This window comes from Brevundimonas sp. M1A4_2e, assembly GCF_053345555.1.
The window spans coordinates 565,553-620,654 of sequence record NZ_JBKFAI010000001.1 but is presented as its reverse complement, the minus strand read 5'-3'; the positions used below and the strand labels follow the sequence as shown (position 1 = coordinate 620,654).

Genomic DNA, 55,102 nt, shown 5'->3' with positions numbered 1-55,102 from the left:
GCATGGGTGGCGCCGCACTGTCGCGCGACATGGGCGGCGCGGGTCAGGGCGGGGTTGGAGGCGGGGTCGGCGCAGGCGGCGGCGTCGCCCTCGCACCGCGCCACGGCGTCGGCGACGTTGGCCAGCGCTTGAGCCAGCGCCTCGGCGGCTTGACCGGCCAGCCGCTCGCGGCGCCAGGCGGCGGCCTCCTGCGCCAGACGGCGCTCGGCCTCGGGCTCGGACAGGTCCAGACGAAGGGCGGTTACGGCGGGTGTATCCGCATCGCTGACGGCGGCCAGACCCAGCAGGACCGCGCCCGTCAGTTCCGCCTCGAATCGGGCGCCCTCGGCGGCGTTGTCGAAGACCGCGCTGTTTTGCCCGGCGGCGGCGGCGAGACGCGCCGCCCAGTCGTGCACGGCGCCGTTCAGGGGCAGGTCGGGGCGAGAGGAGGACGCGGCGGCCCAGTCCAGCCAGGCCTCGACCTGCACATCGGTCCAGGCGTCGGGCGCCAGCACCCAGTCGACGACGTCGGGGCGCTCGATCTCGCGCAGCGCGACGGGGACGGCGGCGGCCAGGGGAGCAAACAGGGGCTTGAAGCGCATCAGGCGTCTCCCACGCTGGAGGTGGAGCGTGTCCTGAAGACAACCTATCGGGCGATCATGACGGCGTTCAATAGATGTTGCGGCTGCCGTGGGTGTTGCCCACAAGATGTTGAGGCGTTTCCCATGCGCTCGACGCTGGACGTAGGGCGTCGCGGTTTCTATGATCGGCCCGCGCCGCCGGACCTCCCCGGGGCGGTGGATTCGAGTGAGTTCAACGACGTGCTGAGCAAGATCTTCACCTGGTGGAACGGCGCCACGATCGGCACCCTGTTCACCATTGGCAAACGCGGCCAGCAGGTCGGCACGGACGAGTTCGGCAACCGCTACTACGAATCCCGCGACACCGTCAGCTATGACGGCCGCAAGCGCCGCTGGGTCATCTATGACGGCTATGCCGAGGCGACCAAGGTGCCGCCGGAATGGCAGGGCTGGCTGCGCTACACCTATGACGAGACGCCGACTGAGCGCCCGCTGCCGCGTCAGGCGTGGGAAAAGGATCACCTGCCGAACATGACGGGCACGCCCATGGCGCGTCGTCCGCAAGGGTCGCTGGCCGCACTGGGCCAACGCCCGGCCGCCACCGGCGACTATCAGGCCTGGAGCCCGGAATGAGCCTTCGCCATGTCCTGCTGGCCGGGGTGGTCGTCGCGGGACTGGCGATATCGGGCGCCGGCGTGGCCAGCGTCCTGATGGACCTGCCGCAGGACGCGACGCCCGCGCCGGCTGATCCTGTCGGCGACATGCTGCGCGACACCAACCGCACGCCGCTGCAGAATCCGCAGGGTCCGGCGACGCAGCCGCAGCAACCGGCGTCGTCCAATAGCCCGGCCATTGTGATGCCGACCGCGCCCGCGGCGACGCCTGCGACGCCCGTTATCGTCACGCCGGGCGAGGAAGTGGCGGTTCAGGAAGAGGCGCCGGACGAAATTCCGGTCGAAGAGGTCGCGCCTGCGCCCACGGAACCGGCCTCGCCGCCGGGAGTCCGTCAGCGTCGCCGCATCGCCGTCATCCAGGCGGTGGACAAGACCACGGCCGAGACGATGCGGTTCGAGGTCGAGGTGGGCGGCCGTCCGGTGCGGTTCGGCAGGACCCTGCTGTTCAAGGCCCGCGCCTGCGAGGTCTCGGCTTCTGACGAAATGACCGAGGACGCCATCGCCTATCTGGAGGTCGGCGTTCAACCGCGCGGTCTGGCGGCGCCGACCGAGGCGCGTCAGGTGTTCAAGGGCTGGATGTTCGCCTCATCGCCCAGCGTCAGCGGCCTGCAGCACCCGGTCTATGACGCCTGGGTGGTGGGTTGTAAGGCGTAAGCCACAGCCTCGGCCCCGCTGAGGGGCGCCGTAAAGGCGTCCATGTCGGGCGCCGCCTGCAGAGCCCAGGGCAGCATACGCAAATAGGCCTCCTGCGGCGTCTCCACGGCGCCGAACTGGCCCAGGTGCTCGGTCAGGAACTGGGTGTCCAGCAGCCGCCAGCCGCCCTTTTTCAGGCGCGCGACCAGATGGACCAGCGCCACCTTTGATGCATCGGTCGCCCGGCTGAACATGCTCTCGCCGAAGAAGGCGCCGCCCAGCGTCACGCCGTAAAGCCCGCCCACCAGCGCCTCGTCGCGCCAGCATTCGATGCTGTGGGCGAAGCCGCGCTGATGCAGTTCGACATAGAGGCGGCGGATCGGGGCGTTGATCCAGGTGTCTTCGCGGCCGGGCGCTGAGGCGGCGCAGGCGTCCAGCACGGCGGCGAAGACCGTGTTCACCCGCACCTCGAACGGCTCGCCCCGCACGGTGCGACGCAGGCGCGAGGGGATGTGAAAGCGATCCAGCGGGATCAGGCCGCGCTGGTCCGGCTCGACCAGAAAGACGCGCGGATCGTCGTGCGCCTCGGCCATGGGAAAGACGCCCCGCGCATAGCAGGCGAGCAGCGCTTCCGGTCCGAAGACGTCAGAGGCGCCGCTCGCGCTGAAGCCGGGTTCGTCCAAGGGGGGGGTTAGGCCTTGGCCTTCTGCGCCGCCGCCCACTTCTCCAGCCAGTGGATGTCGTAGTCGCCCGACAGGATGTCCGGCTCCTGCAACAGCTTCTGGAACAGGGGGATGGTGGTGTCGACGCCGCTGATGACCGTCTCGCCCAGCGAGCGTTTCAGGCGGGCCAGCGCTTCCTCGCGGTCGCGGCCGTGGACGATCAGCTTGCCGATCAGGCTGTCGTAATAGGGCGGGATCGAATAGCCGGCGTAGATGGCGCTATCCAGACGCACGCCCAGGCCGCCTGGGGCGTGGAACTCGGTGATGGTGCCGGGGGAAGGGGTGAAGGTCTCGGCGTTCTCGGCGTTGATCCGCACCTCGATGGCGTGGCCCTCGAAGGTGATGTCTTCCTGCTTGAACGACAGCGGCAGGCCCGCGGCGATGCGGATCTGTTCGCGCACCAGATCGACGCCGGTGATCATTTCCGTGACCGGGTGCTCGACCTGCAGGCGGGTGTTCATCTCGATGAAGAAGAACTCGCCGTCCTCCCACAGGAACTCGATGGTCCCGGCGCCCAGATAGCCGATGGCGGCGATGGCTTTGTTGACCGTCTCGCCGATCTTGACCCGGCCTTCGGCCGACAGGGCGGGAGAGGGGGCCTCTTCCAGCACCTTCTGGTGGCGGCGCTGCAGCGAGCAGTCGCGTTCGCCCAGGTGGACGACGTTGCCGTGGCTGTCGGCGATGACCTGAATCTCGATGTGGCGCGGCTTCTGGAGATAGCGCTCCATATAGACGGCGCCGTTGCCGAAGGCGGCCAAGGCCTCAGCCTGGGCCGTCTGCACGGCTTCGACCAGATCGTCGGCCGTCTGGGCCACCTTCATGCCGCGACCGCCGCCGCCGGCGGCCGCCTTGACGATCAGGGGGAAGCCGATGGCCTTGGACGCCTCGATGGCCTGTTCGACCGTCTCGACCTCGCCGTCAGAGCCGGGGACGACGGGGATGCCCGCGTCCTTGACGGCCTGCTTGGCGGTGATCTTGTCGCCCATGACGCGGATATGCTCCGGCTTGGGGCCGATGAAGGTCATGCCGTGGGCTTCGATGATCTCGGCGAAGCGGGCGTTCTCGGCCAGGAAGCCGTAGCCTGGGTGGATCGCCTGGGCGCCGGTGATCTCGGCCGCCGCGATGATCGAGGGGATGTTCAGATAGGACTTGGCCGCCGGCGCAGGGCCGATGCAGACGCTCTCGTCGGCCAGACGCACCCACATGGCGCCGCAGTCGGCCTCGGAGTGAACGGCGACGGTGGAGATTCCCATCTCCTTGCATGCGCGGTGGATGCGCAGCGCGATCTCGCCCCGGTTGGCGATCAGGACCTTGGTGAACATGGGGCTCAGGCTTCCAGCACGACCAGGGCTTCGCCGAACTCGACCGGCTGGGCGTCGCCCACCAGGATCTCAGCAACCACGCCGTCGCGCGGCGCCTGGATCGGGTTCATGGTCTTCATGGCCTCGACGATCAGCAGGGTCTGGCCCTTCTTGACCTTGTCGCCGGCCTTGATGAAGGGATCCGAGCCCGGCGCGGGCTGCAGATAGGCGGTGCCGACCATCGGAGACTTCACCTCTTCGCCGGCGCGGGCGACGATCGTGGCCGGGTCCGACGGCATGGAGGCCGGGGCGGCGGCCGGGGCGGCGTGCGCGACCGGAGCCGGGGCGGCGGCGTACTGGATCGGGGCGGCGGCGACGGTGACTTCGCGCTTGACCTTGATTTTCAGATCGCCGCGCTCGACCTCGATCTCGGTCAGATCGGTGTCGTTCAGGATGTCGGCCAGGCTGCGGACCAGTTCGGCGTCGATGTGCTTGTTCTTGTCGTCGGACATGAGGGTCTCTTCTACTTGATCTTCTGACGGCGCGCGGCGGTCAGCCCTTGGCCCCGGCGCGACGCGCCAGGTCCAGAGCGGCCCGGACGGCCAATTCATAGCTGTGGGGGCCAAAGCCGGCGATCACGCCGGTCGCGGCCAGGGACGCATAGGAGTGATGCCGAAACGCCTCGCGCGCTGCGGGGTTCGACAGGTGGCATTCGACCACGGGGATGCTCAGCGTCTTCAGCGCGTCGAGCAGGGCCACCGAGGTATGGGTGAAGGCGGCAGGATTAATGACCAGGGCGTCGGCCTCGGTGCGGGCCTCCTGGATCCAGTCGACCAGCTGGCCTTCATGATTCGACTGGCGGAACACCACGCGCGCGCCGTCGGCCGCCGTCTCGCACATGGCCTGAACGTCGGCCAGCGTCTCTCGGCCATAGATGTCCGGCTCCCGAACCCCCAGCAGGTTCAGGTTCGGCCCGTTCAGGACATACAGGGTGAGAGTTTCGGGCATTCGCTCGCAAAACAGGCGCGCCGCCGCGCGGAATCGAGCGCGCGTTGTAGCCTAGGTGACGCGCGGCGCAAAGCGGGCGGGGAAAAAGGGTGACGTAGGGGTAGGGTGGCGGCGGCGAGAGGGCCTTGGGGAGGTCGGTTAAGGGGGTATCTGCGAAGTTCGCGCCTAGCCAGAAGCCCCCGCGCGCCTGAAGATGTTCAGGGGTAATGCGGTCCGTCCACATGGGTCCCGCTCAAATCCATATTGTCCTGGTTGGCAACGAGATCGAACCGTTTGAAAAACGCCAGTGCCTCCCCTGGTGATATGGAAATATCGACCGCGCGCAAGGCTTTTGGAGCGGGCTCAAACTCGGGAGAGTCAGTAAGGTATGCGACCAGCGACACGTTTGTCACGGGGCGGTTGGTCACTCCGCTCGATGTGATCCTGAAAGCTACAACCCGTTCGTCTGGGGCCGCTTTTCCCAAGGCAACGAGATATTTGGTGATCGACAGAGTGTCGGAGCGGTCAGCGGCTACCGTGCCCTTGAAGTCGTCGTACTGAACGCCGGCGGTGAAAGTGCTCATCATGGTTCCTTTGAAAACGCCGAGGCCGAGCCGGATGAAGAGGATCGAGCCGATCTCGCTGAGTTAATAACTATGGCTTAGCTTCTCCGCCCCGCAATACCCCCGCGCTCATAGGGAATTCGAGGGCCCTAAGCGGAGGCGAGGAGCGTCTGAGAGAGGTTGATAGCGGGCCTAGGCCGTGGATTTGATGTCCCGCGCCGGAACCCCCATTATCTGCCGTCTCCGAAAGAGGCCTTGCCTCTCCACCCTGCATCCTCTGGAGCGAACAGTTTGCGTATCGAAGTCAACGGCGAGGCGCGGGACACCGCCGCCACGACCATTCTGGGTCTGGTTCAGGAGCTGTCGCTGGACCCCAAGAAGGTGGCGGTCGAGCGCAATCTGGAGATCGTGCCGCGCTCGCTGCACGGCCAGACGGCGCTGGCCGAGGGCGACAGGATCGAACTGGTGCAGTTCGTGGGCGGGGGCTGACCCTACAGCCCCGCTCATCCCCGCGGAGGCGGGGACCCAGTGCTTTGGCTGCAAGCACGACGGGCTGAGGTTGAGGGCGGGGCTCTTACTGGGTCCCCCGCCTCCGCGGGGATGAGCGGTAGAGAGGGGCCGCGCGCTCATCAAATCCCGCAACGGCGCTTCCCCCCGGCGGCGGGCGGCGCTACTTCCCTAGGCATGACTGACACCGCTCCCCGCACCGACAGCTGGACCGTCGCCGGCCGCACCTTCAACTCGCGCCTGATCGTGGGCACCGGCAAGTATCGCGACTACGCCCAGAACGCGGCGGCGGCTGAGGCGTCGGGCGCCGAGATGGTCACCGTGGCCGTGCGTCGGGTGAACCTGACCGATCCGAACCAGCCGGTGCTGACGGACTTCATCGACCCGAAGAAATACACCTATCTGCCCAATACGGCGGGCTGCTTCACCGGCGAGGACGCGGTGCGGACCCTGCGCCTGGCGCGCGAGGCGGGCGGCTGGACCCTGGTCAAGCTGGAGGTCCTGGCGGACCCGAAGACTCTGTTCCCCGACATGGAAGAGACTCTACGGTCGCTGAAGCTGCTGACCGCCGAGGGCTTCGAGGTCATGGTCTATTGCACCGACGACCCGGTCTATGCGCGCAAGCTGGAGGACGCGGGCGCCGTGGCCATCATGCCGCTAGGCGCGCCGATCGGCTCGGGGTTGGGGGTGCAAAACCCGATCAACATCCGCCTGATCGTCGAGCAATCGAAGGTGCCGGTGCTGGTCGACGCGGGCGTCGGCACGGCGTCAGATGCGGCCATCGCCATGGAACTGGGCTGCGATGGCGTGCTGATGAACACCGCCATCGCCGAGGCGCGCGACCCGATCCTGATGGCCAGCGCGATGAAGCACGCCGTCATCGCCGGGCGCGAATCCTATCTGGCCGGGCGGATGAAGAAGCGGTTCTACGCCGATCCGTCCTCGCCGCTGGCGGGGCTGATCTGATCTCCTCCCCACGACGTGGGGAGGTGGCGCGGCGCCGATAGGCGTCGTGATGGAGGGGCCGCTTGGTTCAGCCGTTGCTGAGCCCCTCCACCGCTTCGCGGTCCCCCTCCCCATGAAATGGGGAGGAAAGGCGTCAGCCCTTTTTCTTGGCTGCCTCGATCAGGGCGCCGACCTCGCGCGGGTCGATGCCGGGGCTGGCGACGCCGTTGATGAAGAAGGTCGGCGTGCCCTGCAGGCCCAGCGCCGCCGCCGCCGTGTGGATGTCGGTGACGTGGCGCGTCATCTCGGGGGCCGAGATGGCGGCGTTCGCCTTGGCCATGTCGACGCCGTTGTCGGTCAGGATGCGGTCGATGGCGGCGCGGTCCAGCGCGCGCTCGGCCATCAGGGCGTCATAGACGGCCAGGTATTTGCCCTGTTGATGCGCGGCCAGGGCGGCGCGCGCGGCGTATTGGGAGGTCACGTCCTCGCCCCGGTCCAGGATCGGCCAATCCTTAAAGACGAAGCGCACCTCGGGGTGGGCGGCCATCAGGGCGCGGTATTCGGGCGCAACCGCCTTGCAGCCGGGGCAGCGGAAGTCGAAGAACTCGATCACCGTCACCTTGGCGTTCTCAGGGCCGAACGCCGGGTCGCGCGGATCGGCGGCCAGCAGGGTCGGATTGGCGGCGGCGGCGGCGTTGATGCTCTGAACGCGCGACTGGGATTCGGCCGTCTCACGCGCAGCCAGCACTTCGTCCAGCACCTGGGGGTTCTGGATCAGATAGGCCCGCACCCGCTCGCCGAAACCGCCGGTCAGATAGGGCGCAGCTGACAGGGCCAGGGCGACAGCCGACATGCCGGCGGCGGCCCAGCCCAGCGTCGTGCCCGACAGGCCCAGGCGCGCCTTCTTCGGCGTGGCGGTCGGGGTCGGTTCGGGGCGCGCGTCGTCAGTCATCAGGGTCTCGTATTATCAGGCAGTGCAGTAGGGGGCGGGAAGGGCTCATTCCCCGCCGGGCGGGATGACGCCGGAGCGGCTGCGCTGTTCATTGCGGCGCTCGGCGTCGGTGATGTCCTTCTCAGTGGCGCCCGAGGCCAGGACAATGTCGGTGGCGCGGCGCCATTCGATGGAGTTTCGGTCCAGCATGTCGCGCGCGCGCATGGCGAACTGGGCGGCCTGATCCGGGCGACGCAGGGCGAACCAGTATTCGGCCGAAGCCAGGCGCGCCTCGCCCTCCTTGCCCTGGCTGGAGTAGGCCTGAGACAGCAGGCGCCAGGCTAGGTTGTTGTCGGCCTCCAGCGCCAGGGCGCGCTTCAACTGGTCTTCCGCCTCGGTCAGCCGGGCCGTGTCGTTGGTTTCGATCAGGGCATGGGCCAGGTTGATGCGCAGCAGCGGCGCGTCCGGCTTCAGCTCGACGGAGCGTTCATGGGCGCCGATGGCCTCGGCCGGGCGGCCTTCCTCGAACAGGATCTGGCCCTTGAGCTCCCAGAAGTAGGGGTTTTCGGGCTGTTCGGTCAGCAGGACGTCGACCGCGTCCAGCGCCTTCTGCGTCTGGCCGTCGCGATACCAGGCGATGGCGCGGGCGTAGCGGGCGGGCAGGGAGGCGTCGCTGGACGGATAGTCGCGCAAGGTGGCGTTGGGCGCGTCCATGAAGGCGCGGATTTTGGCCACGACCAAGGCGTGCTCAGCCATGCGCTGCGTGCTGTCGCGCTTGTCGTAGTGGGAGGCGGCCTCGACGGCGGGGCGCAGAGCCTCGATCCGCTGTGACGACAGGGGGTGGCTGCGGAAATAGGGATAGCGCCGCTGGTCCGAGAAGATTTCCTGCGAGCGGAAGTTCTCGAAGAACTCGACCATGCCGCGCCCGGATTCCCCGGCGCGTTCCAGAGCGCGGGCCCCGGTGATGTCGGCCTCGCCCTCCTGGCTCTGCATGTAGCGCAGGGCGCCCAGCGTGCCGAAATATTGGCTTGAGGCCAAAAGCGCTGCGCCCGCGTCCGGCGCGCCCGCGATCGCGGCCAGGGCGCCCAGAGCCATTGTCATGATCATCGGCTGCATGCCGGCGTTCTGGGCGCCGTCGCGCAGGGTGTGGCGGTTCTTGATGTGGCCGGCTTCGTGAGCGATCACGCCCAGAAGCTGATTGGGGCTTTTGGTCCGCAGGATCAGGCCGGTGTTCAACCCCATGATCCGCCCGCGCGTGGCGAAGGCGTTCAGGTCGTTGTCGTTGACCAGCAGGATTTCGACCTCGTTGGGGTCAAGGCCCATCGCGTCCAGCACCGGCTCGGACCAGTCATGGATGATGCCTTCGATCTCGGTGTCCCGGATCAGGCTCTGGGCCTGCGCGGATGCGGCCGAGGTCAGCACCGCAAGGGCGCCGACCCCGGCGGCCAGATAGCGCCGGAAGCGGGGTGCGGCGGGGGGCGTCCTGGTCATGAAGAACTCCAGAGCGATCGTCTCCCCCGCAGCTTCCAGCCTAATCGTGTCCGATCAACGGCGCCACCAGCCGCGTTTCGGCTTTGTCGGGGGGGCGACGATCTGGTTCGGATCCTCGGCGATGATGGCGGCGATATCGACTTCGGGCGTCGGCGCCGTGACCGGTTCGGCCAGGACGACGGCTTCCTCGGCCAGAACCTCCTCGATCGCCTGCTCGATGCGGGCGGCCACGGCGGGCGTGACGTCCAGCTCGGCCGGGACCGGGGTCGATTGCTCGGCCTCTGCGGCAGCCTCAGCCTCGGCAGCGATCGCCTCGGGGGCGGCGGCTTCGGCCTGTTGCTCGGCGGCGACCTCGTTTAGCTCCTCGGCGATGGCCGAGGTGACCTTGCGGCGCACGCGGCGACGCTTGGGCGCCTCGACGGGCTCCAGCACCGGGGCGGCCTCGGTCGCCGTTTCGGGCGAAGCGTTCGACGTTTCGTCGTCGATCACCACGGCGATGGGCGTGTCGGGCGAGCCGACAGGCGGCAGGCCTTCGTTGACGGCGCGATCCTCGACCTTGGCCTCATGCGTCACCTCGCCCCGGCCGCGACCACGACCGCGACGACGGCGCGAGCGGCCGTTGCGGCCTTCGCCCTCGGTCGCCTGTTCGGCGTGAACATCGCGCGGCTCGTGGCTGCGCTCGGCGTCATCCTCGGCGACGCGTTCGGCGCGCACCGGCGCCGGGTTGATCGGGTCGAACCAGACATAGGGATCCTGCAGCGACGGCGTACGGCCGCGCACCCAGGTGAAGACGTCGCGTTCGCCTTCCTCGCGAACCCGGCGACCGCCGCGGCGGCCCCGGCGACGGCGACCGCCGCGCCCGTCGTCATCGTCTTCTGCGACGACGGCTTCGGCTTCATCCTCCCGACCTCCGCCGCGACGGCGACGGCGGCGACGGCCGCCACGGCCGTCATCGTCCTGTTCCTGACGAGCGCGGCTTTCGTCGTCGTCCTCGTCTTCAGACTCCAGTTCGGCCTGGTTCTGATCGTCGCCGAAGTCCTCGTCCTCGTCGTGATCCTCGTCTTCATCGTCGAACGCGCTGTCGTCGAAGCCGTCGTCCAGGTCGGCCAGGTCGATGTGGCTTTCCGGCGCGACGAAGTCCTCGTTGGTTTCGGTGCGCTCGATCGAGTGCTCGCCCTGAGCCAGGCTGTCGTCGATCTGGATGACGACGTTCAACCCGCGCTGTTCCAGCAGGGACTGCAGATAGGCGCGCTTGTGGTTCAGGATGTACAGCGCCACGGCGGTCGAGACGCGCAGGTTCACCGAACCCGCGCCGTTCTTGCCGGCCTCGATGTCGACGGCGCGCAGGGTGGTCAGGGCCGCCGATTCGGCCGAGCGGACGCGTCCGGCGCCCTGGCAGCATTCGCAGACCTCGGTGGCCCCTTCGATCACGCCCAGACGGCGGCGCTGACGGCTGATCTCCATCAGGCCGAAGCCCGAGATGCGGCCCATCTGGATGCGGGCGCGGTCCTTGGCCAGGGCGTCCTTGACGGCCTTCTCAACCGCGCGGTTGTTCTTGCCCTCGTCCATGTCGATGAAGTCGATGACGATCAGACCGGCCAGGTCGCGCAGGCGCAGCTGGCGGGCGGCCTCGACGGCGGCTTCCATGTTGGTCTTGGTGGCCGTGGCCTCGACGTTGCGCTCCTTGGTGGAGCGGCCCGAGTTCACGTCGATGGCCACCAGGGCCTCGGTCTGGTTGATGACCAGATAGCCGCCCGACTTCAGCGGCACGACCGGCTGGTGAATCTGGGCCAGCACCTCTTCGATGCCGTTCGCGGCGAACAGCGGGCGCGAGCCTTGATAGAGATGAATTTTCTTGGCCTGGGAGGGCATCAGCACGCGCATGAAATCGCGCGCCTGTTTGAAGCCCTCGACGCCCTCGACCTGAATGCCGTCGAAGTCCTTGTCGTACATGTCGCGCACAGCGCGACGGACCAGGTTTTCTTCCTCGTAGATCATCGCCGGCGCGTTGGAGCTCAGCGTCGTCTCGCGAATCGTCGACCACAGGCGCAGCAGATATTCATAGTCGCGCTTGATCTCGGCGCGGGTGCGCTTGGCGCCCGCCGTGCGGATGATCAGGCCCATGCCCTGCGGCACCTTCAGCGCGGCGGCGGCGGCCTTCAGGCGGCGACGGTCCGAGGTGTTGGTGATCTTGCGCGAAATGCCGCCGCCCTTGCCGGTGTTGGGCATCAGCACGCAGTAGCGGCCGGCCAGCGACAGCCAGGTGGTCAGGGCCGCGCCCTTGGCGCCGCGCTCGTCCTTGACGACCTGCACCAGCAGGATCTGACGGCGCTTGATGACGTCCTGGATCTTGTAGCGGCGCATCAGGCGACGCTTCAGGCGCTCCTCGTCGGCCAGGCCGCCTTCCGATTCGCCGTCGTCGCTCTCACGGCCCAGATCATCGTGATCGTCGTCGTCGTCCGACTGCGCTTCGGCCATGATGGCTTCGCGGTCGGCGACCGGGATCTGATAGTAGTCGGGGTGAATTTCGTTGAAGGCGAGGAAGCCGTGGCGGTTGCCGCCGTACTCGACGAAGGCGGCCTGCAGGCTGGGCTCTACGCGGGTGACCTTGGCGAGATAGATATTCCCGCGAAGCTGGCGACGCGCGCGGGATTCGAAATCGAATTCCTCAACCTGGCGGCCGTCTACGATCGCGACGCGCGTTTCTTCCGCGTGCGCCGCGTCGATCAACATGGTTTTTGACATGAAGGGTCTCTCTCAGGCGCGCCAGGCCGTGCGCCGCGAGTTCAATCGCGGGAATGGGGGCGGCTCGCCGAATGGAAATGGGGGCCGGGGCGCGCGTCATCCCCTCGCAGAAAGCGAGTGCGGCAAGGTCTTGCCGAAGAGGATCGCAGGCGTAGTGGCCCATAAGGTTGTCGGTCCTGGGCCCGAACGCGCCGATCAAGGCTGCGTCCTGAACCCGTTCTCCGGATCGTCGGCCAGGCCGGGCGATCCTCGGAATAGGTGAAAGTCAACGCCGCGAGGAGGGCGCGGCCGGTCCCGCAGAACTGCGGGCGGCGCGATCAGTCGCATGCGGAACTCATAATAGGCACATGCGGCGGAAAATAAAAGAACCGCGACGATAAGAGGTCTTAACGAAATCCTTAAACTGCGGCGGCATCCTGCAAGGACAAACTACAGGGTAACTTCGGTTCATGGCCGGTCGGTGGCGCGACAATCTCGCCCTTTGGGGCGTCCGCGAATGGGCGATGACGGCCGTGGCCGTTCTCGTCGTGTGCGTCGTCGTGCTGGCGGCGGGACGCGGGCTGGCTTTCGGGCCGGACGGAGAGGTCATGCGCCTGCGCTTCGGCGGCGACGCCCAGCGCACCCGCATCGTCGTCGATCTGGGCCGCAGCACGCGCGGTCAGGTGATTGAGGACGGGTCGTCGGGGCGGGTGATCCTGGCGCTGTCGGGCGTTCAGCCGGGGCGTGGGCTGGACGGTTCAGGCTCTGGGCTGGTGCGCGGCTATGAGGTGTCGGCTTCGGGCTCTTCGTCGCGCGTGCGGTTGGACCTGGCGCGCGGCGCGGAGATCGAGCGCCGTTTCCTGCTGCCGCCCGGCGATGGGGTGGCTCACTATCGCTATGTCATCGACCTGAAGGCGACCGGCGCGGCCGCTGCGCCCGCCGTCGCCCCGCGGCGCGAACAGGTTCGGGCTGAAAAGCCCCTCATCGTCATCGACGCAGGCCACGGCGGCCGCGATCCGGGCGCGCAAGGCCAGCATGTTCAGGAAAAGGCCGTCACCCTGGCCGCCGCTCAGGAGTTGAAGGCCGCGCTGGAGCGCACCGGCCGTTATCGCGTGCGGCTGACGCGAGACGGCGACGTCTATGTCGCTCACGGCCGCCGGGTTCAGGTGGCGCGCGATGCGGGCGCGGACCTGTTCATCTCCCTGCACGCCGACGCCGGTTCTGATCCGGCCCTGCGCGGCGCCAGCGTCTACACCCTGTCTGAACAGGGCGCAGGACGGGCCGTGCGCGAGTTCACCAAGGGCGAAGACTGGCAGCGCGACCTGCGCCTGCCGGGGCGCGATCCCTCGGTCGACCGCATCCTGCTGGACATGACCCAGCGCGCCACCCAGAACCGCTCGGCCCAGTTCGCGCGGGTGCTGCTGACCCATATCGAGGGCGACAACCACCCCCTGCTGCGCCGCAGCCACCGCGACGCGGGTCTGGCGGTGCTGCTGGCGCCCGACGTGCCCGCCGTGCTGCTGGAGATGGGCTTCATCACCAATCCGGAAGACGAGCGCGTCCTGACCGACGAACGCGCCCGCCGCCGCCTGATGCGCTCGGTCGCCGAGGGCATCGACCGCTATTTCCGCGAACCCGCCGCCCCGGTGATGGTCGCCGGCGAGATCGCCGGGGGCTGATTTCCTCCTCATGCAATGGGGAGGGGAAGGCTTTGCGTTATTCCTCCAGCGCCGCTTTCGCGCGCCTGAAGATGTCCTCGAACATTTCGGCGGTCAGTCGGCCGGTGTTCGTGTTCAGCCGCGAGCAATGATAACTGTTGATCAGGGTGTAGGGGCCGACCTTGCCCTCGACCCCATGCCCGGCCGGAATGGCCGAGCCGGGATAGCCCAGCGTCCGCAGGATGCTGCGCCGGGACACGTCGCCCAGCGTGACGATCACCTTCAGGCGGGGCAGGGCGGCCAGCCGGTCCACCAGGAAGGGCCGGCAGGTGTTCTCCTCCGCCGCCGTCGGCTTGTTCTGCGGCGGGGCGCAGCGCACGGCGTTGGTGATCATGCAGTCGATCAGCCGCAGGTCGTCGTCGCCGTTCGGATCATATCGGCCTTCAGCGAAGCCGGTCTTCTTCAGCGTGTCGTACAGCAGCCAGCCTGCGTGGTCCCCGGTGAAGGGGCGGCCGGTGCGGTTGGCGCCGGTGCGGCCGGGCGCCAGACCTGCGATCAGCAGGCGCGCGTTCGGGTCGCCGAACGAGGGCGCGGGGCCGTTCCACCAGTCCGGGTTCTGGCGCGCGTTCTCGGCCCGATAGGCGACCAGTCGCGGGCACAGGGGGCAGTCGCGGGGCGGCTCGGGGTTCACAGAAGCGCTCACGCGCGGTCGTTCCGATCCAGGGTGCGGGTCACGCCCTGATTCATCGGGGCCTTGGGCTTGCCCACCTCATTGACGATGTCGGCCAGGTCGATGAAGGCGTCCGCCTGACGGCGCAGGTCGTCCGAAATCTGGGGCGGCTGGCTCTTGACCGTCGAGACGACGGTGACGCGCACGCCCTTGGCCTGCATGGCCTGCACCAGACGGCGGAAGTCGCCGTCGCCGGAAAACAGCACGGCGTGGTCGAGGCGCGGCGCCAGTTCCAGCATGTCGACCGCGATCTCGATGTCCATATTGCCCTTGGTGCGGCTGTGGCCTTGAGGATCGACATAGCGTTTGACCGGCTTGGTCACGACGGTGAAGCCGTTGTAGTCGAGCCAGTCGACCAGAGGGCGGATCGGCGAGAATTCCTCGCCCTCGATCACCGCTGTGTAATAATATGCGCGGATCAGCCGGCCCTCGCCGGTGAAGCGCTGAGACAGTTTCTTGAAGTCCAGATCGCAGTTCAGGGCGCGAGCCGCCGAATAGAGGTTGGCGCCGTCGATGAACAGGGCGATGCGGTCGTCGGGATGGTCGGTCATGAAGAAAATGAGTCCGTCGGAATGATCGAGAAAATGAACGCCCGGAACGACGCGGCCGAAACGGCGTCTGGTCTGGATGACGCAGTCATCGTCGCCCTGGGCTGCAATGACAAGGGCGCATGGTCGTCCTGCGTCGAGGCGCTGGAGGCGGGCCTGGCCCGATTTCGCGCCGAGGGGATCGACGTGCTGGCGCGGTCCTCCTGGTGGTCGTCGCAGGCCTGGCCCGATCCGACCGATCCGCCGTTCCTGAACGGGGTAGCGATCGTCAGCACCGCCCAGGACGCCCGGACCCTGATGCGGACGCTGGCGCGGATCGAGGATGTCTGCGGGCGGGTGCGCACGACGCGCAATGCCCCGCGCACCCTGGATCTAGATCTGATCGCCTATGGACGGCTGAGCGGCGACCTGGATGGGCTGATCCTGCCGCACCCGCGCGCGGCTGAACGGCTGTTTGTCATGGGACCGCTGGCCGAGCTGGCGCCCGAGTGGAGGCACCCCGTGTGCGGCCGGATGGCGCGCGATCTGGCCGCGGCGGCGCCGGTCGGGCGCGACGCCTTCCCGCTGCACAGGGCTTGACGCGGGGCGGGCTGTCGGGCGAGGGGAGGGATGACGAACGCCGATCCGCCTCAATGACGCCTTCGCGGCGTTGCACAATCGGCTTTCAACCTATATTTTGTGCGGTTCTCCCTGCCGCCAGAGGATTTTCATGGCCCGCGTCACTGTCGAAGACTGCATCGAAAAGGTGCCGAACCGCTTTGGTCTGGTTCTGCTGGCCGGCCACCGCGCCCGCAACATCGCCAACGGCGCCGCGCTGACGCTGGACCGCGACAACGACAAGAACCCGGTCGTGGCCCTGCGCGAACTGGCCGACGAAACCGTCGTGCCGGAAGAACTGCGCGAGAACATCATCACCACCCTGCAGCGCGTCGATGAGCGCACCGAGGCCGAGGACGAAGCCGAAGTCGTGGCCCTGCTGGCCGAGCCGCAGCACATGAACATGGCCGAAGCCGAACTGATCCGTGCGCTGCAAAGCGACCGCGACGGGGGCCAGGAGGAGCGCTACTGACGACCGACCCGGTCACCAAGGTAGCCAGGCGGACGGCGCGGCCTCAGATGGACACGCCGATGGACCCCGCCGCGAATCTGCAAGACAACACATCGGCGTCGTCTCTTCCCGAGGCGGCGCCGAAGTCGTCTGAAGGCCCTGCATTGTCTGATACCAAGCGCGCACCGATCATGCGCCAGTTCGAACTGATCGAGGCGGTCAAGGCCTATGACCCGACCGCCGATGAGGCGCTGCTGAACCGCGCCTATGTCTATGCGATGAAGATGCACGGCTCGCAGCTGCGGGCCTCGGGCGATCCTTATTTCGCCCATCCGATCCAGGTCGCGGGGATTCTGACCGACTATCGGCTGGACACGGCGACCATCGTCACCGCCCTGCTGCATGACGTGGTCGAGGACACTTCCGCCACCCGCGACGATATCGCCGCCATGTTCGGCGAGGAGATCGCCATCCTGGTTGAGGGCGTGACCAAGCTGTCGCGGCTGGAGCTTCAGGCCGAACACACGCGCCAGGCCGAGAACCTGCGCAAATTCATCCTGGCCATCTCCAAGGACGTGCGGGTGCTGCTGGTCAAGCTGGCCGACCGTCTGCACAACATGCGGACCCTTCACTTCGTGAAGCCGGAGAAGCGCGAGCGCATCAGCCGCGAAACGCTGGAAGTCTATGCGCCTTTGGGCCGTTCTATCGGCATCCACTCCATCGCCGCCGAGCTGGAGGAACTGGCGTTCGAGCATCTGAACGCCACGGCCCGCGTCGCCATCCAGCGTCGTCTGGAGGCCCTGAAGCTTGAGAACGGCAGCGCCATCGAGGCCGTCTCGCCCGAGATCGAGCGCGTTCTGGCCGAAGCTGGCGTGCAGGCGCGGGTCAAGGGACGGGAAAAGACGCCCTATTCCATCTGGCGCAAGCTGCAGCGCAAGACGGTCGGCTTTTCGTCCCTGTCGGACATCTACGGCTTCCGCGTCATCGTGGAGAGCGAGGACGACTGTTACCGCGCCCTGGGCGTCATCCACCGCGCCTGGCCGATGGTGCCGGAGCGGTTCAAGGACTTCATCTCGACGCCCAAGTCGAACAACTACCGCTCGCTGCACACCACGGTGGTCGGGCCCGGCGGCCTGCGCATCGAGATGCAGATCCGCACCGAGGCGATGGACCGGGTGGCCGAGGACGGGGTGGCGGCGCACTGGCGCTACAAGAACTCGTCCTATGGCTTCGACCGCGAGGCGATGGAGGCTGACGGCGGCCGCGACCCCCTGCTGAACCTGCGCCATCTTGTTCAGGTCATCGAACACGGAGAGGGGGGCGAAGACTGGGTCGAGCACGCCAAGCTCGAAATGTACCTGGATCAGGTCTTCGTCTTTACGCCCAAGGGCACGCTGATCACTCTGCCGCGCGGCGGGATGCCGCTGGACTTCGCCTATGCTGTCCACACCGAAGTCGGCGACACCGCCGTCGGTGTGAAGATCAACGGCGAGTTGAAGCCTATGCGCACCGCGCTTCAGAACGGCGACGTGGTCGAGATCATTCGCGGGACCAAGCGGGAAGTCCCCACCGACTGGCGCAGTCTGACGGTCACGGGCCGGGCCCGCTCGGCCATTCGCCGCCACATCCGCACTTCCGAGCGTGAAGAGTTCGTGCGTCTGGGCAAGACGACGCTGGAGCAGACGCTGGAGCGGGCGGGCAAGTCGCTGGCCGAGGTCAAGCTGACGGAGGTGCTGAAGACCTTCGCCATGCCGTCCGAAGAGGACATGTTCGACGCCATCGGTCGCGGCCGACTGGCCGCGACGCGCGTGGCCGAGACCCTGTTCCCGGCGCTGAAGGGTCAGTTGAAGGCGGGACCCGAGCGCAAGCGCATCGGCGAGGAATCGCCGCGTCTGTTCGTGCGCGGCGGCGGGCTGACGCCCGGCGTCAGCATCCATTTCGGCCAGTGTTGCTCGCCGGTTCCGGGCGACCGCATCGTCGGCATCCTTGAGCCGGACAAGGGGCTGACGGTCCACACCATCGACTGCCAGACCCTGGCCGATTTCGCCGATGACGACTCTGTCTGGCAGGACCTGCAATGGACGCCGCAGGCCGAGCGCAGCGCCGTCGGATCGGTCAAGCTGCACGCCACCCTGACCAATACGCGCGGCGTGCTGGGACAGGTGGCCTCCATCATCGGCGAGGCGGGCGGCAACATCCTGAACCTGTCGATGGCCCATCGTCAGCACGACTTCTACGACGTCGACATCGACGTGGAGGTCGAGGACGCCCGCCACGCTACCATGATCATTGCGGCGCTGAGGGCCAATCCTTACGTCGATACGGTTGATCGCGCGCGCGGCTGAGCCGCGCCGACGCCATCCATTTTCTCAAAGGTCGAAATGTCTCCCGAACAACAAAGACTCGCCAACGAGGCCCAGGTGGCCTCGCCCTCCTATCGTCTGGCCGCCCTGGATCAGGACTTCCTGCTGGGCGAATCGATGCGCGGCGTGCGCTTCCTGATGGAGTATGAAAAGGCGGAGCAGGCGCTGAAGGCCTGGGGCGTGCGCTCGACCATCGTCGTCTTCGGCAGCGCTCGCGTGGGCGCCAACGGCGACGGCCGCCACGCCTATTGGTATGAACAGGCCCGCCAGTTCGGCCGCATCGCCTCTGAACGCGGCGGCGCCTTCCGGGGCGAGCCGGGCGAGGTGCGCGACAACGTCATCGCCACGGGCGGCGGGCCGGGCATCATGCAGGCCGCCAACCAGGGCGCGCACGAGGCCGGGGCGCCGTCGATCGGCTTCAACGTCACCCTGCCGCACGAACAGTTCCCGAATCCGTGGTCGACGCCGGAACTGACGTTCCAGTTCCACTACTTCGCCATGCGCAAGATGCACCTGGCCATGCGGGCCAATGCGCTGGTGGTCTTCCCCGGCGGCTTCGGCACTCTGGACGAGTTGTTCGAGATCCTGACTCTGCGCCAGACCGGCAAGGCGCCGCCGATCCCCATCGTCCTATTCGACGAGGCTTACTGGCGCTCGGTCGTCAACTTCGACACCCTGATCGAGCACGGCATGGTCAAGGCCTCGGACATGGACCTGTTCGCCTTCGCCGACGACGCCGAGACGGTTTGGGCCAAGCTGCTGGAAGGCGGGCTGAAGCCCAACGCCGAGATCAAATAGGGCGCGGGTTGAGGGCGGTCGTCACAGGGTCTAAGGACGGCGTTCATGAACACTGAAGACGTCCTCAACGAATTCCGCGACGCCGGCGCCCTGCGCGAAGGCCATTTCGTCCTCTCGTCCGGCCTGCACAGCCCGGTCTTCCTGCAGAAGAACCTGGTCTTCATGGACGGGGCTCGCTGCGAGCGCCTGTGCAAGGCGCTGGCGGAAAAGATCGTCGCCACGGTCGGCCCGGTCGACGCGGCGATCTCGCCCGCAGTGGGCGGCATCATTCCCGGCTATGAGACCGCCAAGCACCTGAAGGTCCGCTCGATGTACGTCGAGCGCGAGGGCGGCGAGTTCAAACTGCGTCGCGGCTTCTCGGTCGAGCCGGGCGAGAAGGTCGTCATGGTCGAGGACATCGTCACCACGGGGCTGTCGTCGCGTGAATGCATCGCCGCGATCCAGAAGGCGGGCGGCGAAGTCGTCGCAGCCGCCTGCATCGTCGACCGTTCGGGCGGCAAGGTCGATGTGGGCGTGCCCCTGATCGCGCTGGCCTCGATGGAGGTGCCGGCCTATCCGGCCGACGCCCTGCCGCCGGAACTGGCCGCCCTGCCGGTCGAGGATCCGGGCAGCCGCCGCCTGTCCAAGTAGCAAGAGAGAGAACGGGATGAAGCGTCAGCGGGTTCGTCTGGGCGTCAATATCGACCACGTCGCCACGGTTCGTAACGCGCGCGGCGGCGCTCATCCCGATCCGGCCCGCGCGGCCGATGCCGCGCTGGCGGCCGGAGCCGACGGCATCACCGCCCATCTGCGCGAGGATCGCCGCCACATCACCGACGCCGACATCGACGTGCTGACGGCCCTGTGCCGCCGCGCGGACAAGCCGCTGAACTTCGAGATGGCGGTGACGGAGGAGATGCTGGCCATCGCCCTGCGCCACACGCCGCACGCCGCCTGTCTGGTGCCTGAACGCCGCGAGGAAGTGACGACCGAGGGCGGCCTGGCCGTCGCCGGTCATGAGGCCCGCATCGCCCCGGTGGTGAAGGCCCTGTCGGACGCCGGCATCCGCGTCAGCCTGTTCATCGAACCGTCCGAGGATCAGGTCGAGGCCGCCGCCGCCGTCGGCGCCCAGGTGGTCGAGTTCCACACCGGCCGCTATTGTCTGCTGGGCGATCCGGCCGAGCGTGAAGCCGAGTTCGAGCGCCTGGCCGCCGCCGCCGCTCAGGCGGATATTCTGGGGCTGGAGGTCCATGCGGGCCACGGTCTGAACTACGCCACGGCGGGGTCGATCCTGGCCATTCCCGAGATCGTCGAGCTGAACATAGGCCACTTCCTGATCGGCGAGGCGGTCTTCGTCGGGCTGGACGCCGCCATCCGCCGGATGCGGGCGGCGATGGACGAGGCGATTTTCGGGGCCGGGTCGTGATTATCGGCGTCGGCGCCGATCTGTCGGACATTCGGCGCATTCAGGCCTCGCTGGACCGTTTCGGCGACCGTTTCAAACAGCGGGTCTTCACCGAGCTGGAGCGCACCCGCTCGGACCGCAAGGCCGACCCGGCGTGGAGCTACGCCAAGCGGTTCGCGGCCAAGGAGGCCTGCGCCAAGGCGCTCGGCACCGGGATGCGCTCCGACGTCTATTGGCGCGACATGGGGGTGGTGAACCTGCCGTCCGGCCAGCCGACCCTGGCCCTGACAGGCCACGCGGCCGAGCATCTGGCGCGCCTGACACCGGCGGGTCATGAGGCGCGCATCCATCTGACGCTCAGCGACGAGCATCCCTATGCGCTCGCCTTCGTGGTGATCGAGGCCCTGCCCAAGGCCTGACGACGCCGCGAAGGTTGCGGTTCCTTCATCATCCAAAGTCTTGCTCGCGGCCGTTTCAGAGACTACGCCTCGACCTTCAAACCCCGCGTTCGGCGGGGGATTCGAGCAGACGATGAGCGACGACCCCAAGGCGAACGGCGGAGCGGCCAACCCAGCTCTTCATCCGGCTGAACAACGGCCGATCTGGAGCGATGACGGCGACGCGCCATTCGACATCGGGGACGACCCCGAGGCTCTCGATAGCGAGACCCCGATCTATGCGCCTCGGCGCTCCAGGAAGGCCAAGCGAGTGAAGAAAGAAAAGTCCGCGAGCAACGAAACGGTCGAGATCATCAAGACCGTCGTTTTCGCCCTGCTGATCGCGCTGGTGCTGCGAGTGCTGCTGTTCCAGCCCTTCACCATCCCGTCGGCCTCGATGGAGCCGAACCTGTACGAAGGCGACTACATCGTCGTGTCGAAGTGGTCGTACGGCTATTCCAAGCACTCGATCCCGTTCAGCCCGCCGGTGTTCAACGGCCGCATCCTGGGACGCGAGCCCGCGCGCGGCGACATCGCCGTGTTCAAGCTGCCGCGCGACAACAAGACCGACTACATCAAGCGCGTGATCGGCCTGCCGGGCGACAGGGTGCAGATGATCGCCAACAAGCTCTACATCAACGGCGCGCCGGTGCAGGACGTGGTGGTCACCCGCGCCGAGATGGCGGACATGTTCGGCCCGCGCGCCGTGACCCAGGTCCGCGAGACCCTGCCCGGCGGCAAGAGCTTCATGACCCAGGACTTCGGCCCCGGCAACGAACTAGACGACACGCCGCTGTATGAGGTTCCGGCCGGCCACTACTTCATGATGGGCGACAACCGCGACAACTCGATCGACAGCCGCGTCGAGATGTCGTCAGGCGTGGGCATGGTTCCGGCCGAGAATCTGGTCGGCAAGGCCGAGATCATCATGTTCTCGTGGACGCCGGGCGCCTCGTTGTTCAACCCGGTCAGCTGGTTCGCCAACGTGCGCTTCAGCCGGTTCTTCAAGATCCTCGACTGATGGCGGGCGGACGCACGAATGTGCGCGCCGAGGCCGTGGCGGCCCTGCGTCGTCGGCTTGGCCATGCTTTCGCCGAGCCTGAGCTTCTGGAACGCGCCCTGACCCACTCCAGCGTGGGCGAGGGCGCGGGACCGCAGGTTCCGGCCGACAATGAGCGACTGGAATTCCTGGGCGACCGGGTGCTGGGCCTGCTGGTCGCGGACCGGCTGGTGCGCGAGTTTCCGGCGGCGGACGAGGGGCAGTTGTCCGCCCGTCTGCACGCTCTGGTGGATAAGACCGCCTGCGCCCGCGTAGGCGAGCGACTGGGCGTCGGCGACGCCCTGCGCCTGTCGCCCGGCGAGACCAAGACCGGCGGCCGCAGAAAGGCCGGAGTCATCGCCGATGCTGTTGAAGCGATCTTGGCGGCCGTCTATCGCGACGGCGGCCTGATCGCGGCGCAGGCCGTGTTCGAGCGCGCCTGGGCCGAGGAACTGGCTGCGCCCCCGGCGCCGGCCATCACCAATCCCAAGTCCGCCCTGCAGGAATGGGCGCAAGGCCAGGGCCGCCCGCTGCCGACCTATGCGGTGGTCCAGCGCACCGGTTCGGACCACGCGCCGACCTTTACGGTCGAGGCGACGGTGACAGGATATGAACCCGCCCGAGCTCAAGGGCGTTCGCGACAGGAGGCGGAAAAGGCCGCCGCCGTCGCTCTTTTGAAACGTGAAGGCGTGATTTGACCGAGACCCCCGAAACCACCGAGATCAGCAACCAGCGCGCGGGCTTCGCCGCCATCATCGGCGCGCCCAATGCGGGCAAATCGACGCTGGTGAACCGGTTGACGGGCTCCAAGGTCTCGATCGTCACCCAGAAGGTGCAGACCACGCGCTTTCCGGTGCGCGGCATCGCCATCAAGGGCGACGCCCAGATCGTGCTGGTGGATACGCCCGGGATCTTCACGCCGCGCCGTCGCCTGGACCGTGCGATGGTCGCCTCGGCCTGGGGCGGGGCGCAGGACGCCGATGTGGTCGTCCACCTGATCGACGCCCAGTCGCATATCGACGCCGAAGGCCGCGAAGGCACGCCTGCGGACCGTCGCTCGGCCGAGGACACAGAGACCATCATCGCCAACCTGCAGGCGACGGACACCAAGGTCATCCTAGCGCTGAACAAGATTGACGGGATGCGCCGCGATACGCTGCTGGCCCTGTCGCAGCGCCTGTTCGAGACGGGCGTCTATTCCGAGGTCTTCATGATCTCGGCCCTTAGCGGCGACGGCGTCGACGATCTGATGACGCGGCTGGCGCTGGCCATGCCGGAAGGGCCGTGGCTCTATCCCGAAGACCAGTCGGCGGACGTGCCCCTGCGCGTGCTGGCCGCCGAGATCACGCGCGAGAAGGTCTATCTGCGCGTCCACGAGGAGCTGCCCTATTCGGCGGCGGTCGAGACGACCAGCTTCGAGGACCGCGCCGACGGTTCGGCCCGCATCGAACAGACCATTTATGTCGAGCGGGAAAGCCAGCGCCCGATCGTCCTGGGCAAGGGCGGCCAGACCCTGAAATGGATCGGTCAGAAGGCGCGCGAGGAGCTGATCGAGATCCTGGATCGGCCCGTTCACCTGTTTTTGACCGTCAAAGTCGATCCCAAATGGCAAGACTCAAAGGCATTGTACGCCCAGTTCGGCCTGGAGTTTGACGTCTAGTCTCGTGTTCATCGTTCCCAAGACTGCGGGCGGCAGGCCCTGGTTTCTCGGCTCGCTCGTCGCGGCCGGCCTGATATCGGCCGGGGCGGGCGCGTGGTTCCTCAACGCCGTTGCGCCTGAGACCCAGGCGGCGGTCGTCAACCAACCGGCTGCGCCGAAGCGCCCGCCGGTCGAGGTGGTCGAGGCCCTGCCGCAGTTGAAGGAACGACTGGATCGCCTGGCCGCGGCCAAGCAGTTCACCGGCGCCGTGCTCGTGTCCAAGGGCGATCAGGTGCTATTCCGCCAGGTCTACGGCAAGGCGAACTATGAGCAGGACACGCCGTTCGCCCTGGACACCCGTTTCCGCCTGGCCTCGGTGTCCAAGCAGTTCACGGCCGTCGCTGTCCTGAAGCTTCAGGACGAGGGCAAGCTGTCGGTTGACGATCCCGTCTGCAAATGGATTGAGCCGTGCCCCGCCGCATGGGCGCCGCTGCGCATTCACCACCTGCTGTCGCACACCTCGGGCATTCCAGACCTGATGGCTCAGGCCGAATGGGGGCGTATTCGCGTCACCCATCGCACGCCGCAGGAGCTGACCGAGGCCTCGGCCCGCTATGGCCTGCAGTTCGAGCCGGGGACCAAGGTCCGCTACAACAACGCCGCCTTCAATCTGGCCGCCGTAATCGTGGCCAAGGCCAGCGGCCAGACGTTCGAAAACTATCTGGAGAAGTCCATCCTCCGGCCGCTAGGCATGAAGGATACCGGGTCTGACGTGCACGACGATGCTCAGGGCCTGGCCATGGGCTACGGCCTGTTCCCGGCCGGGCTGACGCCGCAGCCGATCGCCAACGTCAGCATCGTGGCGGGGGCGGGGGCGTTGTATTCGACGCTGGACGACATGCTGGCCTGGAACCGCGGCCTGCATCAGGGCCATGTGCTGAGCCGCAAGGCCTATGCCGATCTGATCGCCGACCACGCGCCCGACGACATGCCTGAGCGGCGCGGACCGCACCGGGCCTATGGCTATGGCCTCTATGTCAGCGCCCTGGGCGAACGGAACTCGGCGCCGTTCAGCGATCGCCAGATCTATCACACCGGCAGCTGGGCGGGTTTCCGCAACCTGGTGTCCTATCAGCCGGATGAGCAGGTGACGGTGGTGGTGCTGTCCAACAACTACCACCTGCGCGATCTGGTGCTGCTGATCAATCAGCAGGCGATGGCCGAGGCCCTCGGTCGTCCGGTCCCGGCCGCGCTGAGCCGCTGAGGCGCGGGTTTCTCCTCCCCATTTCATGGGGAGGTGGATCGGCGGCGATAGCCGCCGAGACGGAGGGGCCGCTTGGTTGCGCCGTGATTAAGCCCCTCACCGCTACGCGGTCCCCCTCCCCACGAAGTGGGGAGGAGAGGCGGTCACGGCTTCATCGACCCCGTTTCGATATAGCGCTGGTGCCACGACAGCGCCTCGGTCAGCAGGTGCGGCGACTGCAGGCCGTACGACCCCTTCATGGCGCGGGCGTAGTAGTCGGCCAGCGCGTCGCGATAGTCGGGGTGGGCGCAGTTGGCGATAATGACCTTCGCGCGCTGCTTGGGCGACAGGCCGCGCAGGTCGGCCAGACCCTGTTCGGTGACGATGACCTGCACGTCCTGGGTGATGTGGTCGACGTGGCTGGCCATGGGGACGATAGCGGAAATCTTGCCGCCCTTGGCCGTCGACGGCGTGACGAAGCAGGAGATGTAGGCGTTGCGCGCAAAGTCCCCCGAGCCGCCGATGCCGTTCTGGATGCGCGAACCCATGACGTGGGTCGAGTTGACGTTGCCGTAGATGTCGGCCTCGATCAGACCGTTCATGGCGATGCAGCCCAGACGGCGGATGATCTCTGGGTGGTTCGAGATCTCCTGCGGGCGCAGGATGATCTTGCCGCGGAACTGCTCCATGCGGCTGTTCAGATCGGCGGCGGCTTCGGGGCTGAGCGAGAAGGCGGTGGCCGAGGCGACCGTCAGCTTGCCCGAGTCCAGCAGGTCCAGCATCCCGTCCTGCAGCACCTCCGTATAGGCGGTCAGGTTCTCGAAGGGGCTATCCTGAAGTCCGGCCAGCACGGCGTTGGCGACATTGCCCACGCCCGATTGCAGCGGCAGCAGATGAGCGGGCAGGCGCCCGACCTTCACCTCATGCTGCAGGAACTCGATCAGGTGGCCGGCGATGGCCGTGGCGCTGGCGTCCGGCGCGGCGAAGGGCAGGTTGCGGTCGGGGCTGTCGGTCTCGACGATGGCGGCGATCTTGGACGGATCGACGCGGAAGACGGTCTCGCCGATCAGGTCGGTCGGCTTGGTCAGAGGGATCGGCACCCGGTTCGGCGGCAGGGCGGTGCCGTAGTAGATGTCGTGCATCCCTTCCAGCGCCGCATTCTGCCAGCTGTTGACCTCCAGGATGATACGGTCGGCGCGGTCCAGCCAGGTCTTGTTGTTGCCGATGGACGAGGAGGGGATCAGCGCGCCGTCTTCACGGATGCCCGACACCTCGACCACCGCCGTCTCCAGCGGCCCGAGGAAGCCCTGCCAGGCCACCGGCGCCACCTGCGACAGGTGCATGTCGAGGTATTCCATCTCGCCCTTGTTGATCTTCTCGCGGGCGATGGGGTCTGAGTTGTAGGGCAGGCGGAACTCGATGCCGTCCGCCTTGGCCAGGGCGCCGTCGAGCTCAGGCCCGGTCGAGGCGCCGGTCCAGACCTTGAGCCGGAACGGATTGCCGGCCGCGTGCTCGGCCTCGATCCGCTCGGCCAGGGCCATCGGCACGACCTTGGGATAGCCCGAGCCGGTAAAGCCGCTCATGCCCACGGTCGAGTTCGCCGGGATCAGGGCGGCGGCGTCCTGGGCGGACATGATCTTCGACTTGAGGGCGGCGTTACGGACGCGGGACATCGCAAACCTGACGACTGGAGCCGGGAAGGGCTCGAAAAACGAAGCGGACATAGGCGCCGCATCACCCTGATTCCAATACGGCTTTGGTCGTAACAGTCTGTGATCACAAAGGCGTTAGCAGGCGGGGACGGATCAGGAATGCGACGAGGCGGGCCGCGCTTCCCCCGCAGGCGGAACAGGACTAGAACAAAGCCATGATCACCGCCGCCCTGATGATGCTTCAACTGTCCGCCGCGCCTGCGGAAACCGCGCCGATCGAGCGGACGCTGGACGCTATGCACGCCGCCGCCTCCGTCGCGGACGGCGAGGCCTACTTCGCGACCTTCACGCCGGACGCGCGTTTCATCGGCACGGATGCGGCTGAGCGCTGGAGCTTGTCGGAGTTCCGCGCCTACGCCATGCCCTACTTCTCGCAAGGGCGTGGCTGGGCCTATCGCCCAACGGCGCGAACCGTGACCATCGCCCCGATCGATTGCCGCTGCGTCGCCTGGTTCGACGAGGTGCTGGACAACGACGCTTATGGGACCACGCGCGGTTCGGGCGTGCTGCGCCTGACCGACGACGGCTGGAAGATCGAGCAGTACGTCCTCAGCTTCGCCGTGCCGAACGACCGGGCGCGCGCCGTCGTCGACGCCATCAAGGCCGACTGATGGAGGTTCAGGACGACGCCTTCGTGCTGTCGGCGCGGGCGCATGGCGATACGGGGGCGGTGGTCGATCTGCTGACCGAGCGGCATGGCCGCCGCGCCGCTTATGTCGCAGGCGGGGCGTCGCGCAAGATGCGGCCCTTCCTTCAGCCCGGCGCCAGGGTTGTGGCGGACCTGAGGTCGCGAACCTCGGATCAACTGGGTTCGGCGCGGCTGGAGCCCGTGGGCGAGGGGCCGGCCGCCCTGTTCGACGACCCGCTGGCCCTGACCGGCCTCAGCGCCGCCGCTGCGGTGGCGCAGGGCGCCCTGCCGGAACGAGAGCCGCATCCCGGCGCCTTCTATGCTTTCGAGGCGCTGATGACGGCCTTCGCGGTGCCCGAGGTCTGGCCCGCCATCTTCGTGCGCTTCGAGGCGGGGCTGCTGGAGGACCTGGGCTTCGGTCTCGACCTGTCGCGGTGCGCCTCCACGGGGTCGATGGACGATCTGGTCTGGGTCAGCCCCCGCACCGGCCGCGCCGTCAGCCGGGAGGCGGGCGCGCCCTATGCCGACAAGCTGCTGGCCCTGCCGCCCTTCATGCTGGGGGCGCAGGCGGGGCTGGGCGCGGGCGACGTGAAGGCGGGGCTGGAGCTGACCGGGCATTTCCTCGAGCAGTTCGTCTTCCACGCCCTGAACCGCCCGCTGCCGCCCGCGCGGGTCTGGATGATCGACAAGCTGGGCGAGGCTGGGCGGCTGTAGCGCCTGCCCGCGTCAAAGCCCCTTCGCGCGTTTCTGCACAGTTAGGCGCGGACAATCCCGGCGTCAGGCCTCCGCTGCGCTAGACTTTCCTCGTCCGATCATTGATTCGAAGTCGTATGACCATCCACACCCCGACGCCCGACGGCGGCCGCATCGTCGAAGAACCGATGGGCGAGGCGCTGTCGCGCCGCTATCTGGCCTACGCCCTGTCGACCATCACCAACCGGGCGTTGCCCGACGTGCGCGACGGCTTCAAGCCGGTGCATCGGCGCATCATGTACGCCATGCACCAGATGCGGCTGAACCCGCAGGCGGCGGCGCGTAAATGCGCCAAGGTCGTCGGCGAGGTCATGGGCGGCTATCACCCGCACGGCGACGCCTCTATCTATGAGGCGCTGGTCCGTCTGGCTCAAGACTTCGCCCAGCGCTATCCGCTGGTGGACGGGCAGGGGAACTTCGGCAACATCGACGGCGATAGCGCGGCGGCCATGCGCTATACCGAGTGCAAGCTGACGCCCGCCGCCGTCCTGCTGCTGGACGGCATCGATCAGGACGCCGTCGACTTCCGCCCCACCTATGACGATCAGGACGAGGAGCCTGTTGTTCTGCCGGCGGGCTTCCCTAACCTGCTGGCCAACGGCTCGTCGGGCATCGCCGTGGGCATGGCGACCTCGATCCCGCCGCATAACGTCGGCGAACTGATCGACGCCTGCCAGTTGCTGCTGGAGCGGCCGGACGCGACGACGGTCGACCTGATGCAGATCGTGCCGGGACCGGACTTCCCCACCGGCGGCGTGTCGGTCGAGAGCCAGGCCGCCATTCTGGACGCTTATGAGACGGGCCGCGGCGGCGTGCGCCTGCGCGCCAAGTGGGTCGAGGAAAAGCTTGATCGCGGCGCCTATCAGATCGTCGTCACCGAGATGCCGTACCAGGTGCAGAAGTCGCGCCTGATCGAGGCGCTGGCGGATCTGATCGAGAACAAGAAGGCGCCCTTGCTGGGCGATGTGCGCGACGAGTCGGCCGAAGACATCCGCCTCATCCTCGAACCGAAGAACCGCACCATCGAGCCTGAAATGCTGATGGAAAGCCTGTTCAAGCTGTCCGATCTCGAGGTGCGCTTCCCCATCAACATGAACGTGCTGGACGCTACCGGCACGCCGCGCGTCATGGGGCTGAAGGAATGCCTGCGGGCCTTCCTGGATCACCGCCGGGTAGTGCTGAACCGCCGCAGCCAGTGGCGCATCGCCCGCGTCGAGAAGCGCCTGCACCTGTTGGAAGGCCTGCGCATCGTCTTCCTGAACCTGGACGAGGTCATCCGCATCGTCCGCGAGGAAGAACAGCCCAAGGCGGCCCTGATCGCGACCTTCGGGCTGAGCGAGCTTCAGGCCGACTTCATCCTCGACACCCGCCTGCGTCAGCTGGCCCGTCTCGAAGAGATGACGATCGAGAAGGAATTCAAGGAGCTGTCGGAAGAACTTGCAGCGTTGCAGGCGCTGACGTCCTCCGAGGCGAAACAGTGGAAGGCGATCGGCAAGGAGCTTGAGGCCGTGCGCAAGGCCTTGATCTCGCCGCGCCGCACCGTGATCGGAGAGGCGGTCGACGCCTCGGCCTTCGTCGCGCCGGAAGCCTTCATCCCGCGTGAGGCGATCACCGTCATCCTGTCGGATCGCGGCTGGATCCGCGCCGCCAAGGGCAAGGTCGACGATCCCTCTGAGCTGAAGTTCAAGGAAGGCGATAAGTTGGGCTTCCTGATTCCCGCCTTCACGACGGACAAGCTGCTGATCGGGGCCTCGGACGGGCGCATCTTCACCATCGGCGCCGACAAGCTGGCCTCCGGGCGCGGCCACGGCGAACCGCTACGCCTGATGATCGACCTGGACGAGAAGGCCGACATCATCAACGTCGTGGCGCACGAGCCGGACGCCAAGCTGTTGATCGCGTCTAAGGCCGGCTACGGCTTCGTGGCCCCCGAGAACGACCTTCTGGCGCAGAAGCGCGGCGGCAAGCAGGTGCTGAACGGCGAGATGCTGGCCATGCTGCGCGTGCCTTCGAGCCCCCAGGCCGACCACGTCGCCGTCATCGGCGAGAACATCAAGACGCTGGTCTTCACCCTGGCCGAACTGCCCGAAATGGGCCGGGGCAAGGGCGTGAAGCTGCAGAACTATAAGCAGGGCGGCCTGGCCGATGTGACGGTGTTCAACGCCGAGCAGGGACCGGAATGGGTCGATGGCGGCGGCCGCCGCCGCAACTGGCCGGACTGGAAGGACTGGCTGGGCAAGCGCGCCGGGGCCGGGCGGCAGGGTCCGCGCGGGCTGAGGAAATTCCGCTGATCCCTGTCTCCCTCCCCGTCCCGGGGAGGGAGAAGGTTGGTGCGTGTCTTTCCTTCCCACTTTGTGGGGAGGGGGACCGCGAAGCGGTGGAGGGCCTGACCACCGCGGAACCAAGACGCCCCTCCGTCACGTCGCCTTCGGCTCCGCGCCACCTCCCCATTGCATGGGGAGGAGAGGTGACGGCGAATTCATTGGTTGGGGCGGGATTCGCACCCCATACTCCGCCCATCTTTCGGAGGAGGCTCAATGATCACCCTGATCATCATCGGCGTCATCGTCGCCATTCTGCTGTTCGTCGTGGTCGGCGCCTACAACCGGCTGGTGAAGCTGGATCAGACGGCGAACCAGTCGTTCGCCGATATCGACGTGCAGCTGAAGCAGCGTCAGGACCTGATCCCCAATCTAGTGGAGACGGTGAAGGGTTACGCCACGCATGAGCGCGGCACCCTGGACGCCGTCACCCAGGCGCGCGCCGCCGCTGCGGGGGCTCGCACCGTCGATGAAAAGGTGCAGGCCGAGAACATGCTGACGGCGACGTTGGGCCGCCTGTTCGCCGTGTCTGAGGCCTATCCAGACCTGAAGGCCAACGCCAACTTCCAGCAACTTCAGATGGACCTGTCGGACATTGAGAACAAGCTGGCCGCCGCGCGCCGCTTCTTCAACAATGCGGTCAGCGAGTTCAACGCCGTGCGCCGTCAGTTTCCGACCGTTCTGTTCGCCGGGATGTTCGGCTTCGGCGCCGACAAGCCTTTCTTCGACGTGGGCGAAAGCGAGCGCGCCGGCCTGAACGCCGCGCCGCCGACGGTGCAGTTCTAAGCCCCAATGGCGATTTTCGGTCAGGCCGTCGGCCTCAAGACCCACATCTGGCAGAACAACGCCCGGTCAGCGATCCTGCTGGCCGGGTTCCCGGTGCTGCTGGTCGGCATATTGTTCGGCGTTCAGGTGCTGATGATGGGCTTCGGCCTGCTGCCCAACTCGGGCGGGGACCTGGGTCAGGACCTGGCGCTGGCGGCCTCCATGCTGGGCTGGACCGTGCCCTTCGCCGTCATCGCCGCGGCGATCTGGTTCGTCATCGCCTATTTCGGCAACCAGCTTATGATCGACGTCATGACCGGGGCGCGAAAGGTCGAGCGCCGGGTCGAGCCGGAACTCTATAACCTGCTGGAGAATCTGGCGATCTCGCGCGGGATGAAGACGCCCGCTTTGCGCATCATCGAAAGTCCGTCGTTGAACGCCTATGCGTCGGGCCTGCATGAGGGCAACTACAGCGTCACCGTCACGCGCGGCCTGATGCAGACTCTGAACCGGGATGAGATGGAGTGCGTCCTGGCGCACGAGCTGACGCACGTCATCAACAAGGACGTGCGGACCATGGTGATCGCCTCGATCTTTGCCGGCATCATCAGCGTGATCGCCGAACTGGTGTTCCGCAGCCTGTTCTACATGCGCGGCGGGCGCGGGCGGGACAACAAGAACGCCATGCCGCTGATCCTGATCGGCCTGGCCATCGGGGTGATCGGCTTTGGTCTGGCCGCCGTCATCCGCATGACCCTGTCGCGGACGCGTGAGTATGTGGCGGATGCGGGGGCGGTGGAGCTGACCAAGAACCCGGACGCGATGATCTCGGCGCTGAGGAAGGTGTCGGGCCAGTCCAAGATGGAGGCGCCGGACGAACTGCGCGGCATGTTCCTGGACAATACGGCCGAGAAGACGGGCTTTTCGGGCCTGTTCGCGACGCACCCGCCGATTGAGAAACGCATCGCCGCGCTGGTGCAGTTCGCCGGCGGCCGCGATGATGGGCCGTGGGGCGGCGAGGCATCCCAAGCCAGAGGCACGGCGGTGCCGACGACGTAGGTTTTCCTTCTCCCCTTGTGGGAGAAGGTGGCCCGTCAGGGGCGGATGAGGGGTGTCGGCGCGGCGGCGGGCCGCTGCGCTCTGACAATTAGATTTCATTGGATACGGGGCGCTGACACCCCTCATCCGTCTGGCTTCGCCAGCCACCTTCTCCCACAAGGGGAGAAGGAAGGTGCGGCTTTAAAACCGCTCCCAGCCCCAGGGGCGCAGCGCCTCTAGCGGGCGGAACTCGGCCTTGTAGTCCATCTTGGGCGAGCCCTGGACCCAGTAGCCGAGGTAGACGTAGGGCAGTTCCACCGTCTCGGCCTGCTGCAGGTGATCCAGAATGGCGAAGCGGCCCAGGCTGCGGCGCTCCAGATCCGGGTCGAAGAAGCTGTAGACCATCGACAAGCCGTCATGCAGCAGGTCGGTCAGGCAGACGCCGACCAGACGGCCGGGCCCGCCGTCTTCGCTGGGCAGGCGGTATTCGATCAGATGGGTGCGAACGGCCGTGTCCTCGACCATGGAAACATAGTCGGACCAGCCCATGTCGCTCATCCCCCCGCCGGGGTGGCGGGCGTTCAGATAGCGTTGCAGCAGGTCGAACTGTTCCATCGTCGCCTCGGCCTCGACCAGAGCGCGCGACAGGTCCGCGTTGCGGGCCAGGATGCGGCGGCGCGAGCGAGAGGGTTCGAAATCCGCCACCGGAATCCGCACCGAAACGCACGCCGCACAGGCCTCGCAGGCGGGGCGATAGGCGATGTTCTGGCTGCGACGGAAGCCGGCCTGGGTCAGGGCGTCGTTGACGTCCGCCCCGTCGCTGAACGGCAGGTTGGCGAAGACTTTGCGCTCGAACTTGCCTGGCAGGTAAGGGCAAGGGGCGCTGGCCGTCATGAAGAAGCGGAGCTGGCGCGAGAAGAAGTGCTGGGTCACGGCTGTCGCTCCGTGACGGTGTCAGCGCCCGCATAGGGGCTGGATGGGTACGCGCGGCTCATGTCCTGATTTGGCGCGCAACCAGCCGATTTCGCAAGCCTTCTTCGCGCGGCGGGCGTCTCGCCGCGCTTTCTCACAGGCTGGTGTCCGTGGGCAGGACCGGCGCTTCGCGCAGCAGGACGATGGCGATGCGGCGGTTGCCGGCCAGCGACGGATCGTCGGGATAGAGGGGATCGGAGCCCGCCTTGCCCGCGACGGAATAGACCCGGTCGGCGTTCACGCCCGCGCTTTGCAGCGTCAGGCGCGAGGCGTCGGCGCGGGCCGAGGACAGGGGCCAGTCGCCGGGGCTGCTGGCGCGGCTGGAGCCGGCGACGGCGCTGGTGTGGCCGGTGATGGAGATGCGGTTGGGCAGTTGGTTGATGACCTTGGCCACGGCGCGCAGCAGCAACTGGGCGCGCGGGTTGGGGCGGGCCGAGCCGTTCTCGAACATCGAGCGGCCTTCCTGATCGACCAGCTGGATGCGCAGGCCTTCGGGCGTCTGATCGATGATCAGCTGTTTCGACAGCTCGGCCAGTTCCGGCATGGACTGCATCGCCTGACGCAGGGATTCGGCGGCGCTGGCGAAGTCGGCGGCCTCGCGCCGGGCGATCTCGGCGCGCAGGGCGGCTTCGCTGGCCGAGGCCAGGTTGGAATTCTGGCCAGCGTCCTGGGGGGCGTCGGGCGCGGCCGGGGCCAGTTGTTCAATCACGGCGTTGGAGCCGGCGCCCTTGGCCCCTTCGGAATCGCCCAGCGACGTGCCGCCGAGGATACCGCCCGAGCCCGAAGTGGAGGCGGATACGCTGGCCGGGGCGAAGTATTCGGCGATGCCGCGTTTCTGTTCCGGGTCGGTCGTGTTGATCAGCCACATCAGCAGGAAGAAGGCCATCATGGCGGTGACGAAGTCGGCATAGGCCACCTTCCACGCGCCGCCGTGGTGCCCGCCGCCGGAAACCTTTTTCACCTTCTTGATCAGGATCGGGCGATCGTTCAGCGCCATGGGGGCGGGTCCGTCTTAACCGTGTTCGTTCGCCTTACATCCCACGCGGGGCTTAAGAAGCGGTTGCGGCGAGCTGCGGCGGCGCGCCGCGCCCTTGCCGATGCGGACTTCACGGCCTAGCTGATGGCCATGACCAATGCGTCCGCTTCTCCCGCCGCCGATTTCGATCCTCGCGCCTATCGCCGGGCGCTGGGCGGGTTTGCGACGGGCGTGTGCGTGGTGACGGCCCATACGGGCGACGGGCCGCTGGGGATCACGGTGAACAGCTTCACCTCCGTCTCGCTGGACCCGCCCCTGGTGCTGTGGTGCATGGACGTCAAATCCGACCGCCACGACGCCTTCGCTGGCGCGGAGCGGTTCGCCGTCCATATGCTGCCGGTCGAGGACAAGGCCATGTCCGACCGCTTCGCCTGGGGCGCGTGCCGCCTGTCGGACGATGAGTTCGCGGTGGACGACCCGGAGCCGCCGCGCCTGCGGAACGCCGTGACGCGTCTGACCTGCCGGACCCACGACCGCATCGTCATGGGCGATCATCTGGTGATCGTCGGCCGGGTGGAGGCGTTCGATACGCGGCCGGGGGATGCTCTGACCTATTTCCGAGGCAAGTACGGCAAGGCGGTCGATCCGACGGCGTGATCCTTCTCCCCTTGTGGGAGAAGGTGGCAGGCGGAGCCTGACGGATGAGGGGTGCGAAGACACGCTCTCAGCGCCCTCAATATTCAAGCCGCTCCGCCGACACCCCTCATCCGAGCCCTTCGGGCCCACCTTCTCCCTCAAGGGGAGAAGGAAAAAATCAGCCCATCATCCGGGCGGCTTGCGGCGCGAAGTAGCTGATGACGCCGGACGCCCCCGCGCGTTTGAAGGCGTGCAGGCTTTCCAGGATGGCGCGGTCCGGGTCCAGCCAGCCGTTGGCGAAGGCGGCCTGCATCATCGCGTACTCGCCGGACACCTGATAGGCGAAGGTCGGCACCTTGAAGGTCTGGGACACCAGCCGGACGATATCCAGATAGGGCAGGCCCGGCTTGACGATCAGGGCGTCGGCGCCTTCCGACAGGTCCATCGCCACTTCGCGCAGGGCCTCCTCGGCGTTGGAGAAGTCCATCTGATAGGTCTTCTTGTCACCGGTCAGCGATTTGGACGAGCCGACGGCGTCGCGATAGGGGCCATAGAAGGCCGAGGCGTATTTGGCGGCATAGCTGATGATCAGGGTGTCGCTCAGGCCATTGGCCTCCAGCGCCTCGCGGATGGCCTGGACGCGGCCGTCCATCATGTCGGACGGCGCCACCGCGTCGGCGCCGGCGTGGGCGTGGATGAAGGCCTGTTCGGCCAGCCGCTCCAGCGTCGGGTCGTTGACGATGCGGCCGTTCTCCAGAACGCCGTCGTGGCCGTGGTCGGTGTAACAGTCCAGAGCCACGTCGGTCATGACGCCGATCTCGGGCGCGGCGTCTTTGATGGCGCGGATGCAGTGGGGGATCAGGCCGTCCGGGTCGCTGGCGGCGGCGCCCACATTGTCCTTCAGGCCGTCGTTCACATTGGGGAACAGGGCGACCATCGGGATGCCCAGGTCGCGGGCCTCGACGGCGGCCTTGGCGGCCTCCTTGGGCGACAGGCGGAAGACGCCCGGCATGGAGGCGACCGGCTGGCGATCTTCTGGGCCGTCATGGACGATCAGCGGCCAGATCAGGTCGGCCGGCGTCAGGGTCGTCTCGGCGACCAAACGGCGCACCCACGGCTGCGAACGCAGGCGACGCGGGCGGGCGTAGGGAAAGGCGGCGGGCTGGAAGGGCATGGTCATGGGCGGGGCTTAAAACAAAGCGAGGGGAGAGGCAAAAGGCGAACTGTCCACCCTATGCTCGACCTATCTCCCGCTCATCCCGGCGGACGCCGGGACCCAGTGAGAGCGCCGCGCGCATCGCTGACATTGGCGGCGTCATAGCATGAACTTGAATGGGCAGGTTTGAAGCCAAAGCACTGGATCCCGGCGTCCGCCGGGATGAGCGGAAATCTAGGGTGTGAGCCGACAGCAAGGTGACGCGCACGCAGCCAGCCGTTAGAAGCGCCCCGAACGCCCCGTCAGAGGGCAGGCTGTAATGCGGGAGCTTTCATGGACTTCGCCCTCACCGACGATCAACGCGCCATTCAGGACGCGGCCCGCGCCTTCGCCGAGGCCGAGCTGGCCCCGCACTCGGCCCGCTGGGACGAGGACAAGCATTTCCCGGTCGACGTGCTGAAGGCCGCCGCCGAGATGGGCTTCGCCGGCATCTATACGGGCGAGGAACATGGCGGCATGGGCCTGGGCCGCATCGAGGCGGCGGTGATCTTTGAGGAGTTGTCGCGCGGCGACGTGGCGACGGCGGCCTTCATCTCGATCCACAACATGGCGACGTGGATGATCGATAAGTTCGGCTCGGACGAGTTGCGGGCGCGCTTCGTGCCGTCGCTGGTCGGGATGGAGAAGATCGCCAGCTATTGCCTGACCGAGCCGGGCTCGGGCTCGGACGCGGCGGCGCTGCGGACGACGGCGGTGCGCGACGGCGACCACTATGTACTGAACGGCTCCAAGGCCTTCATTTCCGGCGCCGGAACGTCAGACGTCTATGTCGTCATGGTCCGCACGGGCGGGGAGGGGCCGAAGGGCATCTCGACCCTGGTGGTCGAGGCGGGGACGCCCGGCCTGTCGTTCGGTGCCAATGAGAAGAAGATGGGCTGGAACGCCCAGCCGACCGCCGTGGTCAGCTTTGACGACTGCCGGGTGCCGGTCGCCAATCTGGTGGGCGAGGAAGGCGCGGGCTTCAAATACGCCATGGCCGGTCTGGACGGCGGGCGCCTGAACATCGCCGCCTGCTCGCTGGGCGGGGCGCGTTTGGCGCTGGAGACGGCGCAGGAATACGTCGCCGGCCGCAAGCAGTTCGGCCAGGCCATCGGCCAGTTCCAGAACACCCAGTTCGAGCTGGCGGACATGGCCACGGATCTGGAGGCCGCCCGCCTAATAGTTCTGCGCGGCGCCTGGGCGATCGACACCGGCCACCCCGAGAAAACCAAGTGGTGCGCCATGGCCAAGCGCCTGACCACCGACGCATGCTTCCAGATCGCCGATCAGGCGCTGCAGCTGCACGGCGGCTACGGCTATCTGAAGGACTATCCGCTGGAGCGGATCGTGCGCGACCTGCGGGTGCACCGCATTCTGGAAGGCACGAACGAGATCATGCGCGTGATCATCGCGCGGGAGCTGGCGAGATGAGCGAAGCTGAAGTCATCACCCGCATCGAAAATGGTATCGGCCGCATCACCCTGAACCGGCCCAAGACGATCCATGCGCTGAACCGGGCCATGTGCGAGGCGATGATCGAGGCCCTGCTGGCCTGGCGCGCGGACGACGCGGTTCAGTCGGTGCTGATCGACCACGCGGGCGAGCGCGGCTTCTGCGCCGGGGGCGACATCCGCATGATCGCCGAGAGCGGGGCGGGGGACGCGTCAGAGGCGAAGGCCTTCTTCAAGACCGAGTATCAGTTGAACCATCTGATGTTCGTCTATCCCAAGCCGATCACGGCGGTGGTGGACGGCATCGTCATGGGCGGCGGCGTGGGCATCAGCGAACCGGCCGACGTCCGCATCGCGACCGAGCGCACCACCTACGCTATGCCCGAGACGGGCATCGGCCTGTTTCCCGACGTGGGCGGCGGCTGGTTCCTGCCGCGCCTGCCAGGCCAGACGGGGGTCTGGCTGGCGCTGACCGGCGCGCGGCTGAAGGCGGCGGATACGGTGGCGCTGGGCATTCACACCCACTTCGTGCCGAGCGAGGGCGCCGAGGCGTTCAAGGCCGAACTGCTGGCCGCGCCTGCCGACCCGAAAGCGGTCGCGGACCGCGTCGCCGCAGACGCCGGGCCGTCGCCGCTGGCCGCGCACCGCGAAGCCATCGACCGGTTGTTCGCCTTCGACACGGTCGAGGAGATCGTCGCCGCGCTTCAGGCTGACGGTTCCGAGTGGGCGCTGAAGCAGCTCGATATCCTGAAGACCAAGTCGCCGCAGTCGCTGAAGGTGTCGCTGCGCCAGATTCGCACGGGCGCGACGCTGACCGACTTCGCCGACAACATGGCGATGGAATACGCCCTGGGCGGCCGCGTGGTTCAGACCCATGACTTCCAGGAAGGCGTGCGCGCCGTCATCATCGATAAGGACAATGCGCCGAAGTGGTCGCCCGCCGAGCTTTCTTCGGTTTCCGACGCCCAGATCGAGGCCTTGTTCGAGCCGCTGTCCGCCGCTGAGGCATGGAAACCGCTGATCGACTGATTTCGCGCAAGCTTTGTTGTCCGGGTCGGGGGAAAAGCCTATCTTGGCGAAATGAGTAAGCGCTGGACCCCCGAATCCTGGAGAAACAAGCCCGTCCTGCATATGCCGACGGACTATCCGGACGCCGCCGAACTGGCGCGCGTCGAAGACGAGCTGCGCGCGATGCCGCCCCTGGTCTTTGCGGGCGAGGCGCGCAAGCTCACCAGCCATCTGGCCCAGGTCGAGGCGGGCGACGCCTTCCTGCTGCAGGGCGGCGACTGCGCCGAGAGCTTCAAGGAGTTCTCGACCGACAACATCCGCGACACCTTCCGCCTGATCCTGCAGATGGCGGTGGTGCTGACCTTCGCCGGCCGCAAGCCGGTGGTGAAGGTGGGCCGCATCGCCGGTCAGTTCGCCAAGCCGCGCTCGTCCCCGGTCGAGGAGATCGGCGGGGTGGAACTGCCGTCCTATCGCGGCGACATCATCAACGGCATGGGTTTCACGCCGGAAGAGCGCACGCCCGATCCGCAGCGTCTGATCCGCGCCTATAACCAGTCGGCCTCGACGCTGAACCTGCTGCGCGCCTTTGCGGGCGGGGGGTATGCCGATCTCTACAACATCCATCGCTGGACGCTGGGCTTCGCCGATGATGGCGCGGGCGCGGCCTACCGCGAACTGGCTGACAAGATCACCGAGGCCCTGGCCTTCATGGAGGCGGTCGGCGTCACGCCCGAGACGCATCCCGACCTGTCGCGCGTCGAGGTCTTCACCAGCCACGAAGCCCTGCTGCTGAACGTCGAGAGCGCGCTGACGCGCCTGGACGGCTCGACCGGCGAATGGTTCGACACCTCGGCCCACATGCTGTGGATCGGCGAGCGCACCCGCCAGCTGGACGGCGCCCACATCGAGTTCATGCGCGGCATCTCCAACCCCATCGGCGTCAAGTGCGGGCCGACCATGACGGCAGAGGACCTGCTGCCGCTGATCGACGCCCTGAACCCGAACAATATTCCGGGCCGTCTGACGCTGATCGGCCGCTTCGGCCACGACAAGGCGGGCGACCGCCTGCCGGGCCTCATGCGGGCGGTGAAGGCGGCGGGCAAGCGCGTCGTCTGGTCGATCGACCCGATGCACGGCAATACGCTGAAGGCGGGCAACGGCTACAAGACCCGTCCGTTCGACCGCGTCATGGGCGAGGTCCGCACCTTCATCGACGTGGCGGAGGCCGAGGGCGTCCATCCCGGCGGCGTCCACCTGGAGATGACGGGCCAGAACGTCACCGAATGCATCGGCGGCGCCCAGGCGGTGACTGAGGACGACCTGTCGAGCCGCTATCACACCCACTGCGACCCGCGCCTGAACGCGGATCAGGCGCTGGAGCTGGCCTTCCTGGTCGCCGAGCGTCTCAAGGCCGGGCGGCAGGCCCGGTCCGAGGCCGCATGACGGCAGAAGACCACACGCCCGGCCGCGTCGCCTATCAGGGCGCGCCGGGCGCCTTCAGCCATGAGGCCTGCCTGGACCTGCGCCCGTGGGACGAAGCGGTCGGCTTTGAAACCTTTCAGGGGGCGATCGACGCGGTCCTGAGCGGCGACTGCCATTGCGCCCTGATCCCGGTCGAGAACTCGACCGTGGGCGTGGTCGAGCCCGCCGCAACTCTGGTGCGAGAGGCGGGATTGGTGGCGGTCAGCGACGCCTGGCGGCCGATCCGATTGGCCTTGATGGGCGTGCCTGACGCGCGCCTGTCCGACATAAAAACGGCCGAGAGCCATCCCGTCGCCCTGCAGCAGTGCTCCAAGGCTCTGAACGAGATGAAGATCTCGGCGATTGAAGTGTTCGACACCGGGGGCGCCGCCGCCGCCGTCGCCGAGGCGGGGGACGTCTCGCGCGCCGCCGTCGCGCCAGCGCGCGCGGCCGAGGTTTATGGGCTGATCGTTCTACGCAACGATTTGCAGGATTTCAGCGACAACCGGACGCGTTTTGTCCTGTTCACGGCCTCTGAGGCTTGACCGCGCATAAAATTTGCTGTTGTAAGGCCCGGTCGGATCAACCCTGATCCAGAAACCGGACCGGATTCATGTCCTCGCTGCGCGCACAAATGACCCCTGAAACCACCACGCGCGCGGTGGCCGGCTTTTATTTTGGCTACGGCTATTACGGCTTTCGATACGCCGGCTGAGGCGTCGGGCTTCTAACCAAACCCTGACTGTCTCGCTGGCGACCGCTTCTCCCCAAGCGGCCAGTACGCGCGTTCACGCCTGACCTTCTGTCAGCGGGACGCGACCTCACATCGAAATCCCATGCCGAAAGCCATCTCCCATGCCGCAATCCGCCATCCAGCAAGTCTGGCCCGCTGAAATCACTGAAATGAGCGCCGAACAGAAGGCGCTGGCCGCCCTGCGCGCCGAAATCGACAGCCTGGACGATCAGATCCTCGAACTGTTCGAGCGCCGTCTGGCCGTCGCTGCCCAGGTGGGCCAGGCCAAGGACGCGCCCGTCGGTCCCCACACCAAGCTGCGTCCCGACCGCGAACAGGCCGTTCAGGCCCGCATCCTGAAACAGTGCGATCCCGAGAACCGTGAAGCCGTCGAGCACCTGTGGCGCGAGATCGTCGGCTGGGGCCTGGCGCGCCAGGGCCGTCTGCAGGTCCAGGTCTGGGCCCCGATCGACCCGTCCAAGGCGGTGGACGGCGCCCGGCTGCGCTTCGGCGCCGCCGCCGACATCAAGCTGGTCCTCGACCCGCAGGCCGCCCTGGCCCACGCGGCCGAAGGCAAGGGCGTGGCCGTCCTGTCCATCAGCGGCGATGATCCCTGGTGGATCGGTCTGCGCCGCGAGTGGTCGATGCTCAGCGTGTTCGACGGTTACGGGGGCGAGACGCCGACGTCTCTGGCTGTCGGCAAGATCGATCCGCCGGCCCTGCCCAAGGGGCGTCGCGTCGTCGTCACCGCGGGCGGCGATGCGGGCGACGGCTCGGGCGCGCGCCGCTGGGGCCTGAACACCCACCACGGCTGGACCTTGGCCCTGACCGACGCCGATGTGGCGCCGGGCGAGGTCGAGGGCGGCGTCGGCGCCATCGGCTGACGCAGGGCGTTAACTCCGTCTCAAAGCAGGGCGGGCGAGTGTGGCGGCATGGCCCAGCCCGTCCTGCATCGACTGCCGCGTGTCGTCGCTCTCTCGGCGGCCGCTCTGGCGCTTGCGGGGTGCGGCGTGAACGAAGCCGACCCGCATCGGTTCGAGGCCCTGGCCCAGTCGGTCGCCGCCATTCCTGTATCGGCAGACGAGGGCGGAGATAGGGACGACACGACGCGGCCAGCCGCGGCTCCCGGCGCTTCACATCAGCGCGCAGCGCCTCTGAAGGTTGAGCTGATGACCCCGCACGAGCTGTGGGACGCCCGCGACGGGCTGGGCGCCAAGGTTCGCCGGATGTCGGCTCCCGCGCCTGCTCCGGCCGGCTATCATGATTTCGGGGCCCCCCCGCCCGTCGCCGCTGCGCCCGTCGTTCCCCTGCCAGGCGCGCCCGCGCCGACGGCCCGCCATGTGCAACTGGGCGCTTTCTCCAGCGAGGACAGCGCCCGGGCGGCATGGCGACGGATGAGCCAGGGGGCTGGCGGCGCGGCCTTGTCGGGGCTTCAGCCCGCCTATGAAGCGGTTGAGGTCGGCGGGCGCCGGCTGGTCCGGCTGAAGGTCGCCGCCACGGCTGAACAGGCGCAGGTTCTGTGCCGCGATCTGGCGGCGTCGGACCCCTGGTGCGCGCGCGCCGGCGGCGCGGCGGCCTGATCGTCCACAGGCTCAGCTTAAGGTTTCGTTGACGATTGGCCCTCGCGGCCCGATCCTGCGCGGCATGGGCGGGCTGCGGACAGAGATGAGTCGCGCCTGCTGATCACAGTGGGATTTCACATGGCGCAGCCTCAGGTCATCGTCATCGGCAATGAAAAGGGCGGGGCGGGCAAGTCCACCCTGGCCATTCATATCGTCACCGGCCTTCTGCACGCCGGGCGCAAGGTCGCGATTATCGACCTGGACCTGCGCCAGCGTTCGCTGGAGCGCTTCTTCGCCAACCGCATCGCCTGGACCAAGGCCAACGGCCATGAGCTGCCGCTGCCCATCGTTCCGGACATGGGCGACGGCAAGCTGCTGCATAAGGCGGACGAGGCCAAGCAAATGTCGCGCTTCGAGGCGGCGTTCAGCTACGCCAAGTCGTCGGCGGACGTCATCGTCATCGACACGCCGGGCGGGGACACCCCGCTGTCGCGCGCCGCGCACGGCCGGGCCGATCAGATCGTCACCCCGATGAACGACAGCTTCGTCGACTTCGACCTGCTCGGCGAGGTGGACCCGGTGACGCTGGATCTGATCCGTCCGTCCATCTATTCGGAAAGCGTCTGGGAGGCGCGCAAGCACCGCGCCATCGCCGAGGGCCGCCAGGTGACCATCGACTGGATCGTCGTCACCAACCGTCTGGCCGTGGCCGAGGCGCGCAACCGTCGCCGTCTGGCCTCGCGGATGGCCAAGCTGGCCAAGCGGGTCGGTTTCCGGGTCGGGCCCGGCCTGCGCGACCGGGTCATCTATCGCGAACTCTTCCCGTTCGGCCTGACGGTGGCGGACCTGTCGAATGACATCCGCCCGGTGTCGGTGTCCCTGGCGCACGTCGCCGCGCGTCAGGAGATGCGCAACCTGATGCAGGCCCTGGGTCTGGACGACGCCATCTCGGCGATGGACGCGGCGGCTTGATCGCTTCATGGGCCGATAGAGCTTCATGGGGCTGATCTGGCTGGGCCTGGCCGCCGTGGCCCTGTGGGCTCTGGTGCGGCTGGGCCGTCAGACCGAGCGCGCGCGGCGCGGCCACTGGCGCATCTCGGCGACCATATTGAGCGCGGCCCTGTTGGCCGGGGCGGTGCTGGCGGCGGCGCGCGGGGCGTGGCTGATCGCCGGAGGCATGGCGCTGGCGGGCGTCTGGCTGGCGGTGCAGTCGCGCTTCCGACCCGTTGCGCCGAAGGCTCAGCCCTCAGAGCGGATGAGCGAAGCCGAGGCGCGAGCGATCCTGGGCGTGCCTCTAGGCGCTGACGCCCAGACGGTGCAGGCCGCCTGGCGACGTCTGATGGCGCGCGCCCATCCCGATCAGGGCGGCACCGAAGGGCTGGCCGCCCGCGTCAATGCCGCGCGCGATCGCCTGCTGAAGGAGTAGGGGGGCTCGGTTAGAAGCCGAGTTCGGCCTCGCCACGCAAAATGGCCTCGGCCTGTAGGGTGTGCTTGGCCCCCGCGCGGTCGTGGACGATCAACGGCGGCAGAAGGCGCAGCGGCGCCTTGCCCGTCTTGATGGCCTGAACCAGCACCCGTTTGGCGGGCTGATCGACGTAGGGCTGGATCGGGCGAATGGCGAACGAGCCGGCCTTGGGCGCCAGCAGCGACAGGATGTCGGCCAGTCGGTCGGCGCGGTGGATGATGACGATGCGTCCGCCCTCGCGCACCGCCTTCAACAGAAACCCGGTCCATGCGGCCAGGCCGTCGTCGGCCATCCAGGCGCCGCGCTTGCCCTCTGCCGGAGCGCGCAGGGCGCCGGGGTCGTCGAAGAAGGGCGGATTGCTGACGGCCCAGTCGAACGGCGGCAGGTCCAGGGCGCGGAAGGCGTGGGCCACGTCGCCGTCCAATATGGTCGTACGCGAGGCGGCGCGGTTCAACTCGGCGTTCTGGCGGGCCAGGACGGCGGCGGCGGCGTCCCGCTCCAGTCCGGTCAGCAGGGCCTCGGGCCGCCGCGCCGCGATCTGCATCAGCACGGCCCCGGCGCCGCAACCGGCCTCGATCACCCGTTCGCCCGGTCGGGCGCCCACAGCGGCGGCCAGCAGAGCCGCATCCAGACCGGCGCGATAGCCGCGCGCCGGCTGGCGCAGGCGGACGCGTCCGCCCAGCAGGGCGGATTCCGCAACTTCAGCGGCGGTTGTAAGGGATGACTCGGCTTGACCCATCATGACGCCGCCACCATTGTGCGCCGCGTCGCGTCCGGGCAAGCGGATGCGTGTGAATTTCGGGCGAATCTCCCCCTTCGCCCCTGTGCTGAAAGAGATTTTCGTGGACGCAGCTCTCGCCGTCGCCTCCCGGCCCAAGGGCGACGTGGACGCCCTGGTTCGTCTGGCCAAGGACGACATGGCGGCGGTCGACGCCCTGATCATCGCGCGGATGCAGTCCGACGTGCCGGTGATCCCCCTGTTGGCCGAGCATCTGGTGTCGGCGGGCGGCAAGCGTCTGCGTCCTCTCCTGACCGTCGCTGCGGCCCGCGCGACGGGACAGACGGGCGATATCGAAGGCCCCAAGAAACTGGCCGCTTCGGTCGAGTTCATCCACACCGCCACCCTGCTGCATGACGATATCGTCGACGGCTCGGAAATGCGTCGGGGCAAGGTCGCCGCGCACCTGATTTGGGGCGCGGCCTCGTCGGTGCTGGTCGGCGACTTCCTGTTCGCGCGTGCATTCGAGCTGATGGTCGAGACGGATTCGCTGCGGGCCTTGGGCATCCTGGCCACGGCGTCCAGCGTCATCGCTGAGGGCGAGGTCCTGCAACTGACGCGCGCCCACGACCTGAATCTCGATCTGGACACCTATCTGCAGATCATCCGCGCCAAGACGGCCGAGCTGTTCGCCGCCGCCGCCGAATCCGGCGCGGTCGGGGCGGGCGCAACGGATGAACAGGTCGCGGCCCTGCGTGACTATGGCATGGGCCTGGGCATCGCCTTCCAGTTGGCGGACGACGCCCTGGATTACGGCGGCGCGACCGAGACGCTGGGCAAGAACGCCGGCGACGACTTCAACGAAGGCAAGGCGACCCTGCCGCTGCTGCTGGCCGTCCAGCGCACCAAGGGGACCGAGGACCTGTTCTGGGACCGCGTCATCACCAAGGGCGACCGCAAGCCCGAGGATTTCGAGCGGGCGCGCCAGTTGATCGTCAGCAGCGGCGCCGTCGAAGCCACGCTGGATACGGCGACTGAATACGCCGACCGGGCCAAGGCCGCCTTGCAGGCGCTGCCCGCTGGGCCGTGGCGCTCGGCGCTGGAGGCCCTGGCCGACTTCGCTGTCAGCCGGGCGACCTGATGCTGGCGGCGCTTCTTGTCGCCGGGCAACTGGGCGCGCAACAGCCGCCAAGTTTTACATTGAGGCCAGAGCCGGGCGACGCCCTGAGCGCGCAGCTGTTTCGTCTGGAGCCGGGCGACCCGGGCGGTCAGGCGCGCGCCCTTCTGGGCGAGGACATGACGCGGGATGACGCGGCGCTGGCCGTCCGTTCCGTGCCGCCGTTGATCATGCTGTATCGCGAGGGCAGCCTGCCCGACGGCCCGATCGTGCTTTACGCAGGGCCCGAGGTCGAGGGCGAGCCGGACGCCGCCTGCCGACTGTCGCGCATTCCCGGCGGGGTGGTCGACAACTCGCGTCGCGCAATTGTCTGGTGCAGCGAGTTCATCCTGAAAACGGCGCCGACGTTGAACATTCCGCCGGCGCCGGTTCACTGAGAGCTTACTTCAGGCTGGCGCAGAAGCGCTGGATGCGGCGGCAGCCTTCTTCGAGCACGTCTTCCGAAGTGGCGTAGCTGATGCGGAAATAGGGGCTGAGGCCGAAGGCCGCGCCCTGGACCACGGCCACGCCCTCGGCGTTCAGCAGTTCGGCGGTGAAGGTCTCGTCATTGTCGATGACCGCGCCCGAAGGCGTCGTCTTGCCGATCAACTGCTCGATCGACGGATAGACGTAGAAGGCGCCTTCCGGCTTCGGACAACGAATGCCGTCGGCCTGATTCAGCATGGAGACGACCAGATCGCGGCGCTTCTCGAAGGCGGCGGCGCGCTCGGCCAGGAAGTCCTGCGGACCATTCAGAGCCTCGACGGCGGCCCACTGGCTGATGGAGGAGGGGTTGGAGGTGGTCTGGCTGGCGACCTTGCGCATCAGGTCGATCAGCGGCTTGGGGCCGCCCGCATAGCCGATCCGCCAGCCGGTCATGGCGTAGGCCTTGGACACCCCGTTGCAGGTCAGGGTGCGGTCGTACAGGTCCGGCGCGACCTGGGCGATGGTGACATAGTCGAAGTCGCCATAGACGAGGTGCTCATACATGTCGTCGGTCAGGATCCAGACCTGCGGATGCTTGCGCAGCACCTCGGCCAGGGCTTCCAGCTCGGCGCGAGTATAGGCCGCGCCGGTCGGGTTCGACGGGGAGTTGAGGATCAGCCATTTGGTCCTGGGCGTGATGGCCGCGTCCAGCACTTCGGGGCGCAGCTTGAAGCCGTCGGCTTCCTCGCCGATCACGGTGACGGGCTCGCCGCCGGCCAGCAGCACCATGTCCGGGTAGGACACCCAGTAGGGCGCGGGGACGATCACCTCGTCGCCCGGATTCAGGGTGGCGACGAAGGCGTTGTAGATCACCGGCTTGCCGCCCGAGGCGACGTGGATCTGGTTGGTCTCGTAGGTCAGGCTGTTTTCACGGGCGAACTTGGCGACGATCGCGGCCTTCAGCTCGGGCATGCCGTCGGCGTCGGTGTATTTCGTCTCGCCGCGCTTGATGGCTTCGATGGCCGCGGCCTTGATGTTGTCCGGGGTGTCGAAGTCCGGCTCGCCAGCGCCCAGGCCGATCACGTCGCGACCCTGGCGTTTCAGCTCGCGCGCCTGGGCGGTCACGGCCAGGGTGGCCGAAGGCTTGACGCGAGCGAGGGAGGCGGACTGAAGGCTGGACATGGCTATCCTGTCTGGAGGATGGGAAGAAAGCCGGGGAGGCGAAGGCTTGATACGCAACCCCGCAGGGCCGCACAACGTTTGTGCGCGTCCCGGACGATCAAAAGGCGATTTGGGCGAAATCTATGCGGCGAGTCGTCGATTTTCTGCTGAATATGGAGGCCAGACGGTGGCGAACCCTGGCCGTGACCCTGCTGCTGCTGGCGGGAATCGTCGCCCTGTTCGCCTTGGGCAAGACGCAGTTGGCGCTGGGGGCCGAGGATCGGCTGGAGGACTGGCTGGCGGGGTATCGCGTCGGGCCGTGGGGGCTGGTTGCGGCGGTTGTTGTTTTCACCCTGTCGGCCTTCATCGGCGTGCCGCAGTTCTTGCTGATCGCCGCCTGCGTGGTGGCGTTCGGGCCGTGGTTCGGATTCCTCTATAGCTGGATCGCCACCATCGCCTCGGCGGCCGTGACCTATTGGCTCGGGCGCGGGCCGACCGCGCGCACGCTGGAGCGGTACGGCGGCGGGACGGTCGAGCGCATCCGCAGGTTCGTCGGACGCAACGCCTTTTCGGCCAGCTTCATCATCCGCAATGTTCCCTCGGCGCCCTTCATCGTCGTGAACATGGCCTTCGGCGCCGTGCGCGCCTCGTTCCCGGCGTATCTGGCGGGGTGCGCGCTGGGCGTCCTGCCCAAGACGGCCCTGGTCGCCTTCTTTGGCGGCTCCTTCATGGCGGCGGTCAGCGGCGACGGGGTCTGGACCTCGGTGATCCTTGCGGCGGTCGCCGCCGTCTGGCTTGTATTGATGCTGGCGGTGCGTGAGTGGGTGAAGCGCCGTGAGGCTGCGCGCGGCCTGTCAGTCGATTGATCGGAGAACGACCATGCTGAAGCTCTATTACTCTCCCGACGCTTGCGCCGTCGCCTCGCACATCGGCCTGGAAGAGGCGGGCGCCGACTATGAGATCGAGAAGATCGACCTGCGCGCCGGTCAGCAGCGGACGCCCGAATATCTGGCGATCAATCCGGCGGGCGTGACCCCGGCGCTGAAGACCTCCGAGGGCGTGATCACCCAGAATGCGGCCATCCTGGCCTATGTGGCGCAGACGCATCCGCAGGCGGGCTTGGCCGATCTGGACGACCCGTTCGCCTTTGCACGTCTTCAGGCCGTCAACGGCTGGCTGGCCTCGTCGCTGCATCCGGCCATCGGCAAGGCGCTGTTCTCCAAGCCGCCGCTGGAAGGCGAGGCGAAGGAGGAGGCCGTGAAGGTCGCGCTGGAGAAGTACGACCTGGCTGAGAATCATCTGCTGACCGGCCCCTGGGTCCTGGGCGAAGATTATTCGATGGCGGATGGTTATCTGATGGTCTTCACGCGCTGGGCGCGTCAGGCGGGCCTGCTGGACAAGACCCGGTTCCCTAAGCTGAACGATCACCTGGACCGGGTGCAGGCGCGCCCGGCCGTACAGCGCGTGCTTGAGGCCGAAGGCATTCAGGCGGTCTGACCCGCGCGCCCCTCAAGCGGGGCTGGAAAGCTTGACCGGCAAGGCTTTCAAGCCTTGCCGTGACAAGCCTGTGATCGACAAGCCATAGGCGCTTGCAATCCCCGCGGCATGAGGGCAAACGGGCCTGTAGTCGGCTCGGCGAAGACGGTCAGGACGGCTTTGCGGTCACGCGAAGCGGGGGTAGGGCGTCGCCATAGCGGACGAATGAAATTCACGCCCTTGCAGGCCCGAACTAAGCGGTAACCGACGCCCATGCTTTCACCCCTCTTCGGCATGATTTCCAATGACATCGCGATGGATCTGGGGACGGCCAACACCCTGATCTATATGCGCGGCAAGGGGATCGTCCTGAACGAGCCGTCGGTCGTCGCCCTGCGCAACGTCGGCGGCCGCAAGATCGTCCACGCTGTCGGCCTTGAGGCCAAGCAGATGCTGGGCCGGACGCCTGGCCACATGGAAGCCATCCGCCCGATGCGCGACGGGGTCATCGCCGACTTCGAAGTCGCCGAAGAGATGATCAAGCACTTCATCCGCAAGGTTCACAACCGCAAGGGTTTCGTGAATCCCAAGATGATCGTCTGCGTTCCTTCGGGCGCCACGGCGGTTGAGCGCCGCGCCATTCACGACAGCTGCCTGAACGCTTCGGCGCGCCGCGTCGGCCTGCTGCCCGAGCCGATGGCCGCCGCGATCGGCGCTGGCCTGCCGATCCACGAGCCGACCGGCTCGATGGTCGTCGACATCGGCGGCGGTACGACCGAAGTGGCCGTGCTGTCGCTGTCGGGCGTGGTCTATTCGCGCTCGGTGCGCGTCGGCGGCGACATGATGGACGACGCCATCATCGCCTATATGCGCCGCAACCATAACCTGCTGATCGGCGAGACGACCGCCGAGCGCATCAAGAAGGACATCGGAACCGCCCGCGTCCCGGCCGACGGCGAAGGCCTGTCGATCGAGGTTAAGGGCCGCGACCTGATGCAGGGCGTGCCGCGCGAAGTGAAGATGAGCGAGCGCCAGGCGGCGGAAGCCCTGGCCGAGCCGGTGGCCCAGATCGTCGAGGCCGTGAAGGTCGCGCTGGAAGCCACGCCGCCGGAGCTGGCAGCCGACATCGCCGACAAGGGCATCATGCTGACGGGCGGCGGCGCGCTGCTGCGCGGTCTGGACACCGAGATCCGCGACCACACGGGCCTGCCGGTCCAGGTGGCGGACGATCCGCTGTCGTGCGTCGCCATCGGCTGCGGCAAGGTGCTGGAGCACCCCTCGTGGATGAAGGGCGTGCTCGAGGCGTCGCTCTAAAGAACAGACTGTCCGGCCCCCGGGGGCGCCGCAGACCTGCAATGGGGCGCATCCCAACGGTCGTTTCACACACATAGGCGGGCCTCGGCCCGCTTATTCCTAAGCTCTAGCAGGAAGGGCTGGCCGTGGCGTTTCGCGACGGACCATTCGAGAATCTGAAGGTGCCGCTGGCCTGGACAGCGGCGGTCATGGTCGTCGGCGGCATCGTCGCGGCGATCATGCTTCTGCTCGCCGATCGCCCGCCAGCCATTGCGGACGACCTTCAGCCTGCCCAGGCGGGGTTCGACGCCGCCGCCGGAACGACGGGCGGGGTGTTGGCGGCTCCCGTACGGTGGACAGGCGACGCCGTCGGCTTCGTTAAAGGCTATTTCTTCGCCGTCTCCGAGAACCGTCGCCTGCGCCGTGAACTGGCTGAGATGAGCGCATGGCGCGACGACGCCCTGGCTCTCAAGAGCCTGAACGCGCGCTACGAACAGTTGCTGGGCCTGCAAACCGAACCGCCGATCGAGATGACGGCCGGGCGGGCGATCACTGATGCGCGCGGCCCCTTCGCCCGCTCGCGCCTGCTGAACGTCGGCGCCGCCAAGGGCGTGCGGATCGGCAATCCGGTTCTGAGCGAGCACGGCCTGGTCGGCCGCATCGTAGGCGCCGCCGGCGGTTACAGCCGCATGGTGCTTCTGACTGACGTCGCCTCGCGCATTCCTGTGATGGTCGAGCGAACCGACGCACGCGCCGTGCTGACCGGCGACGGCAGCCGCAGTCCGCGGCTGGACTATGTGCGAGGGCAAGGCGCGGTGCAGGACGGCGATCGCATCCTGACCTCGGGCGATGGCGGCGGCTTCCCGCGCGGCCTGCCGGTCGGCGTGGTGGCCAAGGGGGTCGACGGTTCGTGGCGGGTCAAGTTGTACAGCGATCGCACCGCCATCGACTATGTGCGGGTCCTCCTGTTCCAGGACTTCGGCCAGTTGGCTGATCAGAACGCGCTGAACGCGCCGCCGCTTTCCGGCCTGAAGACGGCGCCGCCGCCGACCGCCGCCCAGGCGGCCGCCATTCAGGATGTAGCCACGCGCCGCGCCGCCGCCGCCCAGGCCGTCGCTGAGCGCGTGCGCGCCGCCAACGCTGCGCCGCCGCCGGTTGCGGACGCCCCGCCGCTCCCAGCCGCGACCCAGCCTGCCGCACCGGCGGCTGGAACGCCCGACGGAGGCCGCGAGTGAGACGGACGATCACCGTGCGGATGGTCGGTCCGATGCAGTGGATCGGCTACCCCGCGCTGATCGCCGCAGCCGCGACCATTCTGTTCGCCATTCCGCTGCGCCTGTTCGGCCTGACCTTGCCTGAGCCGGTCTGGCCGATGGTGCTGGCCTTCGCCTGGCCGCTGATCCGGCCGTCCATGCTGGCGCCGGTCGTGCTGTTCGGCCTTGGCCTGTTCCTGGACTTCTTCTGGGGCGGCAAGGCGGGGATGTGGGCGCTTAGCCTGCTGTTGATCTACGGCGCGATCCTGCTGACGGCGAAATATCTGGCGGGGCAGGCGACCATCGTCCTGTTCGCCCTGTATGTCGCCTCGACGGGCTTGGCGTTTGCAGTCGCCTATTTCGTGACGCTGGGCAGCCTTGGGAATGCCCCCAACCTGCTGGCTATCATGGGGCAGATGATCCCGACGCTGCTGCTCTTTCCCCTGGCCAACTGGCTGATCGAGCGTTTCGACGACGCGGACGTGCGATTCCGATGAGCAGCGAACCGCATATCTTCTTTTCCGATGTGAACGAGCGGCAGGGCTCCTTCCTGCGGCGCACCATGCTGATGGGCGGGGCGACGGCGCTGGGCGGTCTGGCCCTGGTCGGGCGGCTGGCGCACCTGCAACTGTTCAAGTCCGAAGAGTTCGCCACCCTGGCGACGCGCAACCAGTTCAACTTCCGTCAGGTGCCGCCCCCGCGCGGCCTCATCAAGGATCGCAACGGCGTCGTCATCGCCGGCAACCGGCCCAGCTTCCGCGTGCTGGTCGTGCGCGACGAGACCAAGGACCTGGACCAGACGCTGGATCTGCTGGGCCAACTGCTGCCGGACACGCTGGAGCGGCGCCGCACCATCATTCGCGAGGTCAACGCCGCGCCGCGCTTCTCGCCGGTTCCGGTCAAGAGCGACCTGACCTGGGAAGAGTTCTCCAAGGTCAATCTGCACGCGGCCGAACTGCCCGGCGTCATGGCTGACATGAACGAGGCCCGCTACTATCCGCACGGCGGCGCCTACGCCCATGTGGTCGGCTATGTGGCCAAGGTGTCGGATCGCGACGTTCAGGCGCTGCGCGACAAGGGCGAACAACCGCCCGCCATCCTGTTCAATCCGGGGTTTAGGATCGGCCGCCAAGGCCTTGAACGCTCGCTGGATCTGGATCTGCGCGGCGTCGAGGGCGGCAAGCGCGTCGAGGTCAATGCGCGGGGCCGCGTTGTGGCCGAGGATATCGCCGGATCGCGTCCGGCGGTGCAGGGCTCAGAGGTCGTGCTGACGCTGGACAACGACGTCCAGCAGCGGGCGCTCGAAGTCTTCGGCGAAGAAGCTGGAAGCATGGTGGTCATGGATGTGCGCAACGGCGACATCCTGGCGATGGTATCGTCGCCGTCGTTCGATCCCAACCTGTTCGTGTCGGGGGTGCCGTCCAAGATCTATCGCGCCCTGGCCGACTATGAGCGCCGTCCCCTGCTGGATAAGGCGCTGAGCGGGACCTTCGCGCCGGGCTCGACGTTCAAGCCGGTCGTGGGGCTGGCGGCGATGAAGCGCGGGCTGGACCCGTCGCGGCGCATCTTCTGCGGCGGGAGCTTCTATCTGGGGCGGCGGTTCGCCTGTCTGGGGCGACACGGCGCGCTGGATTTGCGCGGGGCCATCAAGGCGTCGTGCAACGTCTACTTCATGACCCTGGCCACCGAGATGGGGCCGGACGCCATCGCCGAGACGGCGCGGGATCTGGGTTTTGGGCAGACGTTCGATATCGGCATCGGCGGCCAGAAGGCCGGGCTGGTGCCGGACCGCGAGTGGCGCCGCAAGAATCCGGTGCGCGGCGATACGAAATGGTATCCGGGCGAGAACCCCAGCTATGGCATCGGCCAGGGCGCGCTGACGGTGAACGCCCTGCAACTGGCGGTCTATACGGCGCGGGTGGCCAATGGACGCAAGGCGGTGACGCCGCGCCTGATCAAGTCGATCGGCGGGGTGGAGCAGGGCGGCAGCGCCTTCGCCGATCTGCCCTATACGCCCGAGATGCTGCAGGTGTTGCGCGACGGCATGGAGGCGGTGACCGCCGCCGGGGGCACGGGCTTCCGCAACAGCCAGCTGGGGTTGGGCACGGTCAAGATGGCGGGCAAGACCGGCACGGCCCAGGCGCGCAACTATGGCTCCGGGTCGCGCAAGGGGGCGGGGCGTCCGTGGGACCAGAAGGACCACAACCTGTTCGTCGCCTATGCGCCGACCGACAACCCGCGCTACGCCGTCTCGGTTATCGTCCAGCATGGCGGTCTGGGCGGGGGCACGGCCGGGGCGCCGCGCGCGCGTGAAGCGATGAAGGTGGCCCTGCTCAAGGATCCCGAAATCCGCGCCCGCATCGAATCGGCCGGTTTCGAGGCTCAGGAGGACGCCGGCGTCCGCGAAGCGGAGGCCAGAGGCGAGCCCATCGACAACGGCGATGCCGACCCGGGCGCCGCCGTCGCCCCGCCGCCGTTGACGGAGCCCGGACAATGACCGCTTCCGCCCTGACCCGCCCCGGCGAACGCGATCGCCTGTCCACCAAGTTCGCAGAGCTGGACTGGCGCATCATCGGCCTGCTGTGCATTCTGGCCGGGATCGGCACGGCGATGCTCTATTCGATCGCGGGCGGCCACTGGCAGCCGTGGGCGGCCAAGCATCTGATCCGTTTCGGGGTCTTGTTGGCGGGCATGATCGCCCTGGCCATGATCCACCCGAAGTGGTGGTTCCACGCGGCCTATCCCGTCTATGGCGTCCTGCTGTTCATGGTGATGCTGGTTGAGTTCACCCCGCTGGGGTACGTGGCGGGCGGCGCCAAGAACTGGCTGCACCTGGGCTTCATCCGCATTCAGCCTGCCGAGTTCGTCAAGATCGGCCTCGTGCTGGCCCTGGCGCGCTGGTATCACGGACATTCGGCTCAGGACGCGCGCTGGTCGTGGAAGTTGTTGTTCCCGGCCGGGATCATCGGTGTTCCGTTCATTTTGGTGGCCAAGCAGCCGGACCTCGGCTCGGCCATGATCATCGGCCTGACCGGGGCGGTGATGATGTTCATGGCTGGGTTGAGCTGGCGCGTGATCGGCGCTGCGGTCGCCGCCGCCGTGGCCGTGATCCCGCCCTTCGTCATGTTCGGCATGCACGACTATCAGCGCAACCGGGTCCTGACCTTCCTGAACCCGGAAGCCGACCCCTCGGGCACGGGCTACAACATCATCCAGTCCAAGATCGCCCTGGGTTCGGGCGGATTGATGGGCAAGGGCTATGGCCTGGGCAGTCAGAGCCAGCTGGAATTCCTGCCGGAACGCCACACGGACTTCATCTTCTCGACGGTGTCGGAAGAGTTCGGCTTCATCGGCTCGTTCACCGTGCTGGCCTGCTATGTGGCGCTGATCCTGATTTCGTTGCGGATCGCGGCGCTGTCGCACAGCCATTTCGGTCGTCTGAGCGCGGCGGGCATGACGGCCTTCGTGGCCCTGTTCATGCTCATCAACGGGGCGATGGTGATGGGGCTGGCGCCGGTCGTCGGCGTGCCTATGCCGATGCTGTCCTATGGGGGATCGTCGATGATGACGGTGATGGTCGGCTTCGGCCTGATCCTGTCGACGCGCGTGCACCGCTATGTCGAACTGCCGAAGGGGCAGGGGCTGTTCTGATCGCCCGGCCGCGTTAGGCTGAGCAGATGACTGAACAGACGCCTGACAAACCAGCCGCCGCCGAGACCCCCAAGGCCGATCCCGCCATGTTCTCGGACTGCGGCGACACCCCCTGTCCGCAGCCCGTGCTGACGGATCCGCAGAACGAGGCGGCCGCCCTGGCTGAGGGCGTGCGGATGCGGGACAATCCGGCGGAATGGGCCTTTGTCCGCCTGTCCAAGCTGATCGAGGAATTCGAGGCCAATCTCGACAAGGACGAGGAGATCGGCGCGCGCGTAGTCGGCCTGCCGGGCGACGGGACGATGCAGATCGTGGACGTCGGCTTCTGGGGGCCGGACCTGATCATGTTTTTCGGCCGCAACGCCGA

57 protein-coding genes (2 of these 57 cut by a window edge) are annotated in these 55,102 nt (G+C 67.5%); 40 read left to right on the top strand and 17 right to left on the bottom strand.

The window, feature by feature from the left end; all coding sequences use genetic code 11:
• Positions 1 to 581, bottom strand: the beginning of a protein-coding gene (locus tag ACLBV5_RS02920; RefSeq protein WP_447604755.1) for a TSCPD domain-containing protein. Its footprint begins 2,044 nt before the window's first position; 581 of the gene's 2,625 nt are visible here — the first part of the coding sequence; it begins with the start codon at positions 579 to 581; its stop codon lies beyond the left edge, outside the window.
• Positions 582 to 800: 219 nt separating this feature from the next.
• Here ACLBV5_RS02920 and ACLBV5_RS02915 point away from each other — a divergent pair, with 219 nt between their 5' ends.
• Together ACLBV5_RS02915 and ACLBV5_RS02910 are read left to right on the top strand one after the other, a co-directional pair.
• Positions 801 to 1,193, top strand: coding sequence for an NADH:ubiquinone oxidoreductase subunit NDUFA12 (locus ACLBV5_RS02915; protein ID WP_025976741.1), 393 nt, complete (start codon positions 801 to 803; stop codon positions 1,191 to 1,193).
• Entirely contained in the window at positions 1,190 to 1,888 is a 699-nt protein-coding gene (locus ACLBV5_RS02910) for a DUF2155 domain-containing protein (protein ID WP_447604754.1), read from the top strand. Before ACLBV5_RS02915 ends, ACLBV5_RS02910 begins: the two co-directional genes overlap by 4 nt.
• On the opposite strand, the gene aat is transcribed toward ACLBV5_RS02910, so the two are convergent.
• From aat to ACLBV5_RS02885, 5 genes are all read right to left on the bottom strand, one after another.
• Positions 1,855 to 2,550 carry a leucyl/phenylalanyl-tRNA--protein transferase gene (gene aat, locus ACLBV5_RS02905; protein ID WP_447604753.1) on the bottom strand — a complete coding sequence of 232 codons (696 nt, stop codon included), beginning with the start codon at positions 2,548 to 2,550 and terminating at the stop codon, positions 1,855 to 1,857. The genes ACLBV5_RS02910 and aat overlap by 34 nt on opposite strands.
• 8 nt (positions 2,551 to 2,558) lie before the next feature.
• On the bottom strand, positions 2,559 to 3,911 hold the full coding sequence (gene accC, locus ACLBV5_RS02900) for an acetyl-CoA carboxylase biotin carboxylase subunit (RefSeq protein ID WP_447604752.1): 1,353 nt from the start codon (positions 3,909 to 3,911) through the stop codon (positions 2,559 to 2,561).
• Positions 3,912 to 3,916: 5 nt separating this feature from the next.
• Positions 3,917 to 4,402, bottom strand: coding sequence for an acetyl-CoA carboxylase biotin carboxyl carrier protein (gene accB / locus ACLBV5_RS02895; protein WP_025976745.1), 486 nt, complete (start codon positions 4,400 to 4,402; stop codon positions 3,917 to 3,919).
• 40 nt (positions 4,403 to 4,442) lie between these two features.
• Positions 4,443 to 4,898 (bottom strand): type II 3-dehydroquinate dehydratase, encoded by a 456-nt coding sequence (gene aroQ, locus ACLBV5_RS02890; protein ID WP_253120107.1) that lies wholly within the window; start codon positions 4,896 to 4,898, stop codon positions 4,443 to 4,445.
• 197 nt (positions 4,899 to 5,095) lie between these two features.
• Entirely contained in the window at positions 5,096 to 5,461 is a 366-nt protein-coding gene (locus ACLBV5_RS02885; RefSeq protein ID WP_447604751.1) for a hypothetical protein, read from the bottom strand.
• A gap of 270 nt (positions 5,462 to 5,731) precedes the next feature.
• On the opposite strand from ACLBV5_RS02885, the gene thiS reads away from it, so the two are divergent.
• Positions 5,732 to 5,929, top strand: coding sequence for a sulfur carrier protein ThiS (gene thiS / locus ACLBV5_RS02880; RefSeq protein WP_253120101.1), 198 nt, complete (start codon positions 5,732 to 5,734; stop codon positions 5,927 to 5,929).
• Between the two features lie 195 nt (positions 5,930 to 6,124).
• Entirely contained in the window at positions 6,125 to 6,913 is a 789-nt protein-coding gene (locus ACLBV5_RS02875; RefSeq protein WP_191742991.1) for a thiazole synthase, read from the top strand.
• Between the two features lie 133 nt (positions 6,914 to 7,046).
• Here ACLBV5_RS02875 and ACLBV5_RS02870 read toward each other — a convergent pair whose 3' ends face one another.
• Genes ACLBV5_RS02870 through ACLBV5_RS02860 form a run of 3 tightly spaced genes read right to left on the bottom strand, consistent with a single transcriptional unit; the run spans position 7,047 to position 12,059 of the window.
• Positions 7,047 to 7,844 carry a thioredoxin domain-containing protein gene (locus ACLBV5_RS02870; RefSeq protein WP_447604750.1) on the bottom strand — a complete coding sequence of 266 codons (798 nt, stop codon included), beginning with the start codon at positions 7,842 to 7,844 and terminating at the stop codon, positions 7,047 to 7,049.
• Between the two features lie 45 nt (positions 7,845 to 7,889).
• Complete coding sequence (locus ACLBV5_RS02865) at positions 7,890 to 9,314, bottom strand: M48 family metalloprotease (protein ID WP_447604749.1); 1,425 nt, start codon at positions 9,312 to 9,314, stop codon at positions 7,890 to 7,892.
• 54 nt (positions 9,315 to 9,368) lie between these two features.
• Entirely contained in the window at positions 9,369 to 12,059 is a 2,691-nt protein-coding gene (locus tag ACLBV5_RS02860) for an Rne/Rng family ribonuclease (protein WP_447604748.1), read from the bottom strand.
• 449 nt (positions 12,060 to 12,508) lie between these two features.
• Here ACLBV5_RS02860 and ACLBV5_RS02855 point away from each other — a divergent pair, with 449 nt between their 5' ends.
• Positions 12,509 to 13,717: an N-acetylmuramoyl-L-alanine amidase family protein gene (locus ACLBV5_RS02855; RefSeq protein WP_303683610.1), complete on the top strand. Its 1,209-nt coding sequence runs from the start codon at positions 12,509 to 12,511 to the stop codon at positions 13,715 to 13,717.
• 37 nt (positions 13,718 to 13,754) lie between these two features.
• Here the strand turns inward: ACLBV5_RS02855 and ACLBV5_RS02850 are convergent, their stop codons facing one another.
• The gene (locus tag ACLBV5_RS02850; RefSeq protein ID WP_278070877.1) at positions 13,755 to 14,399 is read right to left on the bottom strand and encodes a uracil-DNA glycosylase; all 645 of its coding nucleotides are present in this window, start codon (positions 14,397 to 14,399) and stop codon (positions 13,755 to 13,757) included.
• Positions 14,396 to 14,977, bottom strand: coding sequence for a LabA-like NYN domain-containing protein (locus ACLBV5_RS02845; protein ID WP_447604747.1), 582 nt, complete (start codon positions 14,975 to 14,977; stop codon positions 14,396 to 14,398). The genes ACLBV5_RS02850 and ACLBV5_RS02845 overlap by 4 nt, the downstream gene beginning before the upstream one ends.
• 21 nt (positions 14,978 to 14,998) lie before the next feature.
• Between ACLBV5_RS02845 and folK the strand changes: the two genes are divergently transcribed.
• From folK to ACLBV5_RS02790, 11 genes are all read left to right on the top strand, one after another.
• Positions 14,999 to 15,553: a 2-amino-4-hydroxy-6-hydroxymethyldihydropteridine diphosphokinase gene (gene folK, locus ACLBV5_RS02840; protein WP_313632355.1), complete on the top strand. Its 555-nt coding sequence runs from the start codon at positions 14,999 to 15,001 to the stop codon at positions 15,551 to 15,553.
• A 130-nt stretch (positions 15,554 to 15,683) separates the two neighbouring features.
• Positions 15,684 to 16,043, top strand: a complete 360-nt coding sequence (gene rpoZ / locus ACLBV5_RS02835; RefSeq protein WP_003168108.1) for a DNA-directed RNA polymerase subunit omega — start codon at positions 15,684 to 15,686, stop codon at positions 16,041 to 16,043.
• A gap of 170 nt (positions 16,044 to 16,213) precedes the next feature.
• Complete coding sequence (locus ACLBV5_RS02830) at positions 16,214 to 18,367, top strand: RelA/SpoT family protein (RefSeq protein ID WP_253120719.1); 2,154 nt, start codon at positions 16,214 to 16,216, stop codon at positions 18,365 to 18,367.
• Between the two features lie 36 nt (positions 18,368 to 18,403).
• Positions 18,404 to 19,183, top strand: a complete 780-nt coding sequence (locus ACLBV5_RS02825; protein WP_253120086.1) for an LOG family protein — start codon at positions 18,404 to 18,406, stop codon at positions 19,181 to 19,183.
• 45 nt (positions 19,184 to 19,228) lie between these two features.
• Entirely contained in the window at positions 19,229 to 19,813 is a 585-nt protein-coding gene (gene pyrE, locus ACLBV5_RS02820) for an orotate phosphoribosyltransferase (RefSeq protein ID WP_025976757.1), read from the top strand.
• A 16-nt stretch (positions 19,814 to 19,829) separates the two neighbouring features.
• Positions 19,830 to 20,588 (top strand): pyridoxine 5'-phosphate synthase, encoded by a 759-nt coding sequence (locus tag ACLBV5_RS02815; RefSeq protein WP_447604746.1) that lies wholly within the window; start codon positions 19,830 to 19,832, stop codon positions 20,586 to 20,588.
• Positions 20,585 to 20,986, top strand: a complete 402-nt coding sequence (gene acpS, locus ACLBV5_RS02810; protein WP_253120082.1) for a holo-ACP synthase — start codon at positions 20,585 to 20,587, stop codon at positions 20,984 to 20,986. Before ACLBV5_RS02815 ends, acpS begins: the two co-directional genes overlap by 4 nt.
• A 112-nt stretch (positions 20,987 to 21,098) precedes the next feature.
• On the top strand, positions 21,099 to 22,025 hold the full coding sequence (gene lepB, locus ACLBV5_RS02805; RefSeq protein ID WP_447604745.1) for a signal peptidase I: 927 nt from the start codon (positions 21,099 to 21,101) through the stop codon (positions 22,023 to 22,025).
• A complete protein-coding gene (gene rnc / locus ACLBV5_RS02800; RefSeq protein ID WP_134580536.1) occupies positions 22,025 to 22,741 on the top strand; it encodes a ribonuclease III in 717 nt (238 codons plus the stop codon). The genes lepB and rnc overlap by 1 nt, the downstream gene beginning before the upstream one ends.
• Positions 22,738 to 23,703: a GTPase Era gene (era, locus tag ACLBV5_RS02795; RefSeq protein ID WP_303706099.1), complete on the top strand. Its 966-nt coding sequence runs from the start codon at positions 22,738 to 22,740 to the stop codon at positions 23,701 to 23,703. Before rnc ends, era begins: the two co-directional genes overlap by 4 nt.
• Positions 23,704 to 23,707: 4 nt before the next feature.
• On the top strand, positions 23,708 to 24,946 hold the full coding sequence (locus ACLBV5_RS02790; RefSeq protein WP_447604744.1) for a serine hydrolase domain-containing protein: 1,239 nt from the start codon (positions 23,708 to 23,710) through the stop codon (positions 24,944 to 24,946).
• A gap of 143 nt (positions 24,947 to 25,089) precedes the next feature.
• On the opposite strand, the gene ACLBV5_RS02785 is transcribed toward ACLBV5_RS02790, so the two are convergent.
• Complete coding sequence (locus ACLBV5_RS02785) at positions 25,090 to 26,598, bottom strand: acetyl-CoA hydrolase/transferase family protein (protein ID WP_447604743.1); 1,509 nt, start codon at positions 26,596 to 26,598, stop codon at positions 25,090 to 25,092.
• A gap of 194 nt (positions 26,599 to 26,792) precedes the next feature.
• Here ACLBV5_RS02785 and ACLBV5_RS02780 point away from each other — a divergent pair, with 194 nt between their 5' ends.
• From ACLBV5_RS02780 to ACLBV5_RS02760, 5 genes are all read left to right on the top strand, one after another.
• Positions 26,793 to 27,248 (top strand): nuclear transport factor 2 family protein, encoded by a 456-nt coding sequence (locus ACLBV5_RS02780; RefSeq protein ID WP_447604742.1) that lies wholly within the window; start codon positions 26,793 to 26,795, stop codon positions 27,246 to 27,248.
• The gene (gene recO / locus ACLBV5_RS02775) at positions 27,248 to 27,979 is read left to right on the top strand and encodes a DNA repair protein RecO (protein WP_447604741.1); all 732 of its coding nucleotides are present in this window, start codon (positions 27,248 to 27,250) and stop codon (positions 27,977 to 27,979) included. The genes ACLBV5_RS02780 and recO overlap by 1 nt, the downstream gene beginning before the upstream one ends.
• 116 nt (positions 27,980 to 28,095) lie before the next feature.
• Entirely contained in the window at positions 28,096 to 30,309 is a 2,214-nt protein-coding gene (gene parC, locus ACLBV5_RS02770; RefSeq protein WP_447604740.1) for a DNA topoisomerase IV subunit A, read from the top strand.
• Positions 30,310 to 30,555: 246 nt separating this feature from the next.
• A complete protein-coding gene (locus ACLBV5_RS02765) occupies positions 30,556 to 31,125 on the top strand; it encodes a LemA family protein (RefSeq protein WP_025976768.1) in 570 nt (189 codons plus the stop codon).
• A gap of 6 nt (positions 31,126 to 31,131) precedes the next feature.
• Positions 31,132 to 32,163 (top strand): M48 family metallopeptidase, encoded by a 1,032-nt coding sequence (locus tag ACLBV5_RS02760; RefSeq protein ID WP_447604739.1) that lies wholly within the window; start codon positions 31,132 to 31,134, stop codon positions 32,161 to 32,163.
• A 180-nt stretch (positions 32,164 to 32,343) separates the two neighbouring features.
• Here the strand turns inward: ACLBV5_RS02760 and ACLBV5_RS02755 are convergent, their stop codons facing one another.
• Together ACLBV5_RS02755 and ACLBV5_RS02750 are read right to left on the bottom strand one after the other, a co-directional pair.
• Positions 32,344 to 33,075: an arginyltransferase gene (locus ACLBV5_RS02755; protein WP_447604738.1), complete on the bottom strand. Its 732-nt coding sequence runs from the start codon at positions 33,073 to 33,075 to the stop codon at positions 32,344 to 32,346.
• A 133-nt stretch (positions 33,076 to 33,208) separates the two neighbouring features.
• Positions 33,209 to 34,111 (bottom strand): flagellar motor protein MotB, encoded by a 903-nt coding sequence (locus ACLBV5_RS02750; protein WP_303692265.1) that lies wholly within the window; start codon positions 34,109 to 34,111, stop codon positions 33,209 to 33,211.
• A gap of 123 nt (positions 34,112 to 34,234) precedes the next feature.
• Between ACLBV5_RS02750 and ACLBV5_RS02745 the strand changes: the two genes are divergently transcribed.
• Positions 34,235 to 34,747, top strand: coding sequence for a flavin reductase family protein (locus tag ACLBV5_RS02745; RefSeq protein WP_227157889.1), 513 nt, complete (start codon positions 34,235 to 34,237; stop codon positions 34,745 to 34,747).
• Positions 34,748 to 34,904: 157 nt separating this feature from the next.
• Here the strand turns inward: ACLBV5_RS02745 and hemB are convergent, their stop codons facing one another.
• Positions 34,905 to 35,906, bottom strand: a complete 1,002-nt coding sequence (gene hemB / locus ACLBV5_RS02740) for a porphobilinogen synthase (RefSeq protein WP_447604737.1) — start codon at positions 35,904 to 35,906, stop codon at positions 34,905 to 34,907.
• 309 nt (positions 35,907 to 36,215) lie between these two features.
• Here hemB and ACLBV5_RS02735 point away from each other — a divergent pair, with 309 nt between their 5' ends.
• From ACLBV5_RS02735 to ACLBV5_RS02700, 8 genes are all read left to right on the top strand, one after another.
• On the top strand, positions 36,216 to 37,352 hold the full coding sequence (locus tag ACLBV5_RS02735) for an isobutyryl-CoA dehydrogenase (RefSeq protein ID WP_447604736.1): 1,137 nt from the start codon (positions 36,216 to 36,218) through the stop codon (positions 37,350 to 37,352).
• Positions 37,349 to 38,401: an enoyl-CoA hydratase/isomerase family protein gene (locus ACLBV5_RS02730; RefSeq protein ID WP_447604735.1), complete on the top strand. Its 1,053-nt coding sequence runs from the start codon at positions 37,349 to 37,351 to the stop codon at positions 38,399 to 38,401. The genes ACLBV5_RS02735 and ACLBV5_RS02730 overlap by 4 nt, the downstream gene beginning before the upstream one ends.
• 51 nt (positions 38,402 to 38,452) lie before the next feature.
• Complete coding sequence (locus ACLBV5_RS02725) at positions 38,453 to 39,823, top strand: class II 3-deoxy-7-phosphoheptulonate synthase (RefSeq protein WP_447604734.1); 1,371 nt, start codon at positions 38,453 to 38,455, stop codon at positions 39,821 to 39,823.
• Positions 39,820 to 40,386 carry a prephenate dehydratase domain-containing protein gene (locus tag ACLBV5_RS02720; protein WP_447604733.1) on the top strand — a complete coding sequence of 189 codons (567 nt, stop codon included), beginning with the start codon at positions 39,820 to 39,822 and terminating at the stop codon, positions 40,384 to 40,386. Before ACLBV5_RS02725 ends, ACLBV5_RS02720 begins: the two co-directional genes overlap by 4 nt.
• Positions 40,387 to 40,696: 310 nt before the next feature.
• Positions 40,697 to 41,458, top strand: a complete 762-nt coding sequence (locus ACLBV5_RS02715) for a chorismate mutase (RefSeq protein ID WP_025976778.1) — start codon at positions 40,697 to 40,699, stop codon at positions 41,456 to 41,458.
• 48 nt (positions 41,459 to 41,506) lie between these two features.
• The gene (locus tag ACLBV5_RS02710; RefSeq protein WP_447604732.1) at positions 41,507 to 42,154 is read left to right on the top strand and encodes an SPOR domain-containing protein; all 648 of its coding nucleotides are present in this window, start codon (positions 41,507 to 41,509) and stop codon (positions 42,152 to 42,154) included.
• Positions 42,155 to 42,274: 120 nt separating this feature from the next.
• Positions 42,275 to 43,108: a division plane positioning ATPase MipZ gene (locus ACLBV5_RS02705; RefSeq protein ID WP_447604731.1), complete on the top strand. Its 834-nt coding sequence runs from the start codon at positions 42,275 to 42,277 to the stop codon at positions 43,106 to 43,108.
• A 25-nt stretch (positions 43,109 to 43,133) separates the two neighbouring features.
• The gene (locus tag ACLBV5_RS02700) at positions 43,134 to 43,562 is read left to right on the top strand and encodes a molecular chaperone DnaJ (RefSeq protein ID WP_253121800.1); all 429 of its coding nucleotides are present in this window, start codon (positions 43,134 to 43,136) and stop codon (positions 43,560 to 43,562) included.
• 10 nt (positions 43,563 to 43,572) lie between these two features.
• Here the strand turns inward: ACLBV5_RS02700 and ACLBV5_RS02695 are convergent, their stop codons facing one another.
• On the bottom strand, positions 43,573 to 44,343 hold the full coding sequence (locus tag ACLBV5_RS02695) for a tRNA1(Val) (adenine(37)-N6)-methyltransferase (RefSeq protein WP_253121798.1): 771 nt from the start codon (positions 44,341 to 44,343) through the stop codon (positions 43,573 to 43,575).
• Positions 44,344 to 44,485: 142 nt separating this feature from the next.
• Between ACLBV5_RS02695 and ACLBV5_RS02690 the strand changes: the two genes are divergently transcribed.
• Both ACLBV5_RS02690 and ACLBV5_RS02685 read left to right on the top strand, forming a co-directional pair.
• The gene (locus ACLBV5_RS02690) at positions 44,486 to 45,460 is read left to right on the top strand and encodes a polyprenyl synthetase family protein (RefSeq protein WP_025976783.1); all 975 of its coding nucleotides are present in this window, start codon (positions 44,486 to 44,488) and stop codon (positions 45,458 to 45,460) included.
• Positions 45,460 to 45,873, top strand: a complete 414-nt coding sequence (locus ACLBV5_RS02685; protein ID WP_025976784.1) for a hypothetical protein — start codon at positions 45,460 to 45,462, stop codon at positions 45,871 to 45,873. Before ACLBV5_RS02690 ends, ACLBV5_RS02685 begins: the two co-directional genes overlap by 1 nt.
• Positions 45,874 to 45,877: 4 nt before the next feature.
• On the opposite strand, the gene ACLBV5_RS02680 is transcribed toward ACLBV5_RS02685, so the two are convergent.
• On the bottom strand, positions 45,878 to 47,083 hold the full coding sequence (locus tag ACLBV5_RS02680) for a pyridoxal phosphate-dependent aminotransferase (protein WP_025976785.1): 1,206 nt from the start codon (positions 47,081 to 47,083) through the stop codon (positions 45,878 to 45,880).
• Positions 47,084 to 47,205: 122 nt separating this feature from the next.
• On the opposite strand from ACLBV5_RS02680, the gene ACLBV5_RS02675 reads away from it, so the two are divergent.
• The 8 genes from ACLBV5_RS02675 to ACLBV5_RS02640 all read left to right on the top strand — a co-directional run.
• The gene (locus ACLBV5_RS02675) at positions 47,206 to 47,928 is read left to right on the top strand and encodes a TVP38/TMEM64 family protein (RefSeq protein WP_447604730.1); all 723 of its coding nucleotides are present in this window, start codon (positions 47,206 to 47,208) and stop codon (positions 47,926 to 47,928) included.
• A 13-nt stretch (positions 47,929 to 47,941) separates the two neighbouring features.
• Positions 47,942 to 48,559, top strand: a complete 618-nt coding sequence (locus tag ACLBV5_RS02670; protein WP_447604729.1) for a glutathione S-transferase family protein — start codon at positions 47,942 to 47,944, stop codon at positions 48,557 to 48,559.
• 252 nt (positions 48,560 to 48,811) lie between these two features.
• The gene (locus ACLBV5_RS02665; RefSeq protein WP_003168146.1) at positions 48,812 to 49,852 is read left to right on the top strand and encodes a rod shape-determining protein; all 1,041 of its coding nucleotides are present in this window, start codon (positions 48,812 to 48,814) and stop codon (positions 49,850 to 49,852) included.
• A 125-nt stretch (positions 49,853 to 49,977) separates the two neighbouring features.
• Positions 49,978 to 51,066 carry a rod shape-determining protein MreC gene (gene mreC, locus ACLBV5_RS02660; RefSeq protein WP_313632390.1) on the top strand — a complete coding sequence of 363 codons (1,089 nt, stop codon included), beginning with the start codon at positions 49,978 to 49,980 and terminating at the stop codon, positions 51,064 to 51,066.
• A gap of 20 nt (positions 51,067 to 51,086) precedes the next feature.
• A complete protein-coding gene (locus tag ACLBV5_RS02655) occupies positions 51,087 to 51,581 on the top strand; it encodes a hypothetical protein (protein WP_029972406.1) in 495 nt (164 codons plus the stop codon).
• Entirely contained in the window at positions 51,578 to 53,581 is a 2,004-nt protein-coding gene (gene mrdA / locus ACLBV5_RS02650; RefSeq protein ID WP_253121789.1) for a penicillin-binding protein 2, read from the top strand. Before ACLBV5_RS02655 ends, mrdA begins: the two co-directional genes overlap by 4 nt.
• Positions 53,578 to 54,735, top strand: coding sequence for a rod shape-determining protein RodA (gene rodA, locus ACLBV5_RS02645; protein ID WP_313632392.1), 1,158 nt, complete (start codon positions 53,578 to 53,580; stop codon positions 54,733 to 54,735). Before mrdA ends, rodA begins: the two co-directional genes overlap by 4 nt.
• Positions 54,736 to 54,761: 26 nt before the next feature.
• Positions 54,762 to 55,102: the 5' portion of a DUF6173 family protein gene (locus tag ACLBV5_RS02640; protein WP_447604728.1), read on the top strand. Its footprint extends 148 nt past the window's final position; only the first 341 of its 489 coding nucleotides appear in the window; it begins with the start codon at positions 54,762 to 54,764; the stop codon falls past the right edge of the window.

Coding starts and splice junctions, on each gene's coding strand:
- ACLBV5_RS02910 (WP_447604754.1), top strand. CDS start 1,190: ATGAGCCTTCGCCATGTCCTGCTGGCCGGGGTGGTCGTCGCGGGACTG.
- accC (WP_447604752.1), bottom strand. CDS start 3,911: ATGTTCACCAAGGTCCTGATCGCCAACCGGGGCGAGATCGCGCTGCGC.
- accB (WP_025976745.1), bottom strand. CDS start 4,402: ATGTCCGACGACAAGAACAAGCACATCGACGCCGAACTGGTCCGCAGC.
- aroQ (WP_253120107.1), bottom strand. CDS start 4,898: ATGCCCGAAACTCTCACCCTGTATGTCCTGAACGGGCCGAACCTGAAC.
- ACLBV5_RS02885 (WP_447604751.1), bottom strand. CDS start 5,461: ATGAGCACTTTCACCGCCGGCGTTCAGTACGACGACTTCAAGGGCACG.
- ACLBV5_RS02875 (WP_191742991.1), top strand. CDS start 6,125: ATGACTGACACCGCTCCCCGCACCGACAGCTGGACCGTCGCCGGCCGC.
- ACLBV5_RS02870 (WP_447604750.1), bottom strand. CDS start 7,844: ATGACTGACGACGCGCGCCCCGAACCGACCCCGACCGCCACGCCGAAG.
- ACLBV5_RS02865 (WP_447604749.1), bottom strand. CDS start 9,314: ATGACCAGGACGCCCCCCGCCGCACCCCGCTTCCGGCGCTATCTGGCC.
- ACLBV5_RS02860 (WP_447604748.1), bottom strand. CDS start 12,059: ATGTCAAAAACCATGTTGATCGACGCGGCGCACGCGGAAGAAACGCGC.
- ACLBV5_RS02855 (WP_303683610.1), top strand. CDS start 12,509: ATGGCCGGTCGGTGGCGCGACAATCTCGCCCTTTGGGGCGTCCGCGAA.
- ACLBV5_RS02845 (WP_447604747.1), bottom strand. CDS start 14,977: ATGACCGACCATCCCGACGACCGCATCGCCCTGTTCATCGACGGCGCC.
- folK (WP_313632355.1), top strand. CDS start 14,999: ATGATCGAGAAAATGAACGCCCGGAACGACGCGGCCGAAACGGCGTCT.
- rpoZ (WP_003168108.1), top strand. CDS start 15,684: ATGGCCCGCGTCACTGTCGAAGACTGCATCGAAAAGGTGCCGAACCGC.
- ACLBV5_RS02830 (WP_253120719.1), top strand. CDS start 16,214: ATGCGCCAGTTCGAACTGATCGAGGCGGTCAAGGCCTATGACCCGACC.
- ACLBV5_RS02825 (WP_253120086.1), top strand. CDS start 18,404: ATGTCTCCCGAACAACAAAGACTCGCCAACGAGGCCCAGGTGGCCTCG.
- pyrE (WP_025976757.1), top strand. CDS start 19,229: ATGAACACTGAAGACGTCCTCAACGAATTCCGCGACGCCGGCGCCCTG.
- ACLBV5_RS02815 (WP_447604746.1), top strand. CDS start 19,830: ATGAAGCGTCAGCGGGTTCGTCTGGGCGTCAATATCGACCACGTCGCC.
- lepB (WP_447604745.1), top strand. CDS start 21,099: ATGAGCGACGACCCCAAGGCGAACGGCGGAGCGGCCAACCCAGCTCTT.
- rnc (WP_134580536.1), top strand. CDS start 22,025: ATGGCGGGCGGACGCACGAATGTGCGCGCCGAGGCCGTGGCGGCCCTG.
- ACLBV5_RS02785 (WP_447604743.1), bottom strand. CDS start 26,598: ATGTCCCGCGTCCGTAACGCCGCCCTCAAGTCGAAGATCATGTCCGCC.
- ACLBV5_RS02780 (WP_447604742.1), top strand. CDS start 26,793: ATGATCACCGCCGCCCTGATGATGCTTCAACTGTCCGCCGCGCCTGCG.
- recO (WP_447604741.1), top strand. CDS start 27,248: ATGGAGGTTCAGGACGACGCCTTCGTGCTGTCGGCGCGGGCGCATGGC.
- parC (WP_447604740.1), top strand. CDS start 28,096: ATGACCATCCACACCCCGACGCCCGACGGCGGCCGCATCGTCGAAGAA.
- ACLBV5_RS02765 (WP_025976768.1), top strand. CDS start 30,556: ATGATCACCCTGATCATCATCGGCGTCATCGTCGCCATTCTGCTGTTC.
- ACLBV5_RS02760 (WP_447604739.1), top strand. CDS start 31,132: ATGGCGATTTTCGGTCAGGCCGTCGGCCTCAAGACCCACATCTGGCAG.
- ACLBV5_RS02750 (WP_303692265.1), bottom strand. CDS start 34,111: ATGGCGCTGAACGATCGCCCGATCCTGATCAAGAAGGTGAAAAAGGTT.
- ACLBV5_RS02745 (WP_227157889.1), top strand. CDS start 34,235: ATGGCCATGACCAATGCGTCCGCTTCTCCCGCCGCCGATTTCGATCCT.
- hemB (WP_447604737.1), bottom strand. CDS start 35,906: ATGACCATGCCCTTCCAGCCCGCCGCCTTTCCCTACGCCCGCCCGCGT.
- ACLBV5_RS02735 (WP_447604736.1), top strand. CDS start 36,216: ATGGACTTCGCCCTCACCGACGATCAACGCGCCATTCAGGACGCGGCC.
- ACLBV5_RS02730 (WP_447604735.1), top strand. CDS start 37,349: ATGAGCGAAGCTGAAGTCATCACCCGCATCGAAAATGGTATCGGCCGC.
- ACLBV5_RS02725 (WP_447604734.1), top strand. CDS start 38,453: ATGAGTAAGCGCTGGACCCCCGAATCCTGGAGAAACAAGCCCGTCCTG.
- ACLBV5_RS02720 (WP_447604733.1), top strand. CDS start 39,820: ATGACGGCAGAAGACCACACGCCCGGCCGCGTCGCCTATCAGGGCGCG.
- ACLBV5_RS02715 (WP_025976778.1), top strand. CDS start 40,697: ATGCCGCAATCCGCCATCCAGCAAGTCTGGCCCGCTGAAATCACTGAA.
- ACLBV5_RS02710 (WP_447604732.1), top strand. CDS start 41,507: ATGGCCCAGCCCGTCCTGCATCGACTGCCGCGTGTCGTCGCTCTCTCG.
- ACLBV5_RS02705 (WP_447604731.1), top strand. CDS start 42,275: ATGGCGCAGCCTCAGGTCATCGTCATCGGCAATGAAAAGGGCGGGGCG.
- ACLBV5_RS02700 (WP_253121800.1), top strand. CDS start 43,134: ATGGGGCTGATCTGGCTGGGCCTGGCCGCCGTGGCCCTGTGGGCTCTG.
- ACLBV5_RS02695 (WP_253121798.1), bottom strand. CDS start 44,343: ATGATGGGTCAAGCCGAGTCATCCCTTACAACCGCCGCTGAAGTTGCG.
- ACLBV5_RS02685 (WP_025976784.1), top strand. CDS start 45,460: ATGCTGGCGGCGCTTCTTGTCGCCGGGCAACTGGGCGCGCAACAGCCG.
- ACLBV5_RS02680 (WP_025976785.1), bottom strand. CDS start 47,083: ATGTCCAGCCTTCAGTCCGCCTCCCTCGCTCGCGTCAAGCCTTCGGCC.
- ACLBV5_RS02675 (WP_447604730.1), top strand. CDS start 47,206: ATGCGGCGAGTCGTCGATTTTCTGCTGAATATGGAGGCCAGACGGTGG.
- ACLBV5_RS02670 (WP_447604729.1), top strand. CDS start 47,942: ATGCTGAAGCTCTATTACTCTCCCGACGCTTGCGCCGTCGCCTCGCAC.
- ACLBV5_RS02665 (WP_003168146.1), top strand. CDS start 48,812: ATGCTTTCACCCCTCTTCGGCATGATTTCCAATGACATCGCGATGGAT.
- ACLBV5_RS02655 (WP_029972406.1), top strand. CDS start 51,087: ATGGTCGGTCCGATGCAGTGGATCGGCTACCCCGCGCTGATCGCCGCA.
- mrdA (WP_253121789.1), top strand. CDS start 51,578: ATGAGCAGCGAACCGCATATCTTCTTTTCCGATGTGAACGAGCGGCAG.
- rodA (WP_313632392.1), top strand. CDS start 53,578: ATGACCGCTTCCGCCCTGACCCGCCCCGGCGAACGCGATCGCCTGTCC.